The organism is Ruegeria sp. AD9, assembly GCF_056542305.1.
Genome location: NZ_JBQFZP010000017.1, coordinates 1 through 56,168, shown reverse-complemented (window position 1 = coordinate 56,168; position 56,168 = coordinate 1). Strand labels below are relative to the sequence as shown.

General features: G+C 56.0%; 58 protein-coding genes and 2 pseudogenes (1 of these 60 running past the window's edge). 26 read left to right on the top strand and 34 right to left on the bottom strand.

What is annotated here, in order from left to right; translation table 11 throughout:
- The 6 genes from ACR0AM_RS18580 to ACR0AM_RS18555 all read left to right on the top strand — a co-directional run.
- Positions 1-557 carry the 3' portion of a cis-3-hydroxy-L-proline dehydratase gene (locus ACR0AM_RS18580; protein ID WP_480623681.1) on the top strand. It extends 544 nt beyond the left edge of the window, so 557 of the gene's 1,101 nt are visible here — the last part of the coding sequence; the start codon falls outside the window, past its left edge; its stop codon occupies positions 555-557.
- A gap of 8 nt (positions 558-565) precedes the next feature.
- Positions 566-1,591: a trans-3-hydroxy-L-proline dehydratase gene (locus ACR0AM_RS18575; RefSeq protein WP_480623680.1), complete on the top strand. Its 1,026-nt coding sequence runs from the start codon at positions 566-568 to the stop codon at positions 1,589-1,591.
- 226 nt (positions 1,592-1,817) lie between these two features.
- Positions 1,818-2,498 (top strand): GntR family transcriptional regulator, encoded by a 681-nt coding sequence (locus tag ACR0AM_RS18570; protein ID WP_480483392.1) that lies wholly within the window; start codon positions 1,818-1,820, stop codon positions 2,496-2,498.
- A gap of 71 nt (positions 2,499-2,569) precedes the next feature.
- Positions 2,570-4,084 carry an aldehyde dehydrogenase (NADP(+)) gene (locus tag ACR0AM_RS18565; RefSeq protein WP_480623679.1) on the top strand — a complete coding sequence of 505 codons (1,515 nt, stop codon included), beginning with the start codon at positions 2,570-2,572 and terminating at the stop codon, positions 4,082-4,084.
- Between the two features lie 397 nt (positions 4,085-4,481).
- Positions 4,482-5,366 carry a FecR family protein gene (locus tag ACR0AM_RS18560; RefSeq protein WP_480623678.1) on the top strand — a complete coding sequence of 295 codons (885 nt, stop codon included), beginning with the start codon at positions 4,482-4,484 and terminating at the stop codon, positions 5,364-5,366.
- 45 nt (positions 5,367-5,411) lie between these two features.
- Entirely contained in the window at positions 5,412-7,631 is a 2,220-nt protein-coding gene (locus ACR0AM_RS18555; protein ID WP_480623677.1) for a CHASE2 domain-containing protein, read from the top strand.
- Positions 7,632-7,714: 83 nt separating this feature from the next.
- Here the strand turns inward: ACR0AM_RS18555 and ACR0AM_RS18550 are convergent, their stop codons facing one another.
- From ACR0AM_RS18550 to ACR0AM_RS18525, 6 genes are all read right to left on the bottom strand, one after another.
- Positions 7,715-8,710, bottom strand: coding sequence for an ABC transporter ATP-binding protein (locus ACR0AM_RS18550; protein ID WP_480623676.1), 996 nt, complete (start codon positions 8,708-8,710; stop codon positions 7,715-7,717).
- Positions 8,707-9,741 (bottom strand): Gfo/Idh/MocA family protein, encoded by a 1,035-nt coding sequence (locus ACR0AM_RS18545; protein ID WP_480623675.1) that lies wholly within the window; start codon positions 9,739-9,741, stop codon positions 8,707-8,709. The genes ACR0AM_RS18550 and ACR0AM_RS18545 overlap by 4 nt, the downstream gene beginning before the upstream one ends.
- Entirely contained in the window at positions 9,738-10,577 is an 840-nt protein-coding gene (locus tag ACR0AM_RS18540; protein ID WP_267366204.1) for a carbohydrate ABC transporter permease, read from the bottom strand. The genes ACR0AM_RS18545 and ACR0AM_RS18540 overlap by 4 nt, the downstream gene beginning before the upstream one ends.
- Before the next feature lie 12 nt (positions 10,578-10,589).
- Positions 10,590-11,504, bottom strand: a complete 915-nt coding sequence (locus ACR0AM_RS18535) for a carbohydrate ABC transporter permease (RefSeq protein WP_480520595.1) — start codon at positions 11,502-11,504, stop codon at positions 10,590-10,592.
- Positions 11,505-11,570: 66 nt separating this feature from the next.
- Positions 11,571-12,824, bottom strand: a complete 1,254-nt coding sequence (locus ACR0AM_RS18530; protein ID WP_480520597.1) for an ABC transporter substrate-binding protein — start codon at positions 12,822-12,824, stop codon at positions 11,571-11,573.
- 24 nt (positions 12,825-12,848) lie between these two features.
- Entirely contained in the window at positions 12,849-13,736 is an 888-nt protein-coding gene (locus tag ACR0AM_RS18525) for an N-acetylmuramic acid 6-phosphate etherase (protein ID WP_480623674.1), read from the bottom strand.
- A 165-nt stretch (positions 13,737-13,901) separates the two neighbouring features.
- On the opposite strand from ACR0AM_RS18525, the gene ACR0AM_RS18520 reads away from it, so the two are divergent.
- Genes ACR0AM_RS18520 through nagA form a run of 4 tightly spaced genes read left to right on the top strand, consistent with a single transcriptional unit; the run spans position 13,902 to position 17,720 of the window.
- Positions 13,902-14,780 (top strand): glucosamine kinase nucleotide-binding domain-containing protein, encoded by an 879-nt coding sequence (locus tag ACR0AM_RS18520; RefSeq protein WP_480623673.1) that lies wholly within the window; start codon positions 13,902-13,904, stop codon positions 14,778-14,780.
- Positions 14,777-15,532, top strand: coding sequence for a GntR family transcriptional regulator (locus tag ACR0AM_RS18515; protein WP_480623672.1), 756 nt, complete (start codon positions 14,777-14,779; stop codon positions 15,530-15,532). Before ACR0AM_RS18520 ends, ACR0AM_RS18515 begins: the two co-directional genes overlap by 4 nt.
- 29 nt (positions 15,533-15,561) lie before the next feature.
- Positions 15,562-16,590, top strand: a complete 1,029-nt coding sequence (locus ACR0AM_RS18510; protein WP_480623671.1) for an SIS domain-containing protein — start codon at positions 15,562-15,564, stop codon at positions 16,588-16,590.
- Positions 16,587-17,720, top strand: a complete 1,134-nt coding sequence (gene nagA, locus ACR0AM_RS18505) for an N-acetylglucosamine-6-phosphate deacetylase (RefSeq protein WP_480623670.1) — start codon at positions 16,587-16,589, stop codon at positions 17,718-17,720. The genes ACR0AM_RS18510 and nagA overlap by 4 nt, the downstream gene beginning before the upstream one ends.
- A gap of 92 nt (positions 17,721-17,812) precedes the next feature.
- Here nagA and ACR0AM_RS18500 read toward each other — a convergent pair whose 3' ends face one another.
- Both ACR0AM_RS18500 and ACR0AM_RS18495 read right to left on the bottom strand, forming a co-directional pair.
- Positions 17,813-18,700, bottom strand: coding sequence for a c-type cytochrome (locus ACR0AM_RS18500; RefSeq protein WP_480623669.1), 888 nt, complete (start codon positions 18,698-18,700; stop codon positions 17,813-17,815).
- Positions 18,701-18,714: 14 nt separating this feature from the next.
- Entirely contained in the window at positions 18,715-19,182 is a 468-nt protein-coding gene (locus tag ACR0AM_RS18495) for a c-type cytochrome (protein WP_480478107.1), read from the bottom strand.
- 86 nt (positions 19,183-19,268) lie between these two features.
- Here ACR0AM_RS18495 and ACR0AM_RS18490 point away from each other — a divergent pair, with 86 nt between their 5' ends.
- The 3 genes from ACR0AM_RS18490 (at position 19,269) to ACR0AM_RS18480 (ending at position 22,079) form a co-directional block, all read left to right on the top strand.
- A complete protein-coding gene (locus ACR0AM_RS18490; protein WP_480623668.1) occupies positions 19,269-20,114 on the top strand; it encodes a LysR family transcriptional regulator in 846 nt (281 codons plus the stop codon).
- A 94-nt stretch (positions 20,115-20,208) separates the two neighbouring features.
- Entirely contained in the window at positions 20,209-21,138 is a 930-nt protein-coding gene (locus tag ACR0AM_RS18485) for an MBL fold metallo-hydrolase (RefSeq protein WP_480623667.1), read from the top strand.
- Positions 21,135-22,079: an MBL fold metallo-hydrolase gene (locus ACR0AM_RS18480; RefSeq protein WP_480478101.1), complete on the top strand. Its 945-nt coding sequence runs from the start codon at positions 21,135-21,137 to the stop codon at positions 22,077-22,079. The genes ACR0AM_RS18485 and ACR0AM_RS18480 overlap by 4 nt, the downstream gene beginning before the upstream one ends.
- Before the next feature lies 1 nt (position 22,080).
- Here the strand turns inward: ACR0AM_RS18480 and ACR0AM_RS18475 are convergent, their stop codons facing one another.
- From ACR0AM_RS18475 to ACR0AM_RS18410, 14 genes are all read right to left on the bottom strand, one after another.
- Positions 22,081-23,139 (bottom strand): YeeE/YedE family protein, encoded by a 1,059-nt coding sequence (locus ACR0AM_RS18475; protein ID WP_480623666.1) that lies wholly within the window; start codon positions 23,137-23,139, stop codon positions 22,081-22,083.
- A gap of 51 nt (positions 23,140-23,190) precedes the next feature.
- On the bottom strand, positions 23,191-24,414 hold the full coding sequence (gene hemA, locus ACR0AM_RS18470) for a 5-aminolevulinate synthase (protein WP_480478097.1): 1,224 nt from the start codon (positions 24,412-24,414) through the stop codon (positions 23,191-23,193).
- 1 nt (position 24,415) lies between these two features.
- A complete protein-coding gene (locus ACR0AM_RS18465) occupies positions 24,416-24,850 on the bottom strand; it encodes a DUF302 domain-containing protein (RefSeq protein WP_480520613.1) in 435 nt (144 codons plus the stop codon).
- Positions 24,851-24,930: 80 nt separating this feature from the next.
- Positions 24,931-26,193, bottom strand: coding sequence for an FCSD flavin-binding domain-containing protein (locus tag ACR0AM_RS18460; protein ID WP_480520615.1), 1,263 nt, complete (start codon positions 26,191-26,193; stop codon positions 24,931-24,933).
- Between the two features lie 24 nt (positions 26,194-26,217).
- The gene (locus tag ACR0AM_RS18455; protein ID WP_480623665.1) at positions 26,218-26,898 is read right to left on the bottom strand and encodes a c-type cytochrome; all 681 of its coding nucleotides are present in this window, start codon (positions 26,896-26,898) and stop codon (positions 26,218-26,220) included.
- A 29-nt stretch (positions 26,899-26,927) separates the two neighbouring features.
- Positions 26,928-27,968: a c-type cytochrome gene (locus tag ACR0AM_RS18450; RefSeq protein WP_480623664.1), complete on the bottom strand. Its 1,041-nt coding sequence runs from the start codon at positions 27,966-27,968 to the stop codon at positions 26,928-26,930.
- The gene (soxC, locus tag ACR0AM_RS18445; protein WP_480623663.1) at positions 27,952-29,223 is read right to left on the bottom strand and encodes a sulfite dehydrogenase; all 1,272 of its coding nucleotides are present in this window, start codon (positions 29,221-29,223) and stop codon (positions 27,952-27,954) included. Before soxC ends, ACR0AM_RS18450 begins: the two co-directional genes overlap by 17 nt.
- Positions 29,224-29,288: 65 nt before the next feature.
- Positions 29,289-30,986: a thiosulfohydrolase SoxB gene (gene soxB, locus ACR0AM_RS18440; protein WP_480623662.1), complete on the bottom strand. Its 1,698-nt coding sequence runs from the start codon at positions 30,984-30,986 to the stop codon at positions 29,289-29,291.
- A gap of 87 nt (positions 30,987-31,073) precedes the next feature.
- On the bottom strand, positions 31,074-31,919 hold the full coding sequence (soxA, locus tag ACR0AM_RS18435; RefSeq protein WP_480623661.1) for a sulfur oxidation c-type cytochrome SoxA: 846 nt from the start codon (positions 31,917-31,919) through the stop codon (positions 31,074-31,076).
- Positions 31,920-31,988: 69 nt separating this feature from the next.
- On the bottom strand, positions 31,989-32,318 hold the full coding sequence (soxZ, locus tag ACR0AM_RS18430; protein WP_480607025.1) for a thiosulfate oxidation carrier complex protein SoxZ: 330 nt from the start codon (positions 32,316-32,318) through the stop codon (positions 31,989-31,991).
- 34 nt (positions 32,319-32,352) lie between these two features.
- Positions 32,353-32,769: a thiosulfate oxidation carrier protein SoxY gene (soxY, locus tag ACR0AM_RS18425; RefSeq protein WP_480520617.1), complete on the bottom strand. Its 417-nt coding sequence runs from the start codon at positions 32,767-32,769 to the stop codon at positions 32,353-32,355.
- A gap of 46 nt (positions 32,770-32,815) precedes the next feature.
- Positions 32,816-33,292, bottom strand: a complete 477-nt coding sequence (gene soxX / locus ACR0AM_RS18420) for a sulfur oxidation c-type cytochrome SoxX (protein WP_480607028.1) — start codon at positions 33,290-33,292, stop codon at positions 32,816-32,818.
- A gap of 131 nt (positions 33,293-33,423) precedes the next feature.
- The gene (locus ACR0AM_RS18415; RefSeq protein WP_480520688.1) at positions 33,424-34,002 is read right to left on the bottom strand and encodes a thioredoxin family protein; all 579 of its coding nucleotides are present in this window, start codon (positions 34,000-34,002) and stop codon (positions 33,424-33,426) included.
- A gap of 14 nt (positions 34,003-34,016) precedes the next feature.
- Positions 34,017-34,757, bottom strand: coding sequence for a cytochrome c biogenesis CcdA family protein (locus ACR0AM_RS18410; protein WP_480623660.1), 741 nt, complete (start codon positions 34,755-34,757; stop codon positions 34,017-34,019).
- A gap of 80 nt (positions 34,758-34,837) precedes the next feature.
- On the opposite strand from ACR0AM_RS18410, the gene ACR0AM_RS18405 reads away from it, so the two are divergent.
- The 3 genes from ACR0AM_RS18405 (at position 34,838) to ACR0AM_RS18395 (ending at position 36,725) form a co-directional block, all read left to right on the top strand.
- The gene (locus tag ACR0AM_RS18405; RefSeq protein WP_480623659.1) at positions 34,838-35,212 is read left to right on the top strand and encodes a hypothetical protein; all 375 of its coding nucleotides are present in this window, start codon (positions 34,838-34,840) and stop codon (positions 35,210-35,212) included.
- 100 nt (positions 35,213-35,312) lie between these two features.
- Positions 35,313-35,621: a metalloregulator ArsR/SmtB family transcription factor gene (locus ACR0AM_RS18400; RefSeq protein WP_480520690.1), complete on the top strand. Its 309-nt coding sequence runs from the start codon at positions 35,313-35,315 to the stop codon at positions 35,619-35,621.
- Between the two features lie 42 nt (positions 35,622-35,663).
- On the top strand, positions 35,664-36,725 hold the full coding sequence (locus tag ACR0AM_RS18395; RefSeq protein ID WP_480623658.1) for a YeeE/YedE family protein: 1,062 nt from the start codon (positions 35,664-35,666) through the stop codon (positions 36,723-36,725).
- A gap of 92 nt (positions 36,726-36,817) precedes the next feature.
- On the opposite strand, the gene ACR0AM_RS18390 is transcribed toward ACR0AM_RS18395, so the two are convergent.
- The 7 genes from ACR0AM_RS18390 to ACR0AM_RS18360 all read right to left on the bottom strand — a co-directional run bounded on the left by ACR0AM_RS18390 (position 36,818) and on the right by ACR0AM_RS18360 (position 44,394).
- Positions 36,818-38,623: an ABC transporter ATP-binding protein gene (locus ACR0AM_RS18390; protein ID WP_480623657.1), complete on the bottom strand. Its 1,806-nt coding sequence runs from the start codon at positions 38,621-38,623 to the stop codon at positions 36,818-36,820.
- A 1-nt stretch (position 38,624) separates the two neighbouring features.
- Positions 38,625-39,554 carry an ABC transporter permease subunit gene (locus ACR0AM_RS18385; RefSeq protein WP_480478073.1) on the bottom strand — a complete coding sequence of 310 codons (930 nt, stop codon included), beginning with the start codon at positions 39,552-39,554 and terminating at the stop codon, positions 38,625-38,627.
- A 10-nt stretch (positions 39,555-39,564) separates the two neighbouring features.
- Positions 39,565-40,488, bottom strand: a complete 924-nt coding sequence (gene oppB / locus ACR0AM_RS18380) for an oligopeptide ABC transporter permease OppB (RefSeq protein ID WP_480623656.1) — start codon at positions 40,486-40,488, stop codon at positions 39,565-39,567.
- Positions 40,489-40,554: 66 nt separating this feature from the next.
- A complete protein-coding gene (locus ACR0AM_RS18375) occupies positions 40,555-42,183 on the bottom strand; it encodes a peptide ABC transporter substrate-binding protein (RefSeq protein ID WP_480623655.1) in 1,629 nt (542 codons plus the stop codon).
- A 445-nt stretch (positions 42,184-42,628) separates the two neighbouring features.
- Positions 42,629-43,243, bottom strand: coding sequence for an aminotransferase class I/II-fold pyridoxal phosphate-dependent enzyme (locus ACR0AM_RS18370; RefSeq protein ID WP_480623688.1), 615 nt, complete (start codon positions 43,241-43,243; stop codon positions 42,629-42,631).
- Positions 43,244-43,588: a hypothetical protein gene (locus tag ACR0AM_RS18365; protein ID WP_480623654.1), complete on the bottom strand. Its 345-nt coding sequence runs from the start codon at positions 43,586-43,588 to the stop codon at positions 43,244-43,246.
- A gap of 122 nt (positions 43,589-43,710) precedes the next feature.
- Positions 43,711-44,394: a DnaA N-terminal domain-containing protein gene (locus tag ACR0AM_RS18360; protein WP_480478067.1), complete on the bottom strand. Its 684-nt coding sequence runs from the start codon at positions 44,392-44,394 to the stop codon at positions 43,711-43,713.
- A gap of 469 nt (positions 44,395-44,863) precedes the next feature.
- On the opposite strand from ACR0AM_RS18360, the gene ACR0AM_RS18355 reads away from it, so the two are divergent.
- The 3 genes from ACR0AM_RS18355 (at position 44,864) to ACR0AM_RS18345 (ending at position 48,331) form a co-directional block, all read left to right on the top strand.
- Entirely contained in the window at positions 44,864-46,171 is a 1,308-nt protein-coding gene (locus ACR0AM_RS18355) for an AAA family ATPase (protein WP_480623653.1), read from the top strand.
- On the top strand, positions 46,168-47,277 hold the full coding sequence (locus ACR0AM_RS18350; RefSeq protein ID WP_480623652.1) for a ParB/RepB/Spo0J family partition protein: 1,110 nt from the start codon (positions 46,168-46,170) through the stop codon (positions 47,275-47,277). The genes ACR0AM_RS18355 and ACR0AM_RS18350 overlap by 4 nt, the downstream gene beginning before the upstream one ends.
- 721 nt (positions 47,278-47,998) lie before the next feature.
- A complete protein-coding gene (locus ACR0AM_RS18345; protein ID WP_480623651.1) occupies positions 47,999-48,331 on the top strand; it encodes a YegP family protein in 333 nt (110 codons plus the stop codon).
- A gap of 387 nt (positions 48,332-48,718) precedes the next feature.
- Here the strand turns inward: ACR0AM_RS18345 and ACR0AM_RS18340 are convergent, their stop codons facing one another.
- Positions 48,719-48,844: a hypothetical protein gene (locus ACR0AM_RS18340; protein ID WP_480623650.1), complete on the bottom strand. Its 126-nt coding sequence runs from the start codon at positions 48,842-48,844 to the stop codon at positions 48,719-48,721.
- A 354-nt stretch (positions 48,845-49,198) separates the two neighbouring features.
- On the opposite strand from ACR0AM_RS18340, the pseudogene istB reads away from it, so the two are divergent.
- Positions 49,199-49,768 (top strand): annotated as a pseudogene (gene istB / locus ACR0AM_RS18335) (IS21-like element helper ATPase IstB); the annotation flags it as partial.
- Positions 49,769-49,899: 131 nt separating this feature from the next.
- On the opposite strand, the pseudogene ACR0AM_RS18330 reads toward istB, so the two are convergent.
- Together ACR0AM_RS18330 and ACR0AM_RS18325 are read right to left on the bottom strand one after the other, a co-directional pair.
- A pseudogene (locus ACR0AM_RS18330) lies at positions 49,900-50,281 on the bottom strand (transposase); the annotation flags it as partial.
- A 94-nt stretch (positions 50,282-50,375) separates the two neighbouring features.
- Positions 50,376-50,780, bottom strand: coding sequence for a winged helix-turn-helix transcriptional regulator (locus ACR0AM_RS18325; RefSeq protein WP_480623649.1), 405 nt, complete (start codon positions 50,778-50,780; stop codon positions 50,376-50,378).
- Between the two features lie 124 nt (positions 50,781-50,904).
- Between ACR0AM_RS18325 and gstA the strand changes: the two genes are divergently transcribed.
- Genes gstA through ACR0AM_RS18305 form a run of 4 tightly spaced genes read left to right on the top strand, consistent with a single transcriptional unit; the run spans position 50,905 to position 53,099 of the window.
- On the top strand, positions 50,905-51,516 hold the full coding sequence (gene gstA / locus ACR0AM_RS18320; protein WP_480623648.1) for a glutathione transferase GstA: 612 nt from the start codon (positions 50,905-50,907) through the stop codon (positions 51,514-51,516).
- Complete coding sequence (locus ACR0AM_RS18315) at positions 51,513-51,893, top strand: nuclear transport factor 2 family protein (RefSeq protein WP_480623647.1); 381 nt, start codon at positions 51,513-51,515, stop codon at positions 51,891-51,893. The genes gstA and ACR0AM_RS18315 overlap by 4 nt, the downstream gene beginning before the upstream one ends.
- 4 nt (positions 51,894-51,897) lie before the next feature.
- On the top strand, positions 51,898-52,119 hold the full coding sequence (locus ACR0AM_RS18310) for a tautomerase family protein (RefSeq protein ID WP_480623646.1): 222 nt from the start codon (positions 51,898-51,900) through the stop codon (positions 52,117-52,119).
- Positions 52,116-53,099: an NAD(P)H-dependent flavin oxidoreductase gene (locus ACR0AM_RS18305; protein WP_480623645.1), complete on the top strand. Its 984-nt coding sequence runs from the start codon at positions 52,116-52,118 to the stop codon at positions 53,097-53,099. Before ACR0AM_RS18310 ends, ACR0AM_RS18305 begins: the two co-directional genes overlap by 4 nt.
- Positions 53,100-53,359: 260 nt before the next feature.
- Here ACR0AM_RS18305 and ACR0AM_RS18300 read toward each other — a convergent pair whose 3' ends face one another.
- Together ACR0AM_RS18300 and ACR0AM_RS18295 are read right to left on the bottom strand one after the other, a co-directional pair.
- A complete protein-coding gene (locus ACR0AM_RS18300; protein ID WP_480623644.1) occupies positions 53,360-53,626 on the bottom strand; it encodes a hypothetical protein in 267 nt (88 codons plus the stop codon).
- Between the two features lie 59 nt (positions 53,627-53,685).
- Complete coding sequence (locus ACR0AM_RS18295) at positions 53,686-54,639, bottom strand: AraC family transcriptional regulator (RefSeq protein WP_480623643.1); 954 nt, start codon at positions 54,637-54,639, stop codon at positions 53,686-53,688.
- A gap of 136 nt (positions 54,640-54,775) precedes the next feature.
- Between ACR0AM_RS18295 and ACR0AM_RS18290 the strand changes: the two genes are divergently transcribed.
- Both ACR0AM_RS18290 and ACR0AM_RS18285 read left to right on the top strand, forming a co-directional pair.
- Positions 54,776-55,297 (top strand): DUF4142 domain-containing protein, encoded by a 522-nt coding sequence (locus tag ACR0AM_RS18290; RefSeq protein WP_480623642.1) that lies wholly within the window; start codon positions 54,776-54,778, stop codon positions 55,295-55,297.
- Positions 55,297-55,644, top strand: coding sequence for a cupredoxin domain-containing protein (locus ACR0AM_RS18285; protein WP_480623641.1), 348 nt, complete (start codon positions 55,297-55,299; stop codon positions 55,642-55,644). The genes ACR0AM_RS18290 and ACR0AM_RS18285 overlap by 1 nt, the downstream gene beginning before the upstream one ends.
- Positions 55,645-56,168: the final 524 nt, after the last annotated feature.

The following is a 56,168-nucleotide window of genomic DNA, read 5'->3' as shown; positions in this document are numbered from 1 at the left end:
CCGTTCTGAAAAAGTCGGACCTGCTTGTAGCAGACGCCAATACCGGCTGGACCCGGCACGAGGCCGCACGCGTGGTGGGCGCGATTTCGGGTCTGGATGTCTATGTGGAACAGCCTTGCCTGACCTATGAGGAATGCGTGTCGATCCGCCGCCGCACCGCGTTGCCCTTCGTGATGGACGAGGTGATCGACACTCCCAACACGCTGGTCCGCGGCATTGCCGAAGACGCGATGGATGTGATCAACCTGAAGATCTCGAAAGTCGGAGGGTTGACCAAAGCCCGTCTTATGCGTGACCTCTGCGTGGCGCACGGCATCCCCATGACGATCGAAGACACCTGGGGCGGTGACATCACCACGGCGGCCATCGCACATCTGGCCCGTTCAACGCCGTCCGAGTTCACATTCTCTGCCACGGATTTCAACTCTTACGGCACGGTGGACATTGCCGAGGGTGCGCCAAAGCGTGTCAACGGCCGGATGACCGCACCCGCCCATCCGGGTCTGGGTGTTACACCGATTTTTGACGCTCTGGGCGAGCCTGTCGCACAATATTGAGAGATCCGATGCGGAGCAGCAAAACCGTTCATATCATTTCAGCCCATGCAGAAGGCGAAGTAGGGGATGTTATCGTTGGGGGCGTCGCCCCGCCACCGGGCGACACCTTGTGGGAACAGCGCAGCTTTGTCGCGGGCGACCAGACGCTGCGCAACTTCGTTCTGAACGAACCCCGGGGCGGTGTTTTCCGTCATGTCAATCTTCTGGTGCCCCCAAAACACCCCAAGGCCGACGCGGCCTTTATCATTATGGAACCCGAAGACACACCGCCGATGTCAGGTTCGAACTCAATCTGTGTTTCAACCGTATTGCTGGATGGCGGGATCATTCCGATGCAGGAACCCGAAACTCATATGGTGCTTGAGGCCCCGGGCGGGCTGGTTCATGTCCGGGCAGAATGCAGCGGTGGCAAAGCGCAACGCATTTTCGTGCAGAACCTGCCCAGCTTTGCCGACAAACTGTCCGTCCCGCTTGAGGTGCCCGGATTGGATACGATCATGGTTGATACTGCCTATGGGGGTGACAGTTTTGTCGTGGTCGATGCACAGGCGTTGGGGTTCGAAATTGTCGAACATGAGGCCCGTGACATCGCTCGATTGGGGGTGAAGATCACCAATGCAGCCAATGAACAGCTTGGGTTTTCGCATCCTGAAAATCCGGATTGGGACCACATTTCATTCTGTGCTTTCTGCGGCCCGATCAGCCAGACCGAGACCGGATTGACTGGCAAATCTGCCGTCGCAATCCAACCGGGCAAAGTTGATAGATCGCCCACGGGTACAGCGGTTTCCGCACGCATGGCGCTGATGGCTGCAAAGGGGTTGATGTCGCCGGGTCAGACATTCGATGCGGTCTCGATCATCGGATCACGGTTCACTGGCAGGATCGTCGATGCCACCGAGGTGGCGGGCCGTGCCGCGATTGTCCCCGAAATCAGTGGGCGCGGCTGGATCACCGGCATTCATCAACACATGCTTGACCCAGATGACCCCTGGCCTGGCGGGTATCGCTTGTCGGACACCTGGGGTGTCTGACTAAACAATGCATTGACCGTGCCCGCTCTCAGGGAAAGGCGGTCACAGAAGGTTCCATTCGCACTTGGTCTTACCTCGCTGTCTCAGCAGGGTTGAATCAACATGGATATTGGATGCATTATCAAACGGAGTGTCCTTAATCAGCTTTCTGGGTGGCCGAGTCGCGGCTTAGCTTGGAATAACGCCGGTAACCGGTAGCTGTACCCAAACAAGTGGCAGGAAAGATATGGCAGGAAAGCGCGCGATAACCAAGCAAAGCCTACCAGATGTCATCGCGAACGATCTTCGTGAACGTATTCTGAACGGTGAACTTGCCGAAGGTGAAGCTATTCGTCAGGAAGCTCTGGCCGAAGAATACGACGTATCTCGGATGCCCATCCGCGAAGCCCTAAAGCGTCTGAACGCTGAAGGCCTGATTCAATGGGCCAATAATCGGGGCGGATCGGTTACCAAACACTCATTGAACGAGATTGGAGAAATATTCGACCTTCGAATGCTTATTGAAGTCGATCTGTTCCGCAGAGCCATTCCGCAGATGACATCTGCCGACTTTGCCCGATGCAACGAGATATTGACGCAGATGGAAGCGTCTTATGACGAGAATGACGTCAGCAAGTGGGGGATCCTGAATTACCAATATCACTCCGCCCTCTACGCGGCGTCGCAGAGGAAACTGACGAATGAATTGCTGGACCGCGTCAATCTGCAATCAGACCGCTATGTCCGAATGCATTTGAGCGTGATGAAGCAGCGGGAACCGGCGAAAAAGGAGCATCGAGAGCTGTTGAAACTTGCGCAAGCAGGGAACGTTGACGAAGCCTGTAACATGCTGATGCGGCACATCCGGCGAACAAAGGAGCAGCTGCTGGAGATGATCGTAGCAAAACGCGCCATGGAGGAGACCTAACAGGGCGCTTGATTGTCTCTCTTAATTGGATACATTATCCATAGCTTCAGAATCGTAAATATGGAACCTTCATGACCTGCTCCCCCCATGGTAAGCACCTCATCGCTGGAAATTGGCTTTCAGGTGACACGTTTTTTCAGTCACAGCCCGCTTTTGGACCGTCACACAGTTTTTCGGTGGGGCGCCTTCAGGATGTTGACGCGGCTGCGGAAGCTGCCGAAGAAGCGTTCTGGAGCTATGGTTTGTCGACCCGGGAAGACCGCGCGGCATTTCTGAATACCATAGCAGATGAGATCGAAGCCCGCGCCGAGGCGATTACTGCAATAGGCACGCAGGAAACCGGCCTGCCCGAGGCCCGTCTGCAAGGTGAGCGGGGTCGCACATCGGGTCAACTTCGCTTGTTTGCGACACATATTCTGAGTGGTGAGTATCTGGATCGGCGCCACGACGGCCCGTTGCCAGACCGCTCGCCGCTGCCGCGCCCGGATCTGAAAATGATTCAGCGCCCTATTGGCCCTGTCGCCGTATTCGGTGCTTCGAATTTCCCTTTGGCCTTTTCAACTGCAGGCGGCGACACCGCAGCCGCTTTGGCTGCTGGGTGCCCCGTTGTCGTAAAAGGGCACAGCGCTCACCCGGGTACCGGTGAGATCATAGCCGAGGCCATACATGCTGCCATCGAACGCTGCAAAATTCATCCCGGTGTTTTCAGTCTGATTCAGGGGGGTGACCGGACCGTGGGTTCCGCTTTGGTACAACACCCGCTGATCAGGGCTGTCGGATTCACTGGCTCATTGGCTGGTGGTCGGGCACTGTTCGATCTATGTGCCGCGCGTCCTGAGCCAATCCCGTTTTTCGGTGAACTTGGCTCGGTCAACCCGATGTTCATTCTCGATGCTGCGCTGACGAACCGGGGCGACAACATTGCTCAGAACTGGGCGGGGTCGCTGACCATGGGCGCAGGTCAGTTCTGTACCAACCCCGGGGTCGCCGTTATGCTGGCGGGTGCAGCAGCGGACCGCTTCGCTGAGACCGCGCGAACCGCCCTGTCAAAGACACCCGCGCAGACCATGCTAACCGACGGCATCGCCGACGCTTATCGAGCTGGTCAGGCAAGGATCGCCAATACAACAGGTGTGCAGGAGGTTCTGACCTCGATGCGTGGCCAACGCACCGCGTCCCCGCACCTGTATCGCACCAATGCTGTGAACTGGCTGGCAAACGAAACCCTTGGTGAAGAGGTTTTTGGCCCGCTAGGCGTTATTGTGACCGCCGAAACGCCTGACGAAATGCAGGCCGTCGCACACAGCCTGCAAGGTCAGCTGACCTGTACACTGCATATGGATGATGCGGACATGGACACCGCGCGTTCCCTGATGCCGATCCTCGAGCGCAAGGCCGGGCGTGTGCTGGCCAATGGCTTTCCCACGGGCGTCGAGGTCTGCGACAGCATGGTGCATGGCGGCCCCTACCCCGCTTCGACCAATTTCGGTGCTACCTCGGTTGGCACATTGTCAATCCGGCGGTTCCTGAGACCAGTGTGTTACCAAAACATGCCAGACGCTTTGTTACCCGAACAATTCCTCTGATCCTTCAACAACACGCTGCAAAAGCATCAAGGCTCATCGCGAGAAAAGCGATGAGCCAAGTGCCCTATGCGCGAGTTTGACGGATACTGCGCTTTGGCCTGTTCAGTTGCTTTGCTAAACACCTGCCAGTTAGCCCCACTTACGGCTCTCTTTTCCATTGGTGTTAGCATGTTGTTCATACCTACTGACCATGGCGGAGACCATCGCCCACATATCCGTAAGTGTTTAAGCTGGTAAACGCGGATTAAAAAACAACTTGCTACAAATACACACCATAATGCATAAATATTGCTGGCATTTTAGAGCATTTGAATAAGAATAACACGTTTCTGGGGGCAAAAATCGAGCTTGGCGCGCTTCGCGCTTACTTAGACCCGTCGGGGGAAGGGGCTCTGGTTTGACTTGGTTAAAGATTGTGTTGGTTGTATTTGTTGTCGCGCTCATGCCGGCGCAGGCCCTTGCCAACATCGGAACAGTTATCAGCGCCAAGCAAGGCGCTCAGATCATTCGCGCCGGAAACACTCAGCCTGTCATTTCAGGAATGGACGTTGAATCAGGCGATACGATATCTACAGATCACAGCGGTTTGGTACAGATCGTATTTGTGGATGAAACAAAAATTGCCGTTGGCCCCAATGCGCATATGGTGTTGGACGTGACTATGCTGCGCGGCAATCGAAAGGCCAAAAGCTTTGCCGTGCAGGCCTTGGGTGGCAGCTTTCGATTCATTTCCGGCAAAAGCCGAAAAGGTGCATATTCGATCAAGACACCGACTGCGACTATGGCAGTTCGTGGTACAACTTTCGACATGTGGGTCGTATCACAAACCCAGAGTGCAATGCTTGTCCTGCACGGAACGGTTCAAATGTGCAGTGCACAGGGGTCTTGCAGGTCCACAGGCCGCGTATGCAGCATGTATGCCACCAGTGGAGGCGGGACAGTCGGGCGGCCTGCTGATCAGGCGCAGTATGATCAGGCGCTGAAATCTGGTTTCCCATTTGTTCAGTCGCAGGAAGGCCTGCTGCCTCCATTGCAGGTGAGGGTTGAGGGGTGTTCTGGCGAAGGTGCACCCGTGCAGCAGGCCAAAGTCGACAGGGCCGACATTCGCAGAACTGCGCCGCAGCCGCGCGCAATCAGCGTCGCAGCACCGCCATCGCCCCCGTCACAACCAGAGCCGGAAGTAGAACCCGAACCGGAACCGGAAGAACCTGAACCGGAACCAGAAGAGCCTGAACCGGAAGAACCGGAACAACAGGAGCCGGGAAACGAACTGGTCCAATAGCGCTTTTGACCAATTGGGCTTTGCCTCACTTTTTCGGAGAACGACGTGAGCAACGAGAAGCGCAAAACCAGGACAGGGAAATGGGCGTTCCGCCTTGTCGGATTGTGTCTGATCCTGGTGGGCTGTTTCATCAGGGTCATGGATCCCTATCCGGTGCGAATGACCCGTCTGATCTATTTCGACGTTCTGCAAAGGTCATCTCCGCGAGAGTTCAATCCCGACCTTCCCATACGGGTTGTAGATATTGACGAAGCCTCTCTGGCCAATTGGGGGCAATGGCCCTGGCCCCGGACTCTGGTGGCGCAAATGGTTCAGAATCTGGGTGAATACGGTGCTGCGGCTATCGCATTTGATATGTTGTTCGCTGAGCCTGACCGGTTTTCCCCCTCACGGCTTCTGAACGATCCGTCTCTGGAAGGGGTTCTTACAGTTGAACGGCACGCTCAAAAGCTCGATAACGATGTCTTGCTTGGGATGGAAATCGCCTATTGGCCGGTCGTTCTTGGGACTGCCGCACGAATGTCGGCGGAAGGAAACCCCATCACTGCAAAAGCAGGTATCATTGAATTCGGTGAAAATCCCGCCGCGGGTCTAATTTCAGTTCCTCATTGGACGCCAATTGCGCCTCCGTTGGACCGGACCGCGGCAGGTATTGGTGGGGTCAACGTCTCGCCCATCGGGGGAACAGGTATCATGCGCCGCGTGCCGGTTCTTTGGCGCGGGCCGGATGGGTTGTTGCCGGGTCTGTCAATTGAAGCCCTGAGAGTTGCCTTGGGCGAGACCAATATTGTGGCCGAAGGTGCACAGGATGAAACAGGCATCATGTTGGCGGTTGAGGTCGGGGGATACCGGATACCAACAACAGAAAACGGCGAGATTTGGCTGAGATACAGGCGCGATGCGCCCGAGCTGTATATTTCGGCCAACGATATCCTCAAAGGCTCGGATGATGCGGACGTTCGGGCGGAAGTTGAGGGGCGGATCATACTGATCGGAACGTCGGCCGCCGGTTTATTCGATATGCACCAGACGGCGCTTGGCGAGAGCGTTCCCGGCGTTTCAATTCACGCCCAGGTGCTGGAACAGGTCCTGACCAACGAAATGCTAAGCCGCTCGGATGTGACCGCTGCGCAGGAAATGCTTGCCTTCGCCTTTCTCGGGCTTGTCGTGATTGCCGTCATGTCCAGTTTTGGTGCGGTTGCATCTTTCATTGCAGGCGGTGTCGCCGCTGCCGCCGTTCTGATATTGAGTTGGCTGGTCTTTCAAAACCAGTCGGTTTTGTTCGACGCCACATTTCCGCTTATCGGTGGCATGGCTAATTTCGGGCTGCTGGCAGGATATCTTTTCCTGTCTACCGAACGGGAAAAGCGCAAAATCCGAAAAGTCTTTTCTCATTACGTCGCCCCGGAGATCCTTGATGAGATGGAAGCCTCGGGACATCAGCTGCAATTGGGAGGTGAGACGCAGGATATCACAGTGATGTTTTCCGACATCCGGGGTTTTACACCTTTGTCTGAGTCCGCATCTGCCACCGAGCTGGTCTCGCTGCTGAATGCGCTTTTTTCCAGTATCGGCGACCAGATACTGGCTGAACGAGGAACCATCGACAAGTTTATCGGCGACGCTGTTATGGCGTTCTGGAACGCGCCTTTACCTGTCGCTGACCACCCGTGCCGGGCTGCATTAGCCGCGCTGAAGATGCGGCGCGCTTTGGCAGAGTTCAATGCATCCGACATCATGCGAAACCGCCCCCCTATCGCGCTGGCAACGGGGCTTGCGACCGGACAGGCCTGCGTCGGCAATATCGGCTCGCAGAAACGGTTCAACTATACGGTCATCGGTGACGTCGTGAATGTCTCAGCGCGAATCGAACAATGCTGTCGAACGGTCGACTACGACATCGTCGTTTCAAACGGCGTCCATGAAATCACGCATGGGAATCTGGCCATGTTAGAGGCCGGGCATGTTGATCTGAAAGGCAAAGCCAACCCGGAACCCGTCTTTGTTTTGGTGGGCGATCAGACCCTGTTGCAAACAACGGCATTCCAGGATCTCAGGACTGCACATGCAGAGCTGATTTTGGCGATCACAAATCGACACCCTAACAGCCTGGTCAAGACCTTGTGCCAACAGTGCGAAAATCTGGCTGAAGACATCGAGCCCGGCTTGCGTCAGTTCTACAGGGCGCTGCCCGGTCGTGCCGCTGATTTCCGGTCGAACCTACCATCCGGGCAATTCATGTTCACACGCCACAATCTTGGTTAACCAGTCACGTTTTCCGGCGCTTGCCCTCTTTGGGTCACGCTCACACCGGAACAAACTGATGCAGAACGGGTCGAAAACTGCCGTTACTGTAGTCTCTGCCCGTCATTTCCGAAGTAATATGCACGGTTGGGATCAAACCCGAATTGTACATCGTCACCCGGAGCAATTGCATGCTGGCCAAACAAACGGACTGTAATTGGCACGTTGCTGGTTTGCAGAATGACATTGGTGTCACCGCCCAATTGCTCAACATGCGAAACGGTGCCGGCGATCGGCCCACCGCTTTCCAGGCGGATGTCTTCCGGGCGCAGCCCCAGTTCGCGCGGATCGCCCGGGGTCAGGTTGTCCGCCGGCAGAAAATTCATGGACGGTGCACCAAGAAAGCCCGCAACAAAGCGGTTTGCCGGGTTGTTGTACAGCTCCATGGGGCTGCCGACCTGTTCCACCCGTCCGTCGCGCAGCACCACAATCTTGTCGGCCAGTGTCATCGCTTCTGTCTGATCGTGTGTGACGTAGATCATCGAGGCCGAAAGTTGCCTGTGCAGATTTGCGATCTCGATCCGGGTGTTCATGCGCAAAGCAGCATCAAGATTGGACAGCGGTTCGTCGAACAGAAACAGCTTGGGTTGGCGAACGATGGCACGACCGATTGCAACACGCTGGCGCTGCCCCCCCGACAGTTCGGATGGATAGCGGTCAAGATAGGGCTCCAACCCCAGCATCCGGCTCGCCTCGGCGACGCGCTCGTCGATCACGGCCTTCGCCTGGCGTTCCTGTTTCAGGGCAAGGGTCAGGTTGCCGCGTACATTCAGGTGCGGATAAAGCGCGTAGCTCTGGAACACCATGGCGATGCCACGTTTCGAGGGCGGGGTCAGATTGACCTGTTCACCAGCAATTCTGATCTCGCCCGATGTGGCATCTTCAAGCCCTGCAATAACGCGCAGAAGAGTGGACTTTCCGCATCCGGAGGGGCCGACAAAAACCACAAACTCGCCGTCCTCAACCTCAAGATTGATGTCCTTCAGGACCTCTACATTGCCAAAGGATTTGTGAATGTTTTTCAGTGAAAGGGCAGTCATTGGCGGGTCTCCTCAAGAGAAACGGGTTGGCCAGTGCGGATGCTTTGATCAGCGGCCAGGCAGATGGCAAGGGATTGTACGGCGTCGGACATATGGCGGGTCAGGTCGATATTCTCGGCGATGGCGCGCAGCATATAGGCTTGTTCAGCATCGCACAGTTCCTGATGGCCGGGTTCATCAGGCATGTCGATAGTCCGGTCGCCCTGCGACGTGTGAACCAGAAGACCACCAACCTTGGTGTGACCATCGATGTCTGCGGACGCGCCCTTGTTTCCGTCGGTGATCGAAACAGACCCGTTGGGCGAGACAATGTCCTTCACAAAAAACGCTGTTTCGGACATCATCGGACCCCAGCCAGCCTCGTACCACCCGACCGATCCGTCGTCGAACACGACCTGAAACTGGCCGTAATTGTACATGTCAGGTGCGATTTCTTCTGACAGGCGCAGACCCATGCCATGGACGCGAACGGGTTTTGTGTCGGTGATCTGGCACATCACATCGACATAATGCACACCACAATCCACGATGGGGGAAGTGGTCTGCATCAGGGCCTTGTGCGTCTCCCACTCAGGACCTGAGGATTGTTGATTCAGGTTCAGACGGAACACATAGGGGCCACCCAGAGTGCGAGCCTCGGCGATCAGACGCATCCAGGATGGGTGGTGGCGCAGGATGTAGCCCACGACCAGCTTACGGTTCAGACGCGCCGCTGTTTCGACCACACGCCGCGCATCGGCAACGTTGGTGGCGAGCGGTTTTTCGACAAACACATGCGCACCCGCCTCCATCGCGGCGCAGGCGTAATCCGCGTGACTGTCCGAATAGGTCGCAACCACAACCAGATCCGGTTTGGTTTCGGTCAGAGCGGCCTCAAAACTTGAATACACCGAATAGCGCGTCAGATCAGGGTGATCCACGCGGCCGGATCGGTTCACCAGCCCGACAATCTGTGCGTCCGGGTGGTGGTGATGTGCCAGCGCATGGCTCAGCCCCATATTTCCAAGGCCTGCGATCAGGACGCGGGTCATTTCACCGCTCCTGACGTGATGCCGCGGATAAGCTGTCGCGAGAAGATCACATAGAGGATCAGCACCGGCAGGATCGCCATTGAAAGGGCTGACAAGACCGCATTCCAGTCTGTCACAAACTGACCGATGAAGACCTGGCTGCCCAGCGTCAGTGTCTTGGTCTCTTCCGCAGGGGCGAGGATCAGCGGGAACCATAGATCGTTCCAGATCGGGATCATGTTGAACACGGCAACCGTTGCCATTGCCGGACGCACCAGCGGCAACACAAGCCGAAAGAAGATTGTGTATTCGCTTAGCCCGTCAATGCGGCCCGCATTCTTGAGGTCGTCACTCACCTGTTTCATGAACTCGCTGAGGATGAACACCGCCAAGGGCAGGCCCTGCGCCGTATAGACAAGGATCAGCGCCCACAGGGTGTTCACCAGCCCGGTCGCCACCATCATTTCCAGGATGGCCACAGTGCCGATGCGGATCGGGATCATGATTCCAAGCGCCAGGTACAGACCCATAAGCATGTTGCCCTTGAACCGGTACTCACTCAGCGCATAAGCCGCCATTGCGCCAAACAGCAGGACCAAAGTCAGGGATGCAACGGTCACAATCAGAGAGTTTTGGAAATAAAGGAAGAAATCCCCCTGTTTCATCACTGTCTGATACCCGATCATCGAAAAACTGTCGGCATCGGGCAGCGCCAGCGGTTCGCGAAAGATCGCCTTGCGGGTCTTGAAGCTGTTGATCAGGATCACGAAAACCGGAAACAGTGCGATCAGCGTATAGAAGATCAGTGCACCATGCATCGCGAAGGTGTTTAGCGGGTTGGAGCGGGCCTTGTTCATGTCATCTGCTCCTTACAGCTGGTACCGGCGCATCCGGGTCTGGATGCCGAAAAGGTAGACACAGACACCCAGAAGGATAATTGCAAACATCGCACCAGCAATGGCCGAACCCATATGCGGATCACCTAATTGCAGCTGGAAGCCAAAGAATGTGCGATACATGAAGGTGCCAAGAATATCGGTCGAGAAATCAGGCCCCGCCAGAGCACCCTGTGCAGCATAGATAAGATCGAAGGCGTTGAAATTGCCGACAAATGTCAGGATTGAGATGATCCCGATCGAGGGCAGGATCAGCGGCAGCTTGATCTTCCAGAAGGCGCTTGTACCGGTGATGCCATCCACTTCCCCGGCTTCCAGGATTTCTTCGGGGATCGACAGCAAGGCCGCGTAGATCAGCATCATAGGGATACCAACAAACTGCCAGACCGAAATCAGCGCCAGAGTGGTCAGAGCGTATTCCTCCTTCCCCAACCACGGGGCAAAAAGGGATTTCAGCCCAACCGCGTCCAGCATCGAAGGCGCGATGCCCCAGATGGGCGACAAGATCAATTTCCATGCAAACCCGACAATCACAAAGCTGAGGATTGTCGGAATGAAGATCGCCGACCGATAGAGCACCGCAAATCGCAGGCGCGGATGGCTGAGCAGCGCGGCCAGCGCGACGCCGATGGGGTTCTGCACCAGCATGTGAACCAGAAAGAACCAGAAATTGTTGCCCAGCGCATTCCAGAACTGTTCCGACCAGATCGGATCGAAAAACAGCGTTTGAAAGTTCTGCAGTCCAACAAATACGCGGCTCTGGTCGACTTCAGAGTAAAGGGCCAGACGGAGCGTATTGAACAGGGGAAAGATCATCACCGCTGTGTAGACAAGCACGGCTGGTGCCAGAAACACGACGATATGCCAGCGGATGCGGGGGCGGGTCATGGGGAGCGCTTTCAATGGAATGCTGGGCGTACCCGGGCAACTCATGCTGCCCGGGTATGGTTCAGCTTACTGATGTGGTGCGTACCACGAGGCGAGGCCTGTCTGCAGTTCTGCACCCAGCTCTTCGGGCGACTTGGCACCTTTGATCGCGGCAACGGATGCACCCCAGGTCTCATTCTCGAGGTTTGGTGTGCCGCGCGACAGGATTTGGTAGGTCGAGCGGATGGTCGATTCACATTCTTCACGCCAGCCGACGATCTCCTTGGCCAGCGGGTCCTGCAACTCGACCGGAGTGCTCGACAACGGGAAGAATCCGGGCAAAGCGTTGCCGAAGATCTCAGCAAACTCAGGGCTTGCGACCCAAGTCAAAAACGTTTCGGCGGCTTCAGGATTCTTCGTGGCCGCGTTCATGCCGATGCCGATATCCGTATGGTCCGAGATATAGCAGGTGTCGCCTGCGTTCTGAACCGGAGGCTTGAAAGCTCCCATCTCGAAATCGGCTTGTGCGTTGAAGCCGGAAATCTCCCATGATCCCGCAGGATAGATGGCTGCGCGGCCCAAAGTGAAGATGTTCTGGCTGTCGGGATAGGTCTGTGCTTCGTAGCCATCACCCAGATAGGCACCCCAGCGGGCCAGCGTTGCGTACGGGGCTGTCCAGGCTTCATCGGTCAGCTTCTGTTCGCCTGCGATCAACGCCTGACGACCTTCTTCACCCTTCCAGTAGTTCGGCCCGATGTTGTTGTAGCCCATCGTGGCAGCTTCCCATTGGTCGTTGGTACCCATTGCCATTGGGATGTAAGTGCCGTCTTCCTTGATCTTGTCCAATGCGGCAAAGAACTCGTCTTCCGTGGTCGGCACTTCGAGGCCCAACTCGGCAAAAGCGTCCTTGTTGTAGATGAAGCCGTGAATAACCGATGCCATCGGCACGCAGAAGCTGGCCGAACCGTCATCCGTCTGCCAGGCAGACTTTGCAACGTCCGAGAAGTTGTTCATCGCCTCGACCGAGGACAGATCGGTCAGGTGACCAGCCTCATAAAGCGCCAACGAAGCATCGAAGGGGCGGCAGGTAATCAGGTCACCGGCAGACCCCGCATCAAGTTTCGAGTTCAAAACCGCGTTGTATTCTGCCGGAGCAGACGGCGTGAACTGGACTTTGATGCCAGGATGCTTTGCTTCAAAGGCCGGGATGATCTGGTCCTGCCACAGGGTCAGGTCATCGTTACGCCAGCTTTCGATGGTCAGCGTGACGTCTTCGGCATAGGCGGCAGAGGCTAACAGCGTCCCACCAAGCAAGGCCAGTTTCAGGCTATTACGTTTCATTGTACTCTCCCATTTGGTTTGCAGTTATTTATCAGGTGTCAGTGCCGCGCTCAGAACTCCGCCCGTTTCTTTCAGGCGCGCATCGGCTGCCGCCAGTGAAACGCCGCGAGCAGCGATAAGGATGGCGGATTTGGCGTCTCCTTGCGCTTGTGCCAGGGCGTTTTGGGCGGTGCTTGCATCAACTCCGGCGATCCGGGCGACGATGCCGGTCGCACGCGCCCGCAGCTTTGCATTGTCTGCTCGCAAGTTGACCATCATCCCGTCATGAACATGACCCAACTTGATTGCCATAAGGCTGGAAAGCATGTTCAGCGCGATTTTCTGGGCTGTACCGGCGCCCATTCGGGTTGAGCCTGAAATCAGTTCAGGCGGGGTGGCAAGCAGAATCGCGTGATCGCATTGCGCCAAAAGTGGGCTGCCCGGGTTGTTGGCTATCCCGATCGTGCAGGCACCCGCAGCACGCGCAAGTCGCGCCGCCTCAAGTGTATAAGGAGTGCTGCCGCTGGCAGAGACAGCAATGACCGTGTCGTTGCACGTAAGTCCGGCCAGCGCTTCAACCAGCCCGTCGGTGTCATCCTCGGTTCCACCGGGCATATGCGCGGATTGCGGCAGCCCTCCGGCCATCAGGATATGGATACAGTTTTCGTCGATACCGAAAGTGCCGCCCAGTTCCATTGCATCAGCCGCAGCCATCAGCCCCGAAGACCCCGCCGCCACGTAATACAATGAACCGCCTGATGCCAGACTGCGGGCCATGGCTTCGGCACCTTCGCATATCGCACGCAGGGCGCCCTGCGGGGCACCGGCCGCTTCCTGCTGACCCCTGCACAAGGCCAGCGCCGCTTCTTCCAGCGGTCGGTTGCCCAAATCATATGCGTCCGGGTGGAGTTGTTCGGTGATGTGTGGCAGCACGTGTTTCTCCTCGTTGCCAGAAAGCATACCTATACAATACCATTTGTCCACTAATTTTTTTTCAGCTGCTATTGGCCTTATAAACAATGTATTTTTGATCTTTTTGCCCTTATTGGATTTACTTTGGCATTTACATTACAGCATAGGCATTATATAGGTATCATCATGCTTAGGTCGAAAAACAATCCAATCATCGCAGCAGACGGCGGCGGAACGACCTGTCGGATCGCCTATGACGATGGGGAGCAGCGGCTGGTGGTCGAGGTTGGCCCAGCCAACGTTGCCAGCGATTATGACGGTGCGATTGCACGTCTGAAAGACGGCTTGAAAATGCTTGCGACCAAGCTCAGTGTTCAGCCAGACGTCCTGAGACCGGCACCGGCGTATTTTGGACTGGCGGGCGTTACCGGTGATCAGATCGCCCAGCGGGTGGCCTCGGATTTGCCGTTGGACAGTATACTGGTCGAGGATGATCGCCACCCTGCGCTGGCGGGTGCGCATCAGGCAACCGACGGTGCAATCGCCCATTGCGGGACGGGTTCTTTTCTGGCCCTTCAATCGCAAAACGGCCGACGCTTTGCCGGTGGCTGGGGCTCCGTGCTGGGGGATGAGGCTTCTGCTCAGTGGATTGGGCGCAGAGCGCTTTCGGTGACGCTGGATGCATGGGATGGGCTGGTGCCAAAATCCAACCTGACTGAGGCCTTGCTGAACGCATTTGGCAGTACAAGCGGTATTGTCGCTTTCGCGGCCGCGGCACGACCACATGAATTCGGCCAGATCGCGCGACAGGTGACAGCGGCGGCGAGGTCAGGGGATGAGCGGGCGGTTTCGCTTATGCACGAAGGTGCTGCGCATCTTTTGCAAGCACTGGAAGCAATGGGCTGGACCCCGGCCATGCCATTATGCCTGACCGGGGGTATTGGCCCTCACTATGAGGCGTATCTGCCGGATCGTGCGCGTGGCGCAGTAACAGAGCCCAAAGGTGCGCCTATCGACGGGGCCATCGCGTTGGCCCGGGCTTTCCAAGTGGAGCATTCGGCATGAACGCGGTATCTTTTCTGGCTTCTGACGACTGGCTCGAGAACGGCGGCGGGCCGCGCTATGTCCGGCTGCGCCAGCGGCTGGAAGAAGGCATCGACGCTGGTGTCCTTCCCCCGAATTCCTCATTACCGCCCGAGCGCGAAATCGCCGAGATCACCGGCCTGTCCAGGGTCACCGTGCGCAAGGCCATTCAGGAATTGGTGAAACAGGGCGCAATCGTACAGCGGCAGGGTTCCGGATCTTTCGTGCGGAACGCTGCGCCGAAATTAGAACAATCGCTTTCGCATCTGACTTCGTTCAGTGAGGACATGCGCCTGCGCGGCATGGAGTCAACCTCCAAGTGGTTGGAACGGGGCGTTTTTCTGCCATCACCCGAGGAAACGGCGGTGCTCGGGCTGCCCACTGACGGACAGGTGGCCCGCATTTGCCGACTGCGAGAAGCTGGTGGGCGCCCCATGGCAGTCGAACGTGCCTCGTTGCCATTGGACATTCTGCCAAATCCACTAGCCGTGCGCGACTCACTCTACGATCTTCTGGAAGAAAACGGCTGCCGACCAGTTCGCGCTATCCAGAAGATTTCCGCCGTTAACCTTGAGGCTGAAGATGCCGCTCTGCTTGGCGTCGCCGAAGGCGCGGCAGGGCTGAGCATCCAGCGGATTTCCCATCTGGAAGGCGGGCGCGTCGCGGAGTTCACAAAATCCAACTATCGCGGCGATGCCTATGACTTCGTGGCTGAGCTGCGACTCACTCCATGATCTGTGATTCCGATGGAAAGGCTGCCCCGATGACCCCGAAAACGACCCTGATGCGTCAGGAAATCGAAGAGATTCCTGTTGCTGTCGAGCGATTACTCAGCAATGGCGGAGATGCCCTGAGCACAGCGTCGGGCGTCGCCCGGAAAGGCGGGCTGAAGTTCATGATTTCGGCGGCGCGTGGCTCTTCGGACCACGCCTGCACATTTCTGAAATACGCAAGCGAACTGCTTCTTGGTTTGCCCATGGCATCCGTCGGCCCATCGGTCGCGTCCGTGTATGGCGCTGACCTGCATGTGGCCGGGGCGCTTTGCCTTTCTGTTTCACAATCAGGAAAAAGCCCGGATATCGTGCAGCTTACGAAAAGTGCCCGAAAGGCCGGGGCCAGCACCGTGGCAATCACTAATGATCCGTCGTCCCCCCTTGCACTGGCGGCTGAGGCGGCTTTGCCGCTGCACGCGGGTCCTGAGCTTAGTGTAGCGGCGACAAAGACATTCGTGACCTCGCTGGTTGCCGGGCTTTGGCTGCTGGCGGAACTGAAAGGCGACAAAGATCTTCTGGCTGCGCTGCGTGACCTGCCCAAGCACCTTGATGCCGCGACTCGGTGTGACTGGAGCAAAGCGGCGGCTGCCGTCACCCAAAGCTCGCTGTATACGCTTGGTCGCGGACCAAGCGTAGCGATCTCGAACGAGGCTGCGCTGAAATTCAAAGAAACCTGCCAGATCCATGCCGAAAGCTATTCCTCGGCCGAGGTGCTGCACGGCCCGGTCTCTATCGTGGAAGGCGGATTCCCGGTTATTGCCTTTGCCGCCAATGACCCGGCAGAGCCGCTGTTGGCCGAGGTTGCCGACACGCTCGCGGCCAAAGGAGCACAGGTATTTGCCACCAGCGCAATGGTCACAAAGGCCGAGGTGCTGCCTCATGTCCGCACGGATCACTGGCTGACGGACCCGGTAGCCGCCATCGTGTCCTTTTATTCAATGGTCGAGCAGGTCGCCGTACAACGCGGGATCAACCCGGATGCGCCACGTCACCTGCGAAAAGTGACAGAAACGGTATGAGCGGCCAGGCGATCATCTACCACGGCGGGCTTGTTTACGACGGCACCAGATTGCACGACGGTGCCGCGCTGCGGCTGGAGGCGGGCCGCATCACTGACATAGGCGTTGACGTGAAGACAGACGCTGGCAAGCTTGTCGACCTGCAAGGCGATATACTGGCGCCCGGTTATGTTGACCTGCAAGTGAATGGCGGTGGCGGAATGATGTTCAACGCCGCCCCATCTGTCGAAACACTTGCGCGCATTGCCAAGGCGCACCGGGCGCTTGGGGCAACCTCGATCCTTCCCACCCTGATCACGGATACCGCAGCCAAGACCCGCGCCGCCATCGAAGCGGCCAAGGCCGCGATTTCTGCGGGTGTTCAGGGGATCGCTGGCCTGCATCTGGAGGGACCTCATCTTTCGGTGGCTCGGAAAGGTGCCCATGATGCAGCCCTGATCCGCCCCATGGATGACGAGGACCTGACGACGCTTGTCGCGGCTGCGCATGCCCTGCCCGCATTGATGCTGACGGTTGCGCCAGAAAACGTGTCAATTGCGCAGGTGAAAGCGCTGGTCTCAGCAGGCGCCGTAGTTTCGCTGGGCCACAGTGATGCGGATTTTGATACCTGCTTGTCCTATGCCGAAGCCGGTGCGTCCTGCGTCACGCATCTGTTCAACGCAATGAGCCAACTTGGCAATCGATCTCCCGGGCTTGTCGGGGCGGTTCTGGCCTCGGGCCGGTTGAGCGCCGGACTGATCGCCGACGGTATTCACGTTCACCCCGAAGCCATGCGCACGGCTTGGGCCGCCAAACGGGGCCCGGGCCGGATATTTCTGGTCAGCGATGCGATGGCACCGGCTGGCACGGACCAGCGCATGTTCGAACTGGAAGGCCGCCGCATTTCCCGCAAAGACGGCCGTTTGACACTGTCTGATGGCACTTTAGCGGGGGCTGATTTGGACTTGACCACAGCACTGCGTGTCCTGACCACGCAGGCAGAAGTGCCGTTGGAAGACGCATTGGCTGCCGCAACTCGCATACCCGCCGAAGTGATGGGATTAACCGACGCGGGTCGGCTGGCCATAGGAGAGCAATGCCCGCTGATCCGCATTGCCAGAGATCTGAGCAATGTAGCCGTGCTGGTTTGACCCAGCAATCCAAACGTTTTTTGCGTTGCTCAGAACCAGTGTCATAAGACCTGCGCTGACAAATGCCCGAGTTTCTGCAACCAGTAGCCAATTCACTGAACGGGAACGGATTTCAGATAAGCAGCAATGGCCAATCGGTCTTCATCGCTTAGTTTCGAGGTGTTCTCGATGACTTCGACCATTTCGCCTCCGGCGCTGTCATAATCCGGTGTGAAACCGGATTTCAGATATTCAGCGATGTCAGCCTCGGACCAGTCAAGCTGGGCGGTGGTCAGACCGGGGATGCGCCCCTTGCCATTCGGATTTGGCGCTCCGGTCAGCCAGAGATCCCGCTTCAACCCTCCCAGTCCGTTTCGCGGTGTATGGCATTCCGCGCAGTGCCCCAAAGCTTCCACCAGATACCGCCCCCGGATTTGCTGATCGGTCAAATCACCTTCAACCACCCAGCCCGAGCCCGAAAACAGAAATTTCCACAACCCCAGCCCGCGCCGGATATTGAAAGGGAAACCAACGTCATGCGGGATACTTGCCGCATCAGATGCAGGCAGGGTGTTCAAAAACGCATGAAGCGCCGCGACATCCTCGACCGTCATCTTGGCATAAGAGGTATAGGGAAAGGCCGGGTAATAATGTTGTCCCTTTGGTCCTGTTCCGTGTTTCAGGGCATTGGCCAGATCCAACGCGGACCATGATCCAATTCCGACGTCTGGTTCACTGGAAATGTTTGGAGCTACAAACGTACCGAAATCCGTTTCAAACCGGCGCCCGCCTGCTAGAACAAGCTTTCCTTCCGCGCGGGCATCCGGGGCCGAGTGGCATGAGGCGCATCCTGCTGAATAAAAGACAGACGCCCCTCTGGTCACGTCGGGGGTCAGACCGGCCAACCGGGCTGGATCAACCCTTTGCGGGCGGGTCAGCAGCAAACCGGCCAACCCGACCAAAAGCATGACTAGAACGGCGAAAAGTAGAATGCGCCGCACTGATCAATACTCCTTTAATTTTCCGGTGCTCTGTATGCTTTGTGACAGGCCGAGCAGGCTCCGCCAAGTTGGCCCATCGCCCCTTTCAGAGCTTCAACGTCCTGACCTGCCGCAGCCTGCATCGCAACAGCGGCATCGGCCAGTGCCTGCCCTTTGGCCCCGACATCTGCGAAGTTTTCCCAAATAGCGGGCAAGGCGCGGGTTGACGGGTCTGACACATTATCCGATCCGGCTGGCCACATCGCGGACTGGTCGATCTGCGACACAACGACAATATTATTTGCGGCTCGCGTAGCCGCTTCGGCATCATATTCTGCCTCTCCCTTGGCCATGGCGCCCAGCGTGCCAAGGTTGAAAGCGTAAAGCTGCATAATCGAAGTCCGCGCTTTTACAGCCGGGTTTTCGCTATCCTGAGCAATTGCAGTTCCAACTACGGCCAAGGACAAAAGACCTGCCGCAAAGATCGAAGACTTCTTAATCATGGTGTGGCTCCCTGTTTAATGTGCCATATGATAGCTTGAACGATTTTTCTTGTAATTGTTTGTTATTCGGCCTCACCTGTTCATTTATGAACAACGACAATTGGGACGATATTCGGTATGCCCTCGCCGTCAGCAAACACGGCTCGTTGAATGCGGCGGCGACAGCCCTGGGCGTTGCACATGCAACCGTCCTGCGCAGAGTTGCCGCCTTCGAACACCGATATGGCTGTGTTGTTTTTCGGAAAGACCCGTCAGGGTATTCAGTACTTCCCGAAGCCAGAACAATTCTGTCCGCCATGGAAAGCGTTGAAGACGCCGTGCTTTCGGTGGAACGCGCCGTTGTGGGCGCAAATCGTTCGCCAGCGGGTCATGTGCGTATCGCGTCCACGGACAGCCTTTGCCAGTTTGTCCTGCCGCAGGTACTAAAGTCAATTTCCGCCCTCTATCCGAGCCTCGAACTGACGATCCTCAGCGGTAACAGCCACCATGATCTGACCAGGTTAACTGCGGATATAGTTGTCCGCCCTTCGGTTCAACTTGGTGAAGGGTTGACCGGAGAGCGCGCAGGGACGTTGCACTTTGGGGTTTATAGTGACGGTACCCGTGACCAAAAATGGATGCGGCTTGATGGGGCTCTCAGCCGTTCACTCCCGGCCAAATGGTTGGCTGAACATGTTCGCGCCGATGACATGACAAACGGAGCAGACAGTTTTCTGGTGCTTCAGCAGATGGTTGCATCCGGTGTGGGGCGAGCTTTTTTACCTGCTTTTATTGGCGACGCTGATCCCCGGCTTCACAGGTTGAACGACATTGATCCCGGAATCGAGGTTCCACTTTGGGTCGCGACGCTAGAGGAAATCGCACACACGCCAAGATTTGCGGTCGTGCAACGGGCTCTGGTTGAACACCTGCCGCATGCACTGGCTGGGTGACGTCACAATTGTAGTGGTGGAAAGCCCCAGAGATAATGTGCCGTCCGAGCCATTCATCATTTACAAATAAAAACATTCATCTTAATGATTATGTATGAGCAGAGACCCACATTTATCCCGGCGCACCTTCCTGTCTCAGGGCGCATGTCTGGCGGCGCTCTGCCTGCGACCCAGCTTTGCGATTGCGGAAATGACACTTGGCCAATCGGCAAGGATTTCGACTTTGTCAGATGGGTATCTGTCGTTGCCGCCCGAAATGGTCTTTGGCGCAATGCCCGAGGCAGAGCTGACAGAACTTCTGAACCGCTATCAGGTAGATCTGACCAGATACGAGCCCGAGTGCAACATTGTGCTCTACCGCGATGACCAGAATACCATACTGTTCGATGTTGGAGCCGGGCCCGACTTCATGCAAACCGCTGGCAAACTTCCGGAAACTTTGGACGCCGTCGGGTTGTCTCCGGATGAGGTCACGCAGGTGATCTTCACCCATGCACATCCAGATCACATCTGGGGTGTGCTGGACGACTTCGGAGATCCCCTCTTTCCCAATGCCAGATTTCATCTTGGCCGCACGGAATGGGACTATTGGTGGAACCCCGCAACCGTGGAAAAGATAGGGGCCGACCGCACGGCCTTCGCGGTGGGCGCAAAGCGGCGCATGGAAGCCATCGAAGGCATGGTTGCGTTTTTTGATGATGGGCAGGAAATCCTTCCCGGTATCGCAGCACGCGCTAGTTTCGGGCACACGCCCGGACATATGGCCTTCGAGATTCGCAAAGGCAGTGACGCGGTGATGGTCGTGGGCGATGCGCTCGGCAATCCGCACGTCGCGTTCGAGCGTCCGGATTGGCGCAGCGGTACGGATCAGGACCCCGACGCCGCGGCAAGTGCACGGAAATCGCTGCTGGATCAGATTTCTCATGCCCAAATGAATATTATTGGATTCCATCTGCCAAATGGCGGATTCGGCCGTGTCGAAAAGGCCGGTTCGACCTATCGATTTATTGGAGAGCCTGCATGATGCGCGCTTTGTTGATTGCCTGTACCCTGGCCACACAAACCTGGGCCAGTGAGGATATTGCTGACCAGTACCCGCAGAGCGTTCTTTACTCGAAACCTGTCGAGTTTATTCCCGGCGTCTTTTCCGCCATCGGTGCAACCGCACCCCCAACCTATGAGAATTCGGGCCACAACAACAACCTCAGCTTCATCGTGACCGGAGAGGGCGTTGTCGTCATCAACGGTGGCGCGGCTTATGCGCTTGCCGAAGCGCTTCACAAGGAGATCCAAGCGATCACGGATCAGCCCGTGAAGCTTGTCTTTAACGAAAACGGTCAGGGGCACGCCATGCTGGGGAACGCCTACTGGTCGGAACTTGGAGTGCCCATCGTTGCTCATTCAGATGCGGCGGCTGAATTCGAAGAATATGGGCCGCAAATCCTTGAAGGGATGCAGGCATATAACAAGGACAAGGCAAAAGGAACTTTTCTGGCCGGTCCGACAGAAACGTTTGACGATGAATACATCGTCGAACTCGGCGATTTTCGCATCGAGGCCAAACATCTTGGACCTGCGCACAGCCCCGGCGACATTTCGATCTGGTTGCCCAATCAAAGCCTTGTCATCGCGGGTGACATGGCATTTCACGAACGTATGCTGCCGATCTTTCAGGACACCTACACCGCAGATTGGCTTGAGACCTGGGACAATGAGTTCGAGGCACTGGAAGCCACATATGTGATCCCCGGGCACGGTCATCCTACGAACATGGATCAGGTGCGCCGGTATACACGTGATTATCTGGTCTACCTGCGCGCAAAGATACGCGAACATATGGATGCAGGCGGAGATCTGGCCGAGGCCTATTACGTCGACCAAACCCTTTATGCCCATTTGGACACGTTCGAGGAACTGGCCACAAAAAACGCCGGTCGTGTCTACGAACAGATGGAATTCGAATAAGTCAGGACCGCCGAAGAACGAGCATTCGCATCATCATCCGATGGGTGGCGACGGCCCCGACCCACATCGAGAAGACGGCAAGCCACGCAGTTAGCGACAAGGACGATCCCCCGGACAATCCGGCACCAACGGCGCAGCCACCTGCCAACATTGCACCAAATCCCATCAAGACGGCCCCCACAAGGTAGCGCTCCATCGGAGTATCCGGGCCAAATTGTTCGATCTTCCACTCGCCGGAAAGAATGGCAGAAACAGCGGCGCCAATTGCAACGCCCGGAACCAGACCAATGCCAAAGGACAGGGCAATGTTCCGCTCAGCCACCAGCGCCATCAATGTGTCCGTTGCCGGGCCGGTGAACGTGACCGAAGACACCGGCACGACGTCGAAGGAGGCTTGTGCAATCGCAAATGTCATCAACCAGCCAAGCGCCACAGCGACACCAACTCCGGCTGCCATGACAATCTTTGTCATTGTAACCTGCTGGCGCGCTGCAAACGCAACGGCCAGAACAAATGTCCCCGCGGCAAAGGCTGAGTATGCGATCGGCGAAAATCCAAGTAGTGCCGAAAGGTCGCGCGCGTTGCCACCTGCGATCGTCCAAAGACCGGACAGCGCCTCGCGCGCGGGGCTGAGCACACCTGTGTAAGCCGCTTGCGCGACCAACGTCAGAACCAGCCCCGTCACCATTGCCCTCAGGTTGCCGCATGAGGCCAACACCAACAGGCGCGACGCGCATCCGCGCGCCAAAATCATTCCGACGCCAAACATCAAACCGCCGATCACCGCGCCACTCAGGCTGCCTGTCGACGCAATTGACCGCGCCTCGGACAAATCCAGCCATTCAATCGAGACGAACCCCTGTACCAGCGTCAGCGCCGACGTGAACGCGACCAGCCAGACGGCCAGACGGGGGCCAAGCTCGCCCTCGGCGACTTCAACAGTGGATGCCCGCAAACAGAATTGAGATTTCTGAGCGGTGACTCCGAACAGGATGCCAACAAGCAAACCGGCGGCAGCCAATGTGCCCGAATCTCCCAGCAGATCGATGAGGCGTTCCATAGACAAAACTCTCACCTCTTTACGTGTCCGTCTTTGCCTTCCGTCAAGTTCTCACTGTGCGGCCATCGGTTTGCGCGCAAGCTGGCACTGTGTCCACAATGCACCCAACGCCTCGACCAACAGGGTTACATCTTCTGACGAATGTACAGGTGACGGCGTAATCCGAAGGCGTTCGGTGCCTTTCGGGACAGTAGGATAGTTTATCGGCTGGATATAAATCCCGTAGTCGCGCATCAAAACATCCGAGATGAAGCGGCACTTGACCGGATCACCGACCATGACCGGGATAATATGGCTTGGGTTGGGCGTGTGCGGGATGCCCAAAGCGTCCAGCCTGCTCCGAACCTCGCTTACGCGTTGCTGATGCAGGCACCGCTCCTCATTGCTATGCTTGAGGTGCCGGACGGATGCTGCGGCGCCGGCGGCGACGGCCGGGGGCAATGCTGTGGTAAAGATAAATCCGCTGGCAAAGGAACGGACAAAGTCGACAAGTTCCTTTGACGCCGCGATGTATCCACCAACCACGCCGAACGCTTTGCCCAACGTGCCTTCGATAACCGTCAGGCGATCCATCAGCTCTTCGCGTTCAGCGATGCCGCCACCGCGCGGCCCATACAGCCCGACGGCATGAACCTCGTCCAGATAGGTCATCGCGCCGTACCGATCCGCCAGATCGCAGATTTCGGCAATCGGCGCGATATCGCCATCCATCGAATACACACTTTCAAACGCGATCAGTTTTGGTGCGTTGGATGGCAGGTCCATGAGATGTCGTTCAAGGTCCTTCAAATCGTTATGCTTCCAGACCCGCTTTGCGCAACGACTGTGACGGATACCCTCGATCATCGACGCGTGGTTCAATTCGTCGGACAGAACCGTGATACCGGGAATTCGCGAAGCCAGAGTTCCCAAAGCAGCCCAATTTGAAACATACCCGGACGTGAATAGCAGCGCTGCTTCCTTGCCATGCAGATCCGCAAGCTCCTGCTCAAGCAGAACATGTTCATGCGTGGTCCCCGAAATATTCCGAGTCCCGCCAGCCCCTGCGCCACAGGTGTCGATCGCGCGGTGCATGGCCGCCAGAACCTTTGGATGCTGACCCATTCCCAAATAATCGTTCGAGCACCAGACTGTGACTTTCTCAGGTCCGTTTTCTGCATGGTTGTGTGCAGTTGGAAATGCTCCGCAGTGACGCTCAAGCTCGGCGAAGACCCGGTAATTTCCTTCGGCCTGCAATTGCCCTAGCTGATCACGAAAAAACTGTTGGTAGTTCATGTCAGTTTCCAACGGCTTCTTCTACGATACCGGCCAACAGGGCTTCGACTTTCTCCATCGGTCCGTCAGGATAGCTTCGGTAGCCCACTTTGACACCGCCTTCGTCCTCGGCCACGAAGATCCCGTAGGGGCAATAGCCGATATTCATCGGGTCGGCCTCCATCATCTCGCGCGAGAGCTTTGCGGAACAAAAGATAAATATTTCAGCGGCTGTGAAGATCTGCTTGTCGCTGCCGACATCCGCCCCCGTCCGGTTCAGCATGTCACCAACATGGCTCACATAATCGATAACCAGCCCCTGCCCAACAATTGCTGATTCAACGGCAAAGGTGGCGTCATCAAAGCTGCCGTCAAAAGGGACGGCAATGACCTCCCCTGCAAAAACCGGGTTTGCTAATGCAACCGAAAAAGCGGCTGATGCGATAAAGTGTTTCATGATGATGTTCCTCCTCCTGAACCACATTTCTTCAGATTTCACCGCCAAGGCTTTGACACCGGTCAAAGCCTTGGCGTTTCTTAACCGAACATGTCCGATGTGATACCGGCATACCAACCCAGCGACTCTTGGTAGGTTGCTTTTCTCAGGTCGGAGTCTTCGCCGGTCTGGCTGATAAAGCCGTCCACCTTGGCAATCTTTTCTGGCGTTGCTTCATAAGTCGCACCAACCTTGACCCCGTCATCCGTATCAATGAGCGACCAGCACGTGTTCGAAAACTTGGCCGGGAATATCTTTGATCCGGTCAATGCACCGCGAACGGCATTGGCGCAGACTTTCGCCTGGCTGTTGGCCGAAAAACCGGATTTCGGCATATCGCCTTGCTGGCTGGCATCACCAAGAACATAGATGTCAGGGTCAGCTTTCGATGACATGTCCGCCGCGTTCACCGGTGCCCAGTTGCCATCGGTCACACCGGCCATTTCCGAAATACGCCCGGCTTTCATGGCCGGGATCACGTTGCAGACATCGACCTTGGTTTCTTCACCATCGATGGTCACCGTCATGGCATCCGGATTGACCGAGACATTGCCGCCGCCAAAATCCTCTCCGATCCAGTCGATCATGCCTTCGTAGTGGTCGGCCCAACCTTCCTGGAACAAAGACATCTTGGAGAATTTGTTTTTCGGATCAGCAATGATGATTTTCGCTGTCGGATTGTTCGCCTTCAGCACATGCGCAACCATCGAAACCCGCTCATAAGGTCCGGGGGGGCAACGGTACGGGTTCGGCGGCGCGACCATCGCAAAGGTTCCACCCTCGGGCATCGCCAGAACCTGCGCCTTCAACAGCTCGGTTTGAGAGCCCGCCTTATACGCATGCGGCATCTTGTTCTGTGCAGTCACATCCCACCCCTCGACCGCGCCATCGACAAAGTCGATACCCGGGCTCAGGATCAGTTTGTTATATGGAATAGATCCGCCACCCGCTAACGAGACGGTTTTGGCGTCGCGGTCGACACCGACGGCCCAATCGTGAACCACGTTGATACCGTATTTTGCGGCAAGCGTGCCATAGCTGTGCGCAATGTCCGAAAGCTCCTGAAACCCGCCCAGATACAGGTTCGAGAAAAAACAAGTGTAATATGTTTTGGACGGCTCGATCAGGGTGACGTCAATCTCGCCCTTGCTGTCTTTGGCAATATAGCGCGCGGCGGTTGCGCCGCCTGCCCCGCCCCCGACCACCACGACACGGGGCTTTCCCTGCGCCAGCACCATCGGGGCCGACAGCCCGGCGGCAAGTACGCCTGCGGTTCCCAGAAATGTCCGTCTGTTGAGTGTCATCGCGTTTCCTCCCCTTGGGCATTGTCACTGTGGGTTGTTGAAGTAAGCGGCCAATGCCGCGATCTCATCGCTGCTCAGGCGGCCCGCGATCATCTGCATGACGGGATGGGGCCGCTGCTTGTCCTTGTAGGCGTGCATGGCGACAACGAAATCCTGGTCGGGCCAGTAAACGATCGAGGGAATCCCATCATCGCCTCCCTCTATCTGGTGGCATGTCGTGCATTCGCTGCTCAGATATTCGCCGTATTCTGGATCACCCTGTATCGCGAGGATTTCGGGGTTGACTGAATGGTCCGTTCCCATTGCCGTTGGGTCGGCTTCGGGGATGTCTTGCGGGTTGTCGGAAAACACACGCAAATAGGCAATTACATTGGCCCGATCTTCCGGGTTCTCGAGCCCACGAAAGCTCATTCTGGTGCCGGATGCGAAGGCGCGGGGGTTTTCAATGTAAGCCGACAATGTGTCGGCGTGCCATTCCAGCCCCGAAGTACCTGCACGGATCAGGCTTTTGGAATAGGTGAACTCCACTAGCCCGGCAGCCCGGCGGCCAAATACACCATTCAGGTGCGGACCGATCCTGTTTTCAGCACCGGCGCCGACCTGATGACATTCTTTGCATTGGGCAAACACAAGTTTGCCGGCTACAGCATCGCCCAAGTCTTCGGTCGCGGTGGCGGCAGTTGTCAGGATACTCGCAGCAAACATGATACCTGTTGCCCACCGCCGCCACATGATCAGCTTCCGAACGACTTCAGGTAAACGATGACCGCGTCGATTTCATCCTGTTTCTTCAGCCCGGCAAAGGACATACGTGTCCCCTTCATGTAGGCTTTAGGCTTGGCCAGAAACGCGGCCATCTCTTCATCCGTCCAGATCAAGCCATCCTCGGCGGCAGCTGTCATGGCCTTGGAGTACTTAAAGCCTTCGACGGCGGCCGCATTGGCACCGGCAACGCCGTTCAATGCCGGACCCGTGCGATGCTTGGCCCCTTCGCCGACCTGATGGCATGACTTGCACTTCTTGAAAACTTTTTCGCCATTTTCGATCATTTCGGGATCAAGTGCCGCTGTGTCGTCAGCGGTTTCTTCGACCTCGACGGGTGCTTCCTCGGAAACAGATGCCGGGTCCGTGCTTTCAGCCCCGGCTTCGTCAGGCGTTACATCCAGAACGGCGGCGCGCATGGTGATTTCCACGCCTTCTTTGCAATCCGTCATGCATGGCTCATCCGTCCAGAAATGCGCCTCGGCCGTTTCGCGGTCATCCACGATGAAACCCCCGGCATTCGGCATTTCCACTTCAAGGAAATTTTCGTGCGACAGCGTGAACTCATCATCAACGATGTCGTTGGAATACAGGATATAGGCGACAATCGCGTAAACATCGTCAGGCTCCAGCGATTGTGCGTCTCCAAACGGCATCGAACGGTTCACATAGTCCCATACCGTCGAAAGGTGCGGCCAGAAGGAGCCCACTGTTTTCAGCGGGTCCTTATCCGCAAGCGTGCCCTCGCCGCCCGCCAGTTTCGGCCAATTGCCCACACCTTCTGCAAAATCGCCATGACAGATCGCGCACCGTTCGGCAAAGACCTCTTCACCGGTGAACACGTCGCCGGACCCTTCGGGCAATCCGGTACCGTCAGGTGCAACGTCGTGGTCCCATGCTGCGATTTCTTCGGGCAACGCAGGTCGCCCAAGTCCAAGCTTGTCTGCATGGGCTGGAACCGCCACGCACAACGCAAGGGCCGAGGCGGCCAATAGCTTACGATACTTCGACATTTTCCGCCTCTCCGTTTTCCTTGATCCACCAGGTCTGGATACAATTGTTGTGGTAGATCGAGTTCTCACCACGCACGTCGCGCAGCTGAGCTTTGCTGGGTTGGACGTAACCGGTCGAATCCTTGGCGCGGGCCTGCAACAGCATCTCTGTACCGTCCCAGTTATGGTCCAAATAAAACCGGGTCAGCGCCTTGTCTGTTCCGGGGGCCGCCAGACGCGCAGGAAACCAGTTTTTGCCACCATCCACCGACACATCGACGCCGGTAATCGAGCCCCGCCCGGACCAGGCCAACCCGGTGATCACCAACGGCCCCGGCCCATGCGTGATCGGCGCTTGCGGGCTGGGCGAGGTGACGACCGATTTGGCGTCCATTACCCATGTCCATTTGCGTGATGCTCCGTCTTCGAGTGTATCCGTATACTTGGATGTCTCTTCGCGACTTTCGATAGCAATCTCGGTGACCTCGACGCGGCGCAGCCACTTAACCCACATGTTGCCTTCCCAGCCGGGAACGACCAGCCTGACCGGATAGCCGTGTTCTTTGCGCAATGCCTCACCATTGGCTTTGAACGCAACAAGTACGTCGTCCATTGCCTTTTCCAGTGGGATTGAGCGGCCGTTCGAGGAAGCATCCGCGCCTTCGACGTAAACCCATTTGCCTTCGGTCTTTACCCCCGCTTCTTCCAGGAGGGTACGCAGCGGAACACCGGAATATTCCATGTTGTGGATCATTCCGTGCGTGAACTGCGCGCCGTTGAGCTGCGCACCGGCCCATTCCATACCGGTATTGGCAGCGCATTCGCAGAAATAGATACGGTTTTCGCGCGGGAAACGTTCCAGATCTTCATATGTGAAGATCAGCGGAGTATCGACCAGACCGTTGATCATCAGACGGTAGTCCGCCTTGCTCAACTCGATCGCACCCGAATGGTGCCGCTCGAACGCGCATCCCTGCGGGGTGATCGTACCATCCAGCGCGTGGATCGGCGTGAAATTGATCGAACTGATCGTGTCTGCGGTCAACCACTCGACATTGCGCCGTACAACATCACTCTCGAATTGGATTGGCAGGCCGTATGGGGTTGCATCCACGCCGTCGCCCGTTGCCTGTGCCCATTCCTGAACCTGCGTGATCAGCGGGTCAGGGCCTGCGGCGCGCGCCGCTGAGGCTCCGACCGCACCTACGCCAACCGCGGCGGCACCGCTTAGAAACTGGCGACGCGATGGGGCTTTTCCCCTTGGGTTCTCGCTCATCTTGTTTGCCTCCGTCATTCGATCAGCAAATCTTGTATTCAATGTTTGAAGTTCGGTTCGCGCTGTCAGGCTCCGATCACCTCGACCGATGTATTCGGTTCGACGGTTACGGTACCCTGGCTGCGAATGTGGTTTTCGACGACATCCCAGATGGGCGGGCCTTCGTTGCCTTCGTTGACGCTGGCCCAACCGGCCACAACATAGGATTTCGCCGGATCAATCGCCTCACCAGTCTTGAGCAGGGTCATGTCACTGATCCGCTGCCCTTGCGGTTTGGTCACATCGATACGGTATCCAAGTCCGCCGACTCGCACCATGTCGCCACCCTGCTGGTAATAGGGATCGGGGTTGAACAGGTTGTCGCCAACATCCTCGAGGATCACGTGAATGAACTCACCCGTCATTTCCGTGCGATACGCATTCGGATAAGACATCGAGGTGACGTTCCAGATATCCTCGCGCGTGATCTCGTGACCGGGCAGGATCGACGGTCCCCAGCGCACACCCGGCGACATGGCAATGTCTGCCTCGCGCTCGCTGATCAGTGCGTCACAGATCAGATCGTCCCACGTGCCATTGAAGTTTCCGCGGCGATACAGCAGCGAGTCCGTCTTGCCAATCACTTCGCTTAGCGCCGCATCATATGGTGCACGCTGTTCGTTGATCAGGGCCGTGATTGCCGGATCAGGCGCGATGACGTCTGAAAAGATCGGGATCAGCTTGTGCTTCAACCCCATCATCTGGCCATCCCGCACGTCCAGATCAACGCGGCTGACGAACTTTCCGTTCGAGCCGGACGCGATGATATGCGTCTTTTCGACCAGAACCGGTTCAGGCAATGCGTCATGGGTGTGACCGCTCAGGATTACGTCAATCCCCTGAACACGGCTCGCCATCTTCTTATCCACGTCAAAGCCGTTATGGCTGAGGACAACGACCACATCGGCACCGGCGTCGCGCACCTCGTCCACCATGGCCTGCATGTTCTCATCCCGGATCCCGAACGAGTATTCCGGGAACATCCAACTGGGGTTGGCAATTGGCATATACGGGAAAGCCTGTCCGATAACGGCAACTTTGGCCCCACCGCGCTCGAAGAACTTGTAGGGCTTGAAAAGTTCCGCAGGTTCATCCCATTCCGCGTCAAAGATATTCTGACCTAGCGCCGCAAAGGGCAAACCTTCGACGATCTCGTTGACCCGCTCGCTGCCCAACGTGAACTCCCAATGGAATGTCATCGCATCGGGCTTGAGTGCATTCATCACGTTGACCATGTCCTGACCCGCCGTCTGATAGCAGGTATACGAGCCATGCCAGGTGTCGCCCCCATCCAGCAACAGCGCATCTGGCCGGTCGGCACGGATGGCGTTGATAACAGTCGAGACCCGGTCAAGCCCTCCGACGCGGCCATACGTTTTTGCCAATGCAGCAAAGTCATTGTAGGTAAGCGCATAGGCGGACGGGCTGCCATCTTCGATCCCATAAGCCTTGCGAAACGCGGCCCCCGTCACATGCGGCATTTGCCCGCGCGCGTCTCCGATGCCCAGATTGACCTCGGGCTCGCGGAAGTAGATCGGTTTAAGCTGCGCGTGGATATCGGTGATATGAATCAGGCTGATATTTCCGAAGGTCTCAAATTCCAGCAACTGGTCCTGGCTCAGGCTTTGCTGGGCCGCCAGCCTTGCCCAGTTCCCGAAACCGGATGCCCCATACAGCGCTGAGGCCGCCATGGAGACCTGTAGAAAATCACGTCGCGATATCATCTGTCGGCTTTCCTGTTTCACATATAAATGTGTGAATGTAGTAGAAATGAAAAACCCGCGCCCGACAATCCCGGCGCGGGTTCTTTGTTACTGGCGTACCGACGGCGTTTCGACCGAAAGCCCATTGCCGCGCGATGCTACATAAAGCTCCAGTGCGCGGAATTCGTCCGAGCCTTCTGCAAAGGTTTCAGCGCGTGTATCGCGAATACAGCCGCGGAAGCGATTGTGGCGCGAGATCAGCTTGGCCTGTTTCAGACGATAGGTCGGGAAACCGTTGACCATCCCCTGGCTCAGATGGTCGGCCCGGATCATGTTGCCCCAGTTGTCTTCGTGACAGTTGGCGCAGCTCAACTCCAGCTGACCATATCGTGTGTAGTACATTTCCTTGCCCTGCTCCCAATACGGGGCCGCATCACCATCAATGGCGACATTCATGGGCAATCCACGCGATTGCAGAGCGATCAATGCCACCACACCCTGCATATCCGCACCCGACCACTTCCACGCGTCCGCTTCCATGCGTTCCGTGCGGCACTTGTTGATCAGGTCTTCCATTACCACCAGCTTGCCGGTTTCCGCATCGACCTTGGGAATAGATGCCTGCAACCCCTCAAAGCTTTCCACGTCACTGTGGCAGGACGCGCAGCTTTTGCCAGCCGCCCCATCGACAGTCTGGTACAGGTCCGAGGCCTGATCGACAAATACCATCGCCGGGTTGTCGAAATCGTCGATCTGCAAAGCCTGGGTTTCATCGGTCCTGAAATGCCACCCCGAGTAGATCGTATCGAAGTTCTCGACATGGGCCGGGGCTTCGGTCACCGAAACCATTTCCAGTTCTTCGTTGATCACCAACTTGTCTTCGTCAGGTCCGGCGGCCACTGATACTGGGAATGCCAGAACTGCCGCGATCGCCGTGAGTGCTTTTTTATTCATTGCGTTCCTCCCTTGGGTGATCAGCGCAGGTTTCGCCACCGGCGCTGATCTGCCAGTGCGGTCGAGCCGTCAGGCGATCTCGATCGAGTTTTTTGTGTCGTAAACAGAACCGTCATCGTCATACCACGTGAAGACGAATTCCCCGGCTTCGGGCACGGTTGCATCGAATTGAAAGTACGGGTTTGTCGAAATCGCTGGTTCCATGGCCACGTCTATCACGAGCTGGCCGTTAAACTCGCAGGTGAATCGGTTGATGATCGACCGCGGGATAACGTTGCCTTCCTTGTCCTTTCGCTGACCGCTTTCCATATTGTGGCTGATCAGCGTTTTGATCGTGACTGCTTCGCCAACAGCGGCTGTTTTTGGAACCTTGACGCGGGGTTTTACACCGGATGCCATTGGTTGTTCTCCTGTTCTTCAGGGCGCGTGGCGATCAGCCGCCGCAGCCGCCAATTGTCACTTTTACGGTTGCCGAGGCCTTGGCAAAGCTGCCATCAGCCATTTTGGCCACAGCAATGACATCCTGCGTTCCGGCAAGTCGAATACGGGTCGAAGCCGCCTGTGCAGCAGCCAGCGGGCCAAAGTTGAACGTGGCAACGCCGGGCTCGGGGTTTCCGGCTGCTACGATCAGGATTGCAGCCGCACCCGGCGCGCTGACTTCGATCGGAACGGTGTTTCCGTTCTCGGCAATTTCCGGCGCCGTCAGTGTCACACCGCCGTCGGCCATGTCTGCACCGCCAGTAAACGCAGCTATCGCGTCTTCCGCAGCCGCATTTGCGCGGAACGGCATCAGGGTCAGGACCGCAGCGCCCAGACCGAGAGCCAGAGTCTCGCGACGAGAAAGTTCCATTTTCAATCTCCTTTGGATCCTCACGAATTCACGCCTGAAAGCGTGATTATTGTTCTTTAAGGGTTGCGAGGAACGCGACGACGTCCTCGATTTCCTGTGCAGTCAGGATTGACGTCAAAGGCCCTGACGGGGCTTTGCCCGTATAGGCGTCGCCCGGGCGGATATATCCGTCATCCTTGTAGAAGGCGGGCATGACCGTTCCGTCAAACGTCATCTTGGCATTTGCAACCAATCCTCGAAGCTCCGCTTCGGACCACCGATCCCCGGCCCCATCCAGCAGCGGACCGACTTCGCCATGGAACGGAATATCCGCCAAGGCCGTGACCTGATGACAGGCCACACAGTTGCCCTTGGATTTCTCGCCCACGATGATCGCACCGTTTGCCGCATCGCCGTCGACGCCGGTCAATGAAGCCTCGATCGCACCATAATCGTCGAACTGTACGTCTTTTGGTCCTGTTTCTGCCGCGATGGCGGCACTGCCTGTTATGATACAAGCCAAAGTCAAGTGTCTCAGCTTCATGATCCCTCCCATTTGCTACCGCGCCGATGGCGCTTTGCGACCCAAAGCCTCTGTGTACCGTAGTCGACGGGCAGGGTTCATCGCAACATTAAATTCATCTTAATGAATTTTTTTATTTATATTGCGCCGCATCAATCTTGCGAAACATTGTTTCGCTCTTGAATGCGGCGCGCATGATACCGTTGAAAATCTTCCCCATTATCAAGCTCGTACCGTTTTTCATTGACCCAGGTAAAAAGATCGAGGGTCGTTCCCTTCGAGAACGCCCCGGGCATGACCGCAACGGCCGCTTCGATTGCTGTGGCATCCTCTGATACGTCCTCCGGTAAGAAAACCAATGTAGGGGTGAACAGAATCCCCCATTTGCGCATCAGTGATCTTTGCTCGGCTTCTTCTCCGTCAAAATCGGTGGCCAAGGTGCTTCCGTGTAAGTCCAGCTGAACGACAAAGAAGTTTTCTTCGATATACGAAGACAGGTCGGGTTGGGGGAAAACCTCTTCATGCATTTTTTTGCAGTAGATGCAGCCCTGTTGTTCAATGAACAGAACCAGCCGCTTACCTTCCCCCCTCGCCTCTTCAAGGTCTTCACGAAGGTCTTTGAACGTGTCTCGCATCCACGGCGTTTTATGCAGACCGTCATCCCCCAGTTCAGCTGCGGAAACCGCCCCTGCAAACAGCCCTGTAATCAAGAACAGTATTACCCGTGTCATGGTGTCCTCCCGAATTAGCCGATGGCCGCCAGCCAAGGCATGTGATCCAGCATCCATTGTGCGATTAGATTTATGGTATTGGTCGCGATCAGGATGCCAAAAAGAATCAGCAAGACACCCATCGCCTTTTCAATGATTCCCAGATGTTTCCGGAAGCGCGCCATCCATTGCATGAAGGGCCGAACCAGAAAGGCTGCGAGAACAAACGGCGCCGTCATGCCAACCCCATAGACAAACAAAAGCGCGGCACCGCGCCAGGCGGTCTCGGTTCCGGCCGCCGTGAACAGGATCGCCGCCAGAACCGGCCCGACGCAAGGCGTCCAGCCAAACGCAAAAGCCAGCCCCAGAACATATGCCCCGATCACGCTTACATTTGTCGTCTCACCGATGTCTGCGCGAAACTGTCGATACAGGAAGCCGATGCGGAAAAGACCCAGAAAATGCAGGCCCATCGCGATGATGATGAGCGCAGCGATCCATCGCAGAATGTCGAAATACGCGCGTACCATCTGACCGAAGATCGACGCCGTGGCCCCAAGCGCCATGAAGACCGTTATGATCCCAGCGGCAAAAGCTATCGCTGACAGGGTCGCCCGGCGGCGAACATCCGGGGTGATCGTCGAACCGGCCGAAATCTGCTCCATCCCGACGCCCGCCAGATAGCTGAGGTAGAACGGGACTATGGGCAGAATGCAGGGGGACAGGAAAGACAAAAGCCCCGCAATCAGAGCCCCTGCAAACGTGATGTCGAGCATGGTCAAATCCGTCCTGACAGGCTATTATTCATACATTCAAAATAATAAAGATATAGCACCTCGGTCAATCGGAGCTTTTGATGCGTCACGTAATTCAAACATTGGTCGTCATCACATTGCTGATCTGGCCTGCTGCATCGCGGGCCGAAATGGTGTTGCTGATGGCCGAAGAAGACGGGTGTATGTGGTGCGCCCGCTGGGACGCCGAAATTTCCGAAATCTACCCGCTGACAGCGGAAGGAAAAGTTGCCCCATTGCAACGAACGGACATCCACGCAACCACGCCCGAAGGGATTACCCTGGATCGGCCCCTTTTCTATACGCCGACCTTTGTTTTGCTGGAGGACGGTCAAGAAATCGGCCGGATCGAGGGTTATCCTGGCGAAGACTTTTTCTGGGGGCTATTGGGTGTTTTACTACGTGACGCCGGAGTAATGATCGAGAGCTCTGGTTAAATCCCCAGGATTTACATATACTGTTTTGAATACGTGAAGCCACGAAAGCGAGAGGATCTTGTTGGACAAACAGTCGAAACTGCCCGTGTTCACCAAGGACATGTACAACGAGGACTTGGACAGGATGATGGATAACGCCCAGACGGCGTCCAATTTCCTCAAGGCGATCAGCCATGAGGGGCGGCTGATGATTCTGTGTTATTTGTCATCTGGCGAGAAATCCGTCACGCAGATGGAGGAAATGCTGTCGGCCAGACAGGCCGCTGTTTCCCAACAGTTGTCCCGCCTGCGCTTTGAAGGGCTGGTCAAGACACGACGCGAAGGCAAAACGATCTACTACAGATTGGCGGACGACCGGTCGACTCAGATTCTGGAAGTCGTCTACAATCTTTTCTGTCGGGACAAGTAGAAGCCCGAGAGAAACACCGCCAGCTTTGGGAGGAGACTGGCCATGTTCGAACTTCTGGGAGACGCCAATACAGTTGCGCTGGTCGGTCTGGTCGGCGGCATTGTACTTGGGCTTGCCGCGCGCATTGGGCGGTTCTGCACCTTGGGTGCGATTGAAGATTATCTTTATGCAAATGACGACCGGCGCCTGCGTATGTGGGCCGTCGCGATTGGTGTTGCGATCGTCGGCAGCCATTTGGGCATGGCGTTAGGGTGGATTGATCCACTCAGCACGACCTATATTGCGCAGACGTGGAATCCGATCGGATCGGTCATTGGCGGATTGATGTTCGGATATGGCATGGCCATCAGCGGAAACTGTGGCTATGGCGCGCTCGCGCGCCTTGGCGGCGGTGACCTTCGGTCATTCGTCATTGTCCTGATCGTGGGCCTTTCCGCATATGTGGTCATGTCCGGCCCTCTGGCCTATGTCAGGATCTGGCTTTTTCCCGAAGCCATGGATCTCGGTAATCCACAAAGCGTCAGCTTCCTTGCCGAACGGCTGACGTCGATACCTGCATGGGTTACAGGAACGCTTGTCGGCTCTGCCATAGTAGTGTTTGCCCTGACAAATGATCGTTTTCGTAAATCACCTGCGCAGGTTTTTTGGGGTGCGGCGGTCGGATTGGCAGTCGTTTCAGGCTGGCTTGGCACCAATTGGGTAGCCACACACGGGTTTGACGGTGAGACCTTGCAGACACACACGTTTGCCTCGCCTTTGGGTGATACCGTGTTCTATCTCATGACCGCCTCAGGCAACACGCTCTCGTTTGCGGTCGGTTCGGTTTCAGGGGTTCTGATTGGTGCTTTCCTGGGGTCATGGTCAAAAGGTCATTTCCGATGGGAAGCCTGCGAAGATCCACGTGAGCTTAAGCGGCAGATGTTGGGGGCGGCGATAATGGGGCCCGGGGCAATAATTGCGGTTGGATGCAGTGTCGGGCAAGGCATCTCCGCTTTTTCTCTGCTGGCCTATAGCGCGCCCATAACCTTTGCGGCGATCTTTGCCGGAGCAGCTCTTGGCCTGCGACAGCTTGTGTCAGGATTGTCTTTCATTCCCGAACGTTAAGCCCCACCACACGCTGCGGTTTCTTCGAACAGTCCCTGCGCAGGTTTTCGGTGCACGCACCAAGCATCGAAAACCTGCAACAGACCTTTCGATCAGCCATTGGCCATGATGGAATCCAGCGTGTCGTGTTCCGCTACAAAATGGTCTGGTGCGACTTCTTGCAGCTTTGGAACATAATCACTGTGACCGTTGACCAGTCGGCTGGGCAAAAACCGCAACGCGGCTTTGGGATCCAGCGGCGATGGCAGCTCACCCGGCAGTTTTAGGCGCTGCCGCGTCCGCTCTACATCCGGGTCCGGTATCGGCACGGCCGAGATCAGTGATTGAGTATAAGGATGGATCGGCTCCGAGCAGATCACCTCTCCATCACCCATTTCCACAATCCGACCAAGATACAGAACCATGATCCGGTTCGATACTGCACGCACAACCGACAAGTCATGGCTGATGAATATCATCGACAGGCCAAATTCCTGCTGAAGTTCCTTTAGCAGCTCGACAATCTGTGCCTGAATGGAAACGTCGAGCGCTGAAACCGCTTCGTCACAGATAATCAGCCTGGGCTTGTTGATCATCGCCCGTGCAATGCCGACGCGCTGGTTCTGCCCTCCGGACAGCTCGTGCGGGTAACGGTTGATCATGTTAGCCTGTAGACCAACCCGCTCCATCATCTCGGCGACCATCTGTTTGCGTTCCCGGTCCGTCAGATCGGGGCGGTAGGTTTTCAGCGGCTCAGCAATCGACGCTGAAATGGTCATGCGTGGATCAAGACTGGCCAACGGGTCTTGGAACACGATCTGCAGGTCCTTGCGGTATTTGTTCAGCTCGGATCGCTTCAAGCCGACGATCGGATGGCCCAACCAGCTGACGCCGCCCGCGCTGGGTTCGATCAGTTGCAAGACCGCGCGCGCCAGCGTCGATTTTCCACAACCGGATTCGCCCACGACACCCAGAGTTTCGCTCTTGCGAATATCAAAGCTGACACCGTCGACAGCTTTCAGCGGAACCTTGCGCCCGAACAACCTGCCAGAGACATGAATAGGGAAATGAACCTTGACATCATCGACCTTGAGAAGGGGTTCTTCGGCCTTTTCCAAAGCGCGCGGTGCGTCGCCGGAATCAATCCGGGGCATCGCCTCCAGCAGGGCCCGCGTGTATTCATGTTGCGGATTTCGGAACAGCGCGCGTGTTTCACCGGCTTCGACGAATTCACCCATCCGCATGACCTGAACCCGGTCGCACATGCGCGCAACGACGCCCATGTCATGCGTGATCAGTGCAATTGCGGTGCCTTCATCCTTTTGCAGATGAACCATCAGATCAAGGATGTCTGCCTGAACCGTAACATCCAGCGCCGTCGTCGGCTCGTCCGCAATAAGCAGTTTGGGACTGCACAGCATCGACATCGCAATCATCACACGCTGTCGCATTCCACCGGATAATTCGTGCGGGAACTGGTCCAGACGGCGGCCCGCTTCGGGAATGCGCACCCTGTCCAACCACTCCAGACAGCGCGCGCGCGCGGCTGACCCCTTCAGGCCCTCGTGGACCTGCAGCACTTCGCGCATCTGCTGCCCAATCTTCAGGTGTGGCGTCAAAGCGGTCAGAGGATCCTGAAAGATCATGCCGACATCATCGCCGCGGATCTGGTTCAGCTTGTTCACCGGCAGGTTCAAAACCTCCTGACCGTTCAGCTTGGCTGACCCGCTGGCGTGTCCGGCAGAGGGCAACAAACCCATAGCGGCCATGAAAGTCTGGCTTTTGCCGGATCCACTTTCACCAACGATACCAAGGCATTCGCCCGGATTGATATCAAAACTGATATCCTTGACCGCCTCGACGACACCATCGGGGGTGTCAAACCGGACGCTCAGGTTCTTTACGGAAAACAGACTCATATCAGCGGTCCTTCGGGTCCAAAGCGTCACGCAGACCATCGCCGATGAAGAACATCGTGATGATAATGGCGACATAGAATGTCAGTGGGAACATCAATTGCCACAGCGTTCCATAGCCCATGGTTCCCGCCCCTTCTGCGATCAGCCTTCCCAGCGACGTGTAGGGTTCGGAGATCCCCAGTCCCAGGAATGAGATGAAGCTTTCGGTCAGGATCATTTCGGGCACCAGAAGTGAGGCATAGACGATCACGACACCCAGCAGATTGGGCAAAATATGGCGATACATGATCGTGAATTCACTGACGCCTGCGGCGCGAGCAGCCTCGATGAATTCGCGGTTCTTCAGGGCAAGCGTCTGCCCGCGAACGATACGTGACATGGTCAGCCATCCAACCGCGCCTAGTGCGATGAAAAGCGTGAAGAAGGATCGCCCGGCAACAACCAGCAGAAGGATGATGATCAGAGTTGTCGGGATAGCCAGAAGGATGTCGACAAAACGCATCATGGCGCCATCCGTCCGACCCCCAAAGTAACCGGCAGTAATGCCATAACACGTACCAACGATCAGAGCGGTCGCCGCCCCGATCAACCCCACAAGCAGGGACGTCGTAGTAGCCTGAATGACGCGGCTGTACAGATCGCGCCCCAGATCATCGACACCGAAATAGTGACCCGTTTCCATCGACGGCATTCCCATGCCCCGGACATCGCCCATGACATTCCAGTCGATTTCTTCATTGCTCCAGACCGCAAAATACGGGCCAAGGATTGTGAACAACACGATAAGCAGCAAAATGAACACACTGGCCATTGCTGCTTTGTTTCGTACAAAGCGCATGCGCGCGTCCTGCCAGAGCGAACGCCCCTGAACGGCTGTATAATCGGTGATTTCTTCGGCCAGATGCGCGGCTTTTTGTGATTTTCCTAGCATATCCAGCCCCTCAATAGCGGATCTTCGGATCGAACCAGGCATAGGCCAGATCGGTCAGCAGGTTTACCAGAACGGTCAGAACGCCATAGAGGATCGTAACCCCAAGCAGCACGGCATAGTCGCGTGACAAGGCCGAGCCGACATAAGCCTGCCCCAGACCACCGGTCGAGAAGTAGATGTCAACAAAGACGGATCCGGTCAGCACATACACAAACACCGGCCCCAGATAAGATACGACCGGCAGCAAGGTCGGCTTCATCGCATGGCGCCAGATCACGGTTCTTGTCGGCAGGCCCTTGGCACGGGCGGTTCTGATAAAGTTCGAATTCAGAACCTCCAGCATTGAAGACCGGGTGATCCGTGCAATCGATCCCATGTAAGATGTCGCAAGGGCGATAACCGGCATGATCAGATAGGGCCATTGACCACCATTCCACCCACCGCCGGGCAACCATCCCAGCCACAGGGTGAAGGTCAGGATCAGGATCGGACCCATGATGAAGTTGGGCAGCGCCTGCGCTGCAATCCCCAGCCCAACCGCAAAGTAGTCGATCCAGCTGTTGTGCCGGATTGCGGCGGCAATCCCCAGTCCGATGCCCACCACCGTAGCGACCAGAAAGGACAGCGACCCATAGGTCAGCGAGATCGGAAAGCCCTGCGCGATGATGTCGTTCACATCGCGGTCCTTGAACTTGAAGGACGGTCCAAAATCGAAATGCACAACGATATTGTACAGATAGTCCCAGAGTTGCTTCCACAACGGCTGGTCCAGACCATACCGCGCCTCGATATTGGCCAAAACCTGCGGCGGCAACGTCCGTTCCGAGGTAAAGGGCCCACCGGGCGCAAAGTGCATCAAAAAGAAACAGGCGACGATCAGCAGCAGGATCGTCGGTATGGCGGTCAGGACCCGCCGAATGACATAGGCAAGCATTCAATGCCCCCAATAGATGGCGCTGCCCCGAAGAAAACTTCGGGGCAGGTCATGGTCAGAAGATGATTACTCGGCGATTTTGTAGAGGTTCTTGGAATACCAGTTTTGCTCTACGTTTTTGACCGGCCAGTTTCCGACATCGCTGTCCATCATGTAGACACCAGCATAGTGATAGATCGGGATAACGGGGGTTTCCTGAGCGATAATACGCTCGACCTCGGTGTACAGCGGTGCCGGATCGTCCGAAGTTTTGGCTTCGGCCAACAACTCGTCCACACGGGCATTGTTATACTTGCCGTCGTTGTAGCCCGAATCCGACTGCAACAGGTCAAGGAAGGTTGAGGCTTCGTTATAGTCGCCACACCACGCGCCGCGGGCCAGATCAAAGTTCTGGTTGCCCCGCTCTTCCAGGAAGACTTTCCATTCCATGTTGGCCAGTTCAACATTGGCGCCCAGTTTTTGCTTCCACATCTGACTCAGCGCGACAGCAACTTTCTTGTGGGCTTCCGAAGTGTTGTAAACCATCGAGAAGGTCAAAGGGTTATCCGCACCAAAGCCGGCCTCGGCCAACAGTTCCTTGGCCAGCTCATCGCGCTCGGCCTGGCTCATTGACGCCATTTCAACGACCGGAACCGTAAAGCCTGCGGTTGCTTCTGGCACGAATGTATACGCGGGCGGCTCGCCACCGGCCTTGATGTTCTTGGTGATGATGTCCCGGTCAACGGCTAGCGACAGAGCCTGACGAACTTTGGGATCCTTGAATTCTTCAGGGCCGCTGTCAGACACGTTAAACGTGTAGTAATAGTTGCACAGGCGCGGGAAGCTGATTGCCTCGCCCGGATGCTCTTCTTGCAGACGCGGGAATTGACCGGCAGGAACTTCGGTCCGGTCCAGTTCACCGGCCAGATAGCGGGTCAGGGCTACGTTTTCATCATTGATGACCAGTGCCACAACCTTGTCGATGATGGTGTTGTCATTGTCCCAGTACATCTCGTTGCGCTCACGGACCGAACGTTCCTGCGGCAAGTGCTCGGTCAGAACATACGCGCCATTCGACACGATGTTTCCCGGTTTGGTCCATTCATCACCAAATTCCGCGATCACCTTCTGAGGTGCCGGGAAGGTTGTCGAATGCGTCGTCATCTGCGGGAAATACGGCAGCGGCGCGCTCAGTGTGACTTCCAAGGTTGTGTCATCGATGGCTTTAACGCCTAAGTCATCAACCGGCTTTTCGCCTGCGATGATTGCCGATGCGTTTTCGATCGACATCAGCTCCATGAACCACGCGTAAGGAGAGGACAGTGCCGGATCAACCGCGCGTTTCCATGCAAAAACGAAATCTCCGGCGGTTACCGGGTCGCCATTCGACCATTTCGCATTGTCGCGCAGTGTGAATGTATAGACTTTCTTGCTGTCATCCACGGTGTAACCTGTGGCAACGCCCGGAACCAGATTGCCATCCTCATCCTGGTTCATCAGCCCTTCAAACAGGTCACGCACAATTTCAGCACCGGAAACGTCTTCGACAACCTGCGGATCGACCGAGCTGTGCTCGTCCAGAATACGGTAGGTAAAGGTCTGATCGTCCGCCAGCGCTTCGCCGGTTTCAGGATGCGTGCCAGCGGCAAACGCGGCACCTGTGATCATGGTCGACGACAAAAGCCCCGCCACTGAGTTCCGAATGTATCTGTTCATGATTTCTCTCCCATAAGTTCGTCGCCGCGCGGCCCCACTTGATCGGGGTCGCACGCAGCAGCCGGATTAGACCGACGCCCGCTGAGACTTCGTTCATTTCGATTTTGGTTTTGCCAATTCGCAAGGAACACTGCGTCGCAGCTTTCTTGGTTTCTGTCGGTAAAGAAGTTGCGAAAGTTGTCTTTCGCTGCCGCAAACCGTGACATCTTTTGGCTCCGGGATAAAGCCTTGATGAAATTTCAAGCAACCATAAGCAGAAATATCCCCAACGACCTGTTGCTGGCAATTTTCTGAGGATCGGCTCGGTCTTCGTGACATTTTCGTGAAGCCACGCGGATTCCGAACGATCCCTCGTGCCCGAATGGCAACCGCATCCCGGTCTCCGACAAACCAAAACGGCGCGAATCAGTGGCGACGTTTTAACAATCCTGCAATCCGTAACCTGTTACGCTTGGTTTAGAATATCACCGGTCAGATCGTTAAGCCTTGCCAGCCCCTCTCGCAAGTGATCTTCCGGCAGGGCAGAGCTGAACCGAAATTGGCTTTCGACCCCGAACCGTGAGCCGGGAATGACAAGCACATCTTTCTCGCGCAACAGGCGCAAACTCAGCTCTTCCGACGCGATGGGAAGGTTGAACCGGACAAAAGACATGGCTGAGGCCTGAGGCGGTACAACAGAAAACACACCTTGGTGTCGCGCCAGTTCCTGTGTCAGCACATCGAACCCGGTTCGGATCAGACGCCGCCCACGGGCTTTCAGTTTGGACCGTGCCGGTTCAGCAAGTGCCTTATCCGCCAATTCCATAGACAGCATCGACGCCGCAATCGAAGCATATTCATGCCGCCGCCAGCACTTTTTAATGATGTCTTCGGGACCAACCAGCCAACCCAGCCAAAAGCCCGGCAAGCCATAGGCCTTTGACATGGAGTTCACCACCAGCACCCGATCTGTGCTGCCCCAGAATGACGGTGTTTCAATGTCCCCTTCCCGCTCAGTTCCGGCGTAGACCTCATCGACGACAATCCAGGCACTGACACGATTGGCGACATTCCCCGAAATCTATTCATATGTCGGACGAAAACACACAACGTTGTCCCCGGCGGCCAGCAAGGTATTTGCCACCAGAGTATTGGCCTCAGTTGCTCCGACCGTAACCATGACACCATCGGGCGACGCGCTCGGATAAAACCCGGCAATGGTTTCGCGCAGGGATTGCTTTCCGTTGACTTGCGGATAGTCAATCATGGTCGCCAGCAGTTGATCCAGATCGATTTCCGCCAGATCCACCAACCCCTTCAACGACATCGGGTGCACGCCACTTTCCGAGAAGTTGAAAACCACACCATGTTCCATTTCAGACAAGAACTGCTCGACTTGAAAGGGAAGAAAACTCTCGGATACCATGATGCGTCCTTTACTCGGGCCAGGTCGTTCGATACCGGCAGATCGGCTTCGATTGGGTATTCGTATCTGTTTCCCTGGTCAACTGAACGAGGAGATCCCGCAGGATGCACAGCAAAAATCAGTTATTCGGCAGCGTCCACGCGAACCGTCCTGATGCCCGGATCGACGCGGCTGTAGGCAGCCAACAGTCGCGCTGTCCACTTTTGCGAAATATAGTCGGCCATGAAGCGTGACGGCGCGACAAGAACAACACGCCCCCCTGCCCTTTCTGCTTCGGACAGATGTTGAAACCAGCTGGCCCATAGTTCTGGATCGCGCCCGTGAAGAATCGCCTGAACCTGAGACCACACATCCCCTTCGGTGCTTTCCGGGGCATTTGGTTTGGTCGCGAAAGGAATAACATTCGTTTCAGGTTCTGGCACGTCGGTCATCCGGGCTTGAAAGTCTGTTCCGATAACAGGCCAAACCTCTTCGGTGTCTATCAGGATTTGTTTCAGGTCGATCTCGTACACAGCAACACGACCCCGCGCAGCAGGCCGTTTTACCGTTATCCAACCTAATGCGCGAAATCTGGACATTTCGCGCTTTACTGTTCTTTCGTTCACTGTCCACAGGCGCGCAATTTCTTCCCGCCCAATGGATAATTCGTTGTTACGCCAGTTATATCGGGTCGTAATCAACGCAATGATACGCAGAATACTTCGTTGCCGGTGCTTGTCGCCTGACAGCGCATGAACGGTCAGTGCAGACAGTATATCGTATTTTAAAGCCGGCGCATTTCGCCCGACCGGTTTCGCAAGCTGCATACCCGTTCTCACCGCTCTGTCTGCCTCAGGCGGGTGTGTCCCGCCAATCTCGCGCCGTTTGCCAACGCTTTTCACCATCTTGGGATAATTAGCGTCCAAAGCTTCGATTCTGTCAAGAAGAGACTGGAACTTCGCCTGATCTTGTGCGGATCAATCTCAAAAGACAAAAAGAAATTTGGTGAAGTATTGGTGATGGGGGCCATTCAGGGTGTCCCCCTATTGGTCCTTTATGTCCCCCTATATGTAGCATTTCCTGCCAGAATGCCCCCCTATATACTGGTTGCCGGGGGCCTTCCGGGCCTTTTGGTATTCACAGGGTCCGCCGAATCGCTTCGTAGGGTTTAAGGCCTTGTTTTCTTACCCACGGGTAAGAGCGCACCCTCATCATAATTTCTTTTGCGTAAAGTGCAAATCAGGCGTAAATAGGAAACGAGCAGAAATTTACGTTCCAAACTACGAGACCTGAGGCATGTACACGCACGAAGACCTGAACGCATTGCGCAATCAGTCCCTCAAATTGCAGGGCTGGATTCGCCAGCAGACCTTTAGCCCTGAGATGGAGAAAACGCTCCGCCGGTTTTCCAGCTGGGAGGTGTCCGAACTGATCTTCCGGGTTAACCAGTCGACCTTTCGCGGAAAGCTTGCAGCCGATCCTTCCCTGCCTGGCGGAGAAGTTGAGCCCGACGGGCGTCAGCGCTGGTTCAGCCTGGAAGAGGTGAATGAGCTGCGGCGACGGCTCAAGATTAATCGCAAGTCCCTGATGCCCCCTCGCCCTGAAGGCAAGCGCGCCATTCGTGCGGCTGTCGCAAACTTCAAGGGAGGCGCGGGAAAGTCGACCGTGGCGCTGCACCTCGCCCATGCGGCCGCCCTGGACGGGTATAGGGTCCTCGTGGTGGATTTCGACCCTCAGGCAACATTGAGCCATTCGATGGGCCTGACGGATGTGGCCGAAGACTACACGGTTTGGGGGATCATGGCGCGCGACCTCATTCGTGAGACAGAGCGCATGAATAACCGCCCCGCCGCTGCGGAATCGGGAACCACCCTGCCCCGCCGGGAGTTGCCGCCCGCGATAACGGACATGGGCCTTGGTGATCTGCGAATTGGTGATTTCATCAAGAAGACCTCTTGGTCGACGATCGATGCGATACCTTCCTGTGCGAACGCAGCCTTTGTTGAATTTGCGTCGGCCCAGTACCGGCACCTGAATCCCGAATGGTCCTTCTTTGCGTCGGTTTCCCGGTATCTGGATCAGATTCCGGATGATGCTTATGACCTCATTCTGTTCGATTGTCCGCCCGCAATCGGATACCAGTCTATGAATGCGGTCTTTGCCGCTGACATGCTTTATATCCCTTCTGGGCCCGGATATTGGGAGTATGACTCGACCACATCGTTCATCGGCCAGTTGGCAGAAGCGTTGGAAGATCTGGCCTATGGGTTCGACAAGACCTTACCCACGGGTAAGATTGGATTGCCCAAAACCTTCTGTGAGTTGCGGTTTCTGTTGACGCGGTATGAACCGGGCAATGCGCTCCATCTGGCGATGTTTGATGCCTTTAAGAAGGTCTTTGGCGGACATGTCGCTCAGCACCCGGTAGAAATGACCCGCGCGGTGGAGCAGTCGGGACGTTTTCTGAGTTCGGTTTACGAAATGGACTACCGCGAGATGACCCGCGAAACCTGGCGGCGCGCCCGCTCGACTTTTGACAATGTGTATGAGGAATTCCGGGGCGTAATGTTATCGGCCTGGGACAAGGTGGAGGATGACGTATGAGCCGCAAGCGGAGAATGTTCGATATTGACCTACCGGCTATGGATGACATTCCTGTTGGTAAAGTACCGGACAAAGTTTTTGAAAAACGACGCGGTCCAATGGCCGCGGCAATTTCGGAAAATGCCGACGCTTTACGTGATCAGCAATCGACGGAACAATCCATCCGCGCCGAAAACGACCGTCTTGCACATGAACTGGTTCGGCTGAGAGCCGAAGGTTTGGTGACAGAACGGGTGTTGCTGAATGACGTTGTCACAGAAAAACTGACGCGAGATCGCAAACCAGGTCCTGATCCGGAACTGGATGAACTCAAAGATTCGATCCGTGACATCGGCTTGTCCAACCCGATCCGTCTGGAACGCAGGTCGGACGGGCTGTATGAATTGATCCAGGGTATGCGCCGTTTGTCCGCCTATCGTGCTTTGTACGATGAGACCGGGGACGAAACCTACGCCAGAATTCCAGCGGGGATTTCTGACGCGGGTGATCTGGACAACAGTTACCGGCGCATGGTTGACGAGAACCTGATCCGAAAGGATATCTCATTTGCGGAAATGGGCGCCCTCGCCCGTGCATATTCCGAAGACCCAGCGAATGACTGTCCGGATGTCGACAAAGCGGTTTCCACGCTGTTTAAGTCTGCCAGCTATACTAAGCGTAGCTATATCCGGTCTTTCGCCAGTTTGTTGCTGATGCTGGACAAAGTTCTGATCCACCCGAACGACATTCCGCGAAACGTGGGCGTTGAGCTAAAGCGCAAGTTCGACGCGACGCCGGGTCTGGTTCGCCAAGTGAGCGAGGCACTGAAGAGCGAGCCTGATCGGGATGGTGCGCGCGAGGTTGCAATTCTCAAGTCGTTTCTGGCTGAGCCAGAAGCCACGTCTTCAAGCAAGTCGGATGCAGTTAGCGCAGGTAAACCGCGCCGTGCGAAAACGACATTTCAGGTCTCGGGTAGGGCTGGGATCGCAAAATGCGCTGCCTCAAGTGGACGGATCGAGATCCGGTATGATCTGGATTTCACACGCGTTGATCGAAGCAAGCTGGAAGCGGCGATTGCCGCGCTGATCGATGCGCTTCCCGAAGAAGACGACCTTACCCACGGGTAAGATCATGGGCCAGCAAAGCGGGAAAAGGCGTCGGAAAAGTTCCGGCGCCTCTTTTTTGGCGCGCTGGGGCAGGGGGCTTGTTGGCATCGTCGGATACATCGCCTGTCCAAGCTGAACCGGACGTCACGGGCACTGAAGCGAACAAAGCAACCGACATGTTAAGACTTGTTCTTAAGTCGAGTTCGAGATTTCCCAAGATATCGAAATTTTGCAAAAGGAGTTTTATAGCATTTACGGCCGTCCAGTCGGAAACTAGAGGTGGCGCGGAGGCGTCGCGCTTTCACCGCTGACCAGCAGAACGCAACCCTTGAAACACAGTACAAGCATCAAAACAGGGTTTGCAGCTGTTCATATTTCAGGCGTAAATTACACTATATATAGGTATCAGGTACAGTTCTTTTACAAAATATGCTAAGATCCTTGGCTTAGCGGACTGAACAGAAGTTGCTTATCCAAAGTGCTGCGGAACGGACTTTGTTCGTGGTTCTGAGGCAACTAAATGCGTCCCACGACATCAGTTCTGACCAAATGACCACCGGCACCTTCGGGTGCCAGCTTTACCACGGTAACAGCTGAAAATCTTAGGAAGCAAGGCTAAGGAGAAGGGGAGGGGGGCTTGATCTGAGCAGATAACACGCCTCATCTTTTTTCTTGAGGCGATTGTGTAATTATAGGACTGTATTCGAAAAAATCGAATGCAGAACAGAGGAGTAGGCGTCAAATGGCCGGGAAGTTCGAAATATACAAAGACAAGGCCGGGGAATTTCGGTTTCGTCTGAAAGCCGGGAATGGTGAAATCATTCTGGCCAGTGAAGGATATGTTCAAAAGGCAAGTGCCACGAACGGGATCGAGTCAGTCAAGAAGAACGCACCGGATGACGAGCGGTATGAACGCAAGGAAACCAAGTCCGGCGGTCACATGTTCAATTTGAAGGCCAGCAACGGGCAGGTCATCGGCACCAGCGAGAGCTATACCAGCACTTCTGGGCGGGATAACGGGATCGAGTCGGTCAAGCGGAACGCACCGGACGCACGTGTCGACGACCTGACCTAACTTGGCGCGGTAACGCCCTGCCACTCCTATAGGTGCAAACTGCGACGCCGGGATGCGTGGACGCATCTCGGGTAACTCGACTTCGCCACCGAGGCCGTTTGCCCGGAATTGCCGTTACCTACGCGAGTTCAGTCAAGGAATCCGCACCTGCTCTTGTATCCGAATTCTTGAGGGTCGCAGAAAATACCCCGACTGAGCCGGGGTCTTTTACGAGTTTTTGCCGTCCTGGGAGATTGCGCCATACCCGTAGGTTAAGGAGCCATTTTCGAGAATTGGCGAAGCGAGCTGAGCCCCGGGCATGAACTGATCTTTGCAGATCCTGTTCACGATTTTGACCGTATCCAAAGTTGCCTTTGCTGAAGAGAAGGCTTTGAATCCCGGCGCCGGTCAAGAGTGCCGCTTAAAGACACGGTGGTCCAACTCGACGACTTTGTTCAAATACGTCCGCTTCACAATCCGGATCACGCAGCCAAAGCTCTGCAACATCTTGTTGATGGCCTTGAGGCCCGCCATGGTTATGCACCTTTAATTGATGACGATCTTCCTCGGCACTCCATTTACCTACAATATTCAGTTTAAGAACTTGGCGGCGGCAGCTTTTTCAACGCTGTGAAAGCATGAAGTTAAGGGGTTTTCCGTGCTTGTCGAAAGTTTGAAAATGGTAAACCCACGTTCTTTGCTTTGACGTAAGTTTCGTCCTAACTCTGCAACAACATGGCGTTTTTTGACGGCGTGCTATATCAGCGATCGCACCGGAAAATCGTATAACGCACCAGTGCAATGTGGTTTAACTGACATAAACGCCAAGCTCGGCACGGAGCGTCGCTCCTATCAGGAGACGAAACACCCGTGAGAGTTGCAGGGGGAAGGACAATCAAATACCAGATGACGATTGCCAAGCTGCCCCTGGCGAAAGAAGTCGATGAGTTCAGCTTCGAAGGCACGCCGGTCAACGAGGCGCTGGTCCGTGATCTGGCGACCGGGGAGTTTCTGGCGCGGCAACGCAATGTCGTGCTGATCGGCGGCACGGGAACCGGTAAGTCTCACCTGGCCGCCAGCATCGCTCGGGCGTGCATCCGTCGCGGCAGACGGGGGCGCTTCTTCAACGTTGTGGACCTGGTGAATAAACTCGATGCGTAAGCCCGCGCTGATCGACAGGGGCGCACGGCGGATCTGCTGTGCCGCCTCGACTTCCTGATCCTCGACGAGCTTGGCCATCTTCCCTTTGCACAAACCGGTCGTCAGCTATTGTTCCACCTCATCAGCCGCCTCTACGAGCGCACATCGATCATCGTGACGACCAACCTCGACTTCGGCGAATGGCCCTCGGTCTTCGGCGATGCCAAGATGACTACCGCGCTGCTCGACTGCCTTACCCACCATTGCGACATCGTCGAAACTGGCAACGAGAGCTGGTGCTTCAAAACCCGAGAATAGCCGAGCAAACGCGGGCCCGATACGGCTTCGTCTTGTGGAGGTTACACCGCATCGCGCCAGCTAACCGCACGTCAACAGGGGGTCAATATTGGATGCCTTTAGGGGGTCAAAGTTCCATGCCGATTGACATCTAGGGGGCGTTCTCGGCTGATGCAGATGGCGTGCAGCTTTGTGTTCATGCCGCCCTTGGTTCGGCCAATCAGGCGTCCACGCCCGCCGCACTGACGCCCGAACTAGACGCCGATCAGTGAGCCTTCAGGTGGGTGGCGTCGATCATCACGGTCTGCTCTTTTGCGTGCTCGACGGCCAAACCCGGCATCATCTGCGCGAAAATTTCTTTCTTGCTCCAGCATTTCCAGCGGCTGTAGAGCGTCTCGTGTGGTCTGTAGGCTGTGGGTGGGCCTCGCCAACACAGCTACTACGATTGACCAATATTATCCCGCTCAAGACTCGCTTGTCGTCAACCCGTGGTGTTTTGTGAGACTTCGGAAAGAAAGGCTCGAGACGCGCCATTTGCGCGTCGGTCAGTTAGAAAATCACTCATGTCACCGCTCCGTTTTCGGAGCTGTGAAGCACGCGGCACAACGAAAACCAATGAACCTTGACCCTAGATTTGCTGCAAAGCTGTCCGAGAAGACGGGACCACTTCATCTGCCCCCTGTTGACCACTTTGTCGTGCCTTCAGTCGGTGGCCGACCTGAACAATCGCGTCAAGGGCCGGGATCAATTCGGCCCCAAGCTCGGTCAGGCTGTATTCCGTCGAGGGGGGCGACGTACGTCGGACATGGCGGACCAGTACACCTCGCGCAGCCAGTTCCGACAAACGGGCCGAAAGTACCTTGGCAGAAATCGGCGGAATATCCGAACGCAACTCGCTAAAGCGACGTGGTCCAGCCCGCAGCGACCAGATCACATTTGGCGCCCACGCGCCAGAAATCACCGCCATGCATTCGGTCAGCATACAGGGTTCGGGTGGGGCCGGGCTTCGGTTTTTCCGCATCTTCAGGACCATGGGGCGTTACCAGGTTTCTGCTCGGTTACTCATTTTACGGGGTAACCAAGTGAAATCTAGTTGTCAACGGTTATCACTCTCGCCATGTCACTGGTGTCAACCTTGATCCCCAGAAAGGAACATCATGAAACTCTACTACAAACCGGGCGCATGTTCGCTTGCCAGCCACATCGTGCTGACCGAAATCGGCATTCCCTTCGAAACTGAGGCCGTTGATACCGCGGCTGGCCGCACTGAATCCGGCGCGGATTTTAGATCCATCAACCCCCGAGGATATGTGCCGGTGCTTGCGCTGGACGACGGTGAAATTGTCAGGGAAGGATCCGCCATTCTTCAATATCTTGCTGATAAGAACCCGTCTTCTGGTCTGGCACCCTCAAACGGAACGATGGCTCGGACATGGGTTCAGGAATACTTGAGTTTCGTGTCGGCCGATTTGCACAAATCTTTCAGCCCGCTGTTCAAGAACGATTCCACCGACGCCGAAAAAACTAAGGCACGCAGCATCGTCAAAACGAAATTCGATCAAGTCGAAAACATACTGGCCGATGGGCGGGAATATCTTGTGGACGGTAAGTTTTCGGTCGCAGACGCATATCTCTTCGTTGTCTCGAACTGGGCGAACTTTACGGATATCGATTTGTCTGGTTGGCCAAAACTGAAAGCCTATGTCGAGCGGGTGGCAGCACGTCCTGCAACACAAACGGCGATGCGCGCCGAAGGGCTTATCCAATGACACCAGCCGATCACAAAGCTGTGGTCGGATTGATGGAGGCCTATTTCGAGGGCCTTCATCACGCTGACAGCAACGCCCTGAGAAATGTGTTTCACCCGAATCTGGCCTATGTCTGCGCCACCGACGGCGACGAGCTGTATCTGGATCTCGAGGCCTATATGGCCCGTGTGGATCAACGCGAACCACCTGCCAAGCGCGGTGACCCGCGTGATGAAGAGATACTGCAGATTTCCTTCGGCAGCCCGAGGCTGGTCCATGTCACGGCTCGTATGTCCATGATGGGACGCGACTATTTGGATAGCCTTTCCCTTGTCCGCTACGGCAATGACTGGCGGATTATCACCAAAGTCTTCACCTATATTCCACGAAAGGACTGAGCCTATGCCATATGTAAGCATCAAGGTGACCCGCGAAGGCGGCCCCAATGGGGTCGGTCCAAGCCAGAGCGAGAAAGCGAGGCTGATAGCCGGTGTGAGCGAACTGTTGCACGAGGTACTGGGCAAAAACCCCGCAACGACTGTCGTAGTGATCGATGAAGTCGATCTGGATAACTGGGGTATTGGCGGCCTGCCGGTTGTCGATTACCGAAAGACGGTCACGTGAAAACACGCCTGACCCGGCGCCTGAACCTGTCCCGCCCAATAATTCAAGCTCCAATGGCTTTTGTTGCAGGCGGGTCGTTGGCCTCGGCTGTGACGCAGGCGGGCGGGCTTGGGTTGATCGGCGGTGGTTACGGCGATCGGGACTGGGTCGCGCAACAGTTTGATGCAGCTGGAACCACCCCGATCGGGTGCGGTCTAATCACATGGAAGCTGGCAGAGCAGCCCTCTTTGCTCGATTACGTGCTGGAGCGCGGGCCAGCCGCGGTCTTTCTGTCCTTTGGTGATCCTGCACCCTTTGCCGACAGGATCAAACGGACGGGCGTTCCGCTTATCTGCCAAGTCCAGACGCTTCGGGACGCGCTGCGTGCCATTGCGGTTGGCGCCGATGTCATCGTGGCTCAGGGGGCCGAAGCCGGTGGCCACGGCGAGGTGCGCGGCACGATGGCGCTTGTGCCCGAAGTGGCTGACAAAATTGACGCATCGAACAGTTCGGCTGTACTTTGCGCCGCCGGTGGTATCGGCGATGGTCGCGGTCTGGCTGCGGCCCTGATGCTTGGCGCAGATGGCGTTGTGATCGGAACTCGGTTTGTTGCTGCAGATGAGGCGCTGATCCATCCGCAGATTCTCAGCGACATCTTGCGCGCATCAGGGGATGAAACCGTCCGAACCTCGGTTCCCGACATCATTCGCGGTTATTCTTGGCCGGACCGATACTCAATCCGGGTGCGTCGAAATGATTTTGTCAATAAATGGCATGGTCGAGAAGCCGCGCTAGACGCCGACTTGGATGTCGAAAGACGGCTTTGGAACAATGCTCAGAAATCCGGAAATCCGTCAATCGCTCCCGGTATTGTCGGCGAAGGTGTGGGTATCATAAGAACCTCGAAACCTGCAGGACAGATCATTGACGAGATCATGCGCGATACGATCAACCTTCTTAAAGGTGAAGGCGGCAGACATTTGTTTCGGCATAAGGCTTGATTGTCTATCGGTCAAAAAACTCGATTAGATGGGATCTAAGGCCAGGCCTTGGTGAGTTGTCCCTTTCTGATCGGTAACGTTGTGGGCAGCTAGGCTGACCGGCGCTCTTGACTACCGGGGAGGCCTCGGCAGTTAATTCCGGCTTGGGCAATGAGATCACTGTAGCAATCGCATCCCCGCTGAGTCAGTAATACATCGTATCCAGCTCCGAAAATCCAATAACGACCGGTATTGCGAGAAAGGCCAGCCCCATCACCAAATCAACTGTTTGATGAAGCTTGTACGGCAGCAATCGAGATCAAACCCGGACGGTGTTCGGTGAACACGGTCAGGACCATCGCAGCAAGACCGAACGCCAGCGAGATATAGAGGGTCAGGAGGTTGAAAGTGCCCAGTCCGAGAAAGAAGAAGGCACCATCAAGGCGGGGGCGACGGGAGAATCGATAAGGGCGGATATATCTTTGGTGGCAAATAGCAGCAACTTTCTTCTCCGTTGTTTTGCGACGGAAAAGTGTGCTCCTCAGCAACAGGTACTTTTGAGCACTGTCGTTTGAATGAATATATACCCGGCAACATTGCAGATCGTTCAGACCTGAGTGGGTAACGCAGAGGTTCGAAATCTGGCAGGTGGTTGCCCGATCTCTTTCTTGAACGCGCGGCTGAACGCTGCTTCTGAGGAATACCCACTCAGATCCGCGGCCTCGGCAACGCTGACACCTTTCTCTACCAACGCGCTGCGGGCAATCTGCATACGCCATGCAGTCACATATTGCATCGGTGTGATCCCAAGCTTCTCGGAAAACCGCATTGCGAAACTTGTCCGAGACAATGCCGCCCTGTTGGCCAAAGAATCGACACTCCACTGCGCTGTCGGGTCATTGTGGAACGCCGTCAATGCGCGGGTAAGATGAACATCGGCGAAACCTGCGAGTTTTCCCCCTGTTCTGGCGGTATCTTCGATATGGCACCGGATAGCCTGCGCAAAAATCGCCTCTGACATTTTCAGCGCTATCAAATCACCTCCAAAACGGCCGAACCCTGCCTCGGACCCTATCACACGCAATGTCGCTTCCAGCCAATCGCTGGCCTCGGTGCCATAATCCCGGATGACAATGCTTGGCGGCAATCGGTCAAACAACAGATGCCTTGATCCTTCGGCTAGGGAAAAATGACCACAAATCAGCTGGTTCTCCATGTTGGGATCGTTGCCGCCATACACCAAAACGCCCTTACCATCATAGCCGGACCTTTCAAGCACATCATCAAGCGGCAAGGCGTCTTCCGGGCCCGAAACACGACAATTCAACGTATGCGCCGCCCCGTGTGGAACCAGGATAAGATCGCCCTTGGTAAGGCGTAGCGCCCGATCTTCACCTGCGACGCGCACCACGCACTCACCGCGATGTACATAATGGAACCGGGCCACGTTCTGGAACGCCGGCACCTGGATCCCCCAGGGCTGCTCGCTAAGGCTGGTACGGAAATAGAGTGTCCCCTTAAGCGACAGGCGGGTCAGGATATCACTTAGCAGATCAAGCATGGTTGCTGATATTACCAAGAGTACGATATCTGTCTACATGTTCGAACGATAGGGCATGCCTTCTGTACGACAGGTAATTCAAAGACAAGGCAAACTGTACGCATATCAGGGCTTCAATCAACTTTGGAGATTCCAGATGAAAACCGCTTTCCTTTCCGCTGCTCTTGTCGTTGCCGGATATGCTGCTGTTGCAGATGAGAACAAGATGAATGATCTTGAAATCGCACATACCGCGTACACAGCCGGTGAGATAGACATCCGCTATGCGCATCTTGCTCTTGCTTTGTCTGACAATAACGACGTTCGAGCTTTTGCAAACACAATGATCCGTGATCATGCGGCCGTGAATCAAGCGGCGGGGGCTTTGATCCAGCAATTGAATGTGACGCCCCAGGACAACGCGCTTAGCCAGGCACTGGTTAAAGGTTCGGTCGAGAAACGCGATGAACTGAGCGGGCTGCGCGGCGAAGCCTTTGATTGCGCCTACGCGCAGAATGAGCTCGCCTATCATCAGATCGTGAACAAAACGGTTGAGGACGAGTTCATCCCCAACACCACCGTTGAACCGCTCACCAACCTGTTGCAAGACGCTCTTACCACATTCAAACAGCATGAAGGCCATGCCGAACAGATGGTTTCTGGGCTGAATTGCGGCTGATGGCTGCACTGTCACGCAGAAAGTTTGGTGCGGTACTGGGTGCGGCACCGCTTTCTCTCCTGGCTGGTGCACGGGGTGCGTCCGCCGGGGCAACCAGCCATCAGGTTTCCATTCGCAAATTCAAGTTCGCGCCAGAAGAACTTGAGATTTCGGTTGGTGATGAGGTGATCTGGACCAATCTGGACATCGCGCCTCACACCGCAACAGAACAAGAGATGCAAGACTGGGACACCGGGCCGCTAGAGCGGAACGAAAAGGCAGCCGTGATATTCGGCAAGCCCGGGGTTTATGTCTATTTCTGTGTGTTTCACCCGCATATGATGGGGACTATCATAGTGAAAGAATAATCGGCTGCCACCTTTGATTGAGATCGTCACGGCCTGCTTAAGTCAATTTTGCGCAAGCGACTATCATAACTGCATTCCGCTTGGCAGATGGTTAATGAATTGCGACAAAACCAGATAGCCGCCTAGAATGAATAACCTGTCCGTCGTAAGAGTCTTCCGGAGAGCTGAGGCGTTTTTTCAACGGAGGCTCTAGTTCGGTTTCGTTTGAGTTTAGGCGGCTACGGCCTGGTGCTGTAACCGGCGTTTTCGGATTGTCTGGTTCTTGATCTCTTCTCTCATCTTTAGGATCTTTGCGCCTTGGCCGTGATAGACGTCGGCGGGTGTCAGATTCTCCAAGCTCTCATGGTAACGACGATTGTTATAGTTGTAGCGGATTGCACTTATCCTGAGTTCGGCTTGCAATCATCGTGAATTTTCGCTCGAATTGTTTGCGTTTATCCGGAGGCTCAAACTCACATTAATTGCGAATGAGATCAGATGGCATTGCCAACTTATTTGCACCCGGCTGAATGCGGTCTGATCCG

Bases quoted from the DNA above. Each gene is read 5' to 3' on its own strand.
- ACR0AM_RS18575 (WP_480623680.1), top strand. From the start codon at position 566: ATGCGGAGCAGCAAAACCGTTCATATCATTTCAGCCCATGCAGAAGGC.
- ACR0AM_RS18570 (WP_480483392.1), top strand. From the start codon at position 1,818: ATGGCAGGAAAGCGCGCGATAACCAAGCAAAGCCTACCAGATGTCATC.
- ACR0AM_RS18565 (WP_480623679.1), top strand. From the start codon at position 2,570: ATGACCTGCTCCCCCCATGGTAAGCACCTCATCGCTGGAAATTGGCTT.
- ACR0AM_RS18550 (WP_480623676.1), bottom strand. From the start codon at position 8,710: ATGACTGCCCTTTCACTGAAAAACATTCACAAATCCTTTGGCAATGTA.
- ACR0AM_RS18545 (WP_480623675.1), bottom strand. From the start codon at position 9,741: ATGACCCGCGTCCTGATCGCAGGCCTTGGAAATATGGGGCTGAGCCAT.
- ACR0AM_RS18540 (WP_267366204.1), bottom strand. From the start codon at position 10,577: ATGAACAAGGCCCGCTCCAACCCGCTAAACACCTTCGCGATGCATGGT.
- ACR0AM_RS18535 (WP_480520595.1), bottom strand. From the start codon at position 11,504: ATGACCCGCCCCCGCATCCGCTGGCATATCGTCGTGTTTCTGGCACCA.
- ACR0AM_RS18530 (WP_480520597.1), bottom strand. From the start codon at position 12,824: ATGAAACGTAATAGCCTGAAACTGGCCTTGCTTGGTGGGACGCTGTTA.
- ACR0AM_RS18520 (WP_480623673.1), top strand. From the start codon at position 13,902: ATGCTTAGGTCGAAAAACAATCCAATCATCGCAGCAGACGGCGGCGGA.
- ACR0AM_RS18515 (WP_480623672.1), top strand. From the start codon at position 14,777: ATGAACGCGGTATCTTTTCTGGCTTCTGACGACTGGCTCGAGAACGGC.
- ACR0AM_RS18510 (WP_480623671.1), top strand. From the start codon at position 15,562: ATGACCCCGAAAACGACCCTGATGCGTCAGGAAATCGAAGAGATTCCT.
- nagA (WP_480623670.1), top strand. From the start codon at position 16,587: ATGAGCGGCCAGGCGATCATCTACCACGGCGGGCTTGTTTACGACGGC.
- ACR0AM_RS18495 (WP_480478107.1), bottom strand. From the start codon at position 19,182: ATGATTAAGAAGTCTTCGATCTTTGCGGCAGGTCTTTTGTCCTTGGCC.
- ACR0AM_RS18490 (WP_480623668.1), top strand. From the start codon at position 19,269: ATGAACAACGACAATTGGGACGATATTCGGTATGCCCTCGCCGTCAGC.
- ACR0AM_RS18485 (WP_480623667.1), top strand. From the start codon at position 20,209: ATGAGCAGAGACCCACATTTATCCCGGCGCACCTTCCTGTCTCAGGGC.
- ACR0AM_RS18480 (WP_480478101.1), top strand. From the start codon at position 21,135: ATGATGCGCGCTTTGTTGATTGCCTGTACCCTGGCCACACAAACCTGG.
- ACR0AM_RS18475 (WP_480623666.1), bottom strand. From the start codon at position 23,139: ATGGAACGCCTCATCGATCTGCTGGGAGATTCGGGCACATTGGCTGCC.
- hemA (WP_480478097.1), bottom strand. From the start codon at position 24,414: ATGAACTACCAACAGTTTTTTCGTGATCAGCTAGGGCAATTGCAGGCC.
- ACR0AM_RS18465 (WP_480520613.1), bottom strand. From the start codon at position 24,850: ATGAAACACTTTATCGCATCAGCCGCTTTTTCGGTTGCATTAGCAAAC.
- ACR0AM_RS18460 (WP_480520615.1), bottom strand. From the start codon at position 26,193: ATGACACTCAACAGACGGACATTTCTGGGAACCGCAGGCGTACTTGCC.
- ACR0AM_RS18455 (WP_480623665.1), bottom strand. From the start codon at position 26,898: ATGTTTGCTGCGAGTATCCTGACAACTGCCGCCACCGCGACCGAAGAC.
- ACR0AM_RS18450 (WP_480623664.1), bottom strand. From the start codon at position 27,968: ATGTCGAAGTATCGTAAGCTATTGGCCGCCTCGGCCCTTGCGTTGTGC.
- soxC (WP_480623663.1), bottom strand. From the start codon at position 29,223: ATGAGCGAGAACCCAAGGGGAAAAGCCCCATCGCGTCGCCAGTTTCTA.
- soxB (WP_480623662.1), bottom strand. From the start codon at position 30,986: ATGATATCGCGACGTGATTTTCTACAGGTCTCCATGGCGGCCTCAGCG.
- soxA (WP_480623661.1), bottom strand. From the start codon at position 31,919: ATGAATAAAAAAGCACTCACGGCGATCGCGGCAGTTCTGGCATTCCCA.
- soxZ (WP_480607025.1), bottom strand. From the start codon at position 32,318: ATGGCATCCGGTGTAAAACCCCGCGTCAAGGTTCCAAAAACAGCCGCT.
- soxY (WP_480520617.1), bottom strand. From the start codon at position 32,769: ATGGAACTTTCTCGTCGCGAGACTCTGGCTCTCGGTCTGGGCGCTGCG.
- soxX (WP_480607028.1), bottom strand. From the start codon at position 33,292: ATGAAGCTGAGACACTTGACTTTGGCTTGTATCATAACAGGCAGTGCC.
- ACR0AM_RS18415 (WP_480520688.1), bottom strand. From the start codon at position 34,002: ATGACACGGGTAATACTGTTCTTGATTACAGGGCTGTTTGCAGGGGCG.
- ACR0AM_RS18410 (WP_480623660.1), bottom strand. From the start codon at position 34,757: ATGCTCGACATCACGTTTGCAGGGGCTCTGATTGCGGGGCTTTTGTCT.
- ACR0AM_RS18405 (WP_480623659.1), top strand. From the start codon at position 34,838: ATGCGTCACGTAATTCAAACATTGGTCGTCATCACATTGCTGATCTGG.
- ACR0AM_RS18400 (WP_480520690.1), top strand. From the start codon at position 35,313: ATGTACAACGAGGACTTGGACAGGATGATGGATAACGCCCAGACGGCG.
- ACR0AM_RS18395 (WP_480623658.1), top strand. From the start codon at position 35,664: ATGTTCGAACTTCTGGGAGACGCCAATACAGTTGCGCTGGTCGGTCTG.
- ACR0AM_RS18390 (WP_480623657.1), bottom strand. From the start codon at position 38,623: ATGAGTCTGTTTTCCGTAAAGAACCTGAGCGTCCGGTTTGACACCCCC.
- ACR0AM_RS18385 (WP_480478073.1), bottom strand. From the start codon at position 39,554: ATGCTAGGAAAATCACAAAAAGCCGCGCATCTGGCCGAAGAAATCACC.
- oppB (WP_480623656.1), bottom strand. From the start codon at position 40,488: ATGCTTGCCTATGTCATTCGGCGGGTCCTGACCGCCATACCGACGATC.
- ACR0AM_RS18375 (WP_480623655.1), bottom strand. From the start codon at position 42,183: ATGAACAGATACATTCGGAACTCAGTGGCGGGGCTTTTGTCGTCGACC.
- ACR0AM_RS18365 (WP_480623654.1), bottom strand. From the start codon at position 43,588: ATGGTATCCGAGAGTTTTCTTCCCTTTCAAGTCGAGCAGTTCTTGTCT.
- ACR0AM_RS18360 (WP_480478067.1), bottom strand. From the start codon at position 44,394: ATGCAGCTTGCGAAACCGGTCGGGCGAAATGCGCCGGCTTTAAAATAC.
- ACR0AM_RS18355 (WP_480623653.1), top strand. From the start codon at position 44,864: ATGTACACGCACGAAGACCTGAACGCATTGCGCAATCAGTCCCTCAAA.
- ACR0AM_RS18350 (WP_480623652.1), top strand. From the start codon at position 46,168: ATGAGCCGCAAGCGGAGAATGTTCGATATTGACCTACCGGCTATGGAT.
- ACR0AM_RS18345 (WP_480623651.1), top strand. From the start codon at position 47,999: ATGGCCGGGAAGTTCGAAATATACAAAGACAAGGCCGGGGAATTTCGG.
- ACR0AM_RS18340 (WP_480623650.1), bottom strand. From the start codon at position 48,844: ATGGCGGGCCTCAAGGCCATCAACAAGATGTTGCAGAGCTTTGGCTGC.
- ACR0AM_RS18325 (WP_480623649.1), bottom strand. From the start codon at position 50,780: ATGGTCCTGAAGATGCGGAAAAACCGAAGCCCGGCCCCACCCGAACCC.
- gstA (WP_480623648.1), top strand. From the start codon at position 50,905: ATGAAACTCTACTACAAACCGGGCGCATGTTCGCTTGCCAGCCACATC.
- ACR0AM_RS18315 (WP_480623647.1), top strand. From the start codon at position 51,513: ATGACACCAGCCGATCACAAAGCTGTGGTCGGATTGATGGAGGCCTAT.
- ACR0AM_RS18310 (WP_480623646.1), top strand. From the start codon at position 51,898: ATGCCATATGTAAGCATCAAGGTGACCCGCGAAGGCGGCCCCAATGGG.
- ACR0AM_RS18295 (WP_480623643.1), bottom strand. From the start codon at position 54,639: ATGCTTGATCTGCTAAGTGATATCCTGACCCGCCTGTCGCTTAAGGGG.
- ACR0AM_RS18290 (WP_480623642.1), top strand. From the start codon at position 54,776: ATGAAAACCGCTTTCCTTTCCGCTGCTCTTGTCGTTGCCGGATATGCT.
- ACR0AM_RS18285 (WP_480623641.1), top strand. From the start codon at position 55,297: ATGGCTGCACTGTCACGCAGAAAGTTTGGTGCGGTACTGGGTGCGGCA.